The organism is Citrobacter sp. Cpo147, assembly GCF_030332405.1.
Classification (GTDB): Bacteria; Pseudomonadota; Gammaproteobacteria; order Enterobacterales; family Enterobacteriaceae; genus Citrobacter; species Citrobacter portucalensis.
The window spans coordinates 1-57,671 of sequence record NZ_JAOWHX010000041.1 but is presented as its reverse complement, the minus strand read 5'-3'; the positions used below and the strand labels follow the sequence as shown (position 1 = coordinate 57,671).

The following is a 57,671-nucleotide window of genomic DNA, read 5'->3' as shown; positions in this document are numbered from 1 at the left end:
CCAGGATGCTTTTGCGGTGGTGCATATTGTCGATGGCGATAACGTCAAAATCCAAAATTCACAAGGGGTGTATACCGACCGTTGGGGCAATGCCATTGTGCCGACCTTAACCAACTATCGGCGTAATACCATCACCGTGAATACCATGGGGCGCGATGATTTAGATATTAAGGATGCGTCTTTGGACGTGAATCCGACCAAGGGGGCGGTAGTGGCGGCGGACTTTACCGCGCGTGCGGGTAAGCGTGCCTTGCTGACGTTGCGATATGGTCAGGGTATGGTGCCTTTTGGGGCGATGCTGAGTATGGACGGCGCAACCTCTATCGTGGGCGATGCCGGTGAAGTGTTTATCACTGGGTTAAAAGGGACGCAGCGTGTGACCGCGCAATGGGGTGATACGGCGCAGCAGCGCTGCTCGGCGGAGGTGACGGTTCCGGCACAACCTGAACCGGGAATTTTCACCGCAACGCTCAACTGCCGTTGATAAATGGAGGAGATATGCAAAAGCGGACAAGCAGCAGGTGCTGGATAGTGGTATGCGATGGCTATGTTTGCCGTACTACCACTGGTAGTGGCAACGGTGGATGTTGTTGTTTAGCTAACAGGGAAATGACCAGATGCAAAAAGGAATAAAGCCTGTTGTCAGGCTCTTCATCACGCTGATGTTAGCTATTATTAGCGTCTGTTTTCAGCAGGCCAGGGCTGAATGCTCGTTTACCAATCCGGATGCGAATCCAACGATTATGTTTACCATGCCCGCGCAGATTGTGATTGAGTCTGATGCAGCTGTAGGAACTGTAGTCTATTCCGGAGAAACAGTTGGAGAATCACACGGCTTAAGCTGTGACGGCAATGAGCGGGTGTATGACGGCTATTTGGTATTGACTGATGCTGATTATTCAGGAGTATTGCCGGGAGTTTATAAAACAACAGTACCTGGTATTGGTTTTCGCGCTGCTCGCGCAGAGAATAAGACAGCGACATTCACTGGCGATAATCTCATTACTCCCCGGCACTATATTGGTAGATTAGGGAGTTGGGCTTCTTTTGACTCAACCTATCATGTGGGGGTTGAGTTGGTCGTTATTGACACCGTTCAGTCTGGTACGCTGGATACCAGCTTATTTAATGCCGATTATCAAATGGGGAACCTGATAGCGGCAAAACTGCGTTTTGGCCCAACGGTGGTCGATGTGCTGACCAATACTTGTAATTTGGTCAGTAAAGATATTGCCGTTCTGATGGACTCGGTAACCTCAGGCAGTTTATCTCAGGGATATTCTTCCGTACTCACCGATGACAGCTTTAAAATTGAAGTCGCCGATTGTACTACCGGAACGCACATTGATTATAAGTTTACCAGCGCCGGTTCAACCGGTGTTACCGACGGCAATATTCTGAACATTGCCAGTGGGGAAGGGGCTGCCAGCGGTGTGGGGATCCAGATCCTCGACAAAGACAATCATGTGCTGAGTTTTGATCAGGAATATACGGGGATCGAAAGCGCAAACGGGCGGGGAACAGAGGAGATCCCCCTGAAAGCGCGATACGCTAAAACCGGAACGGTGAAGGGAGGTCAGGTCGATGCAGTGGCCACCTTTGAAGTGTATTACCGTTAATTTGCAGGCGTATATACGCAGCAGTACGACAGGGCTCTTTCCGAGCCCTAACATTCCAGCCTAATTTATTAACCCTTTCTTTTCATCTGGTTATTTCTTAACCCCTCAGTTTTAGTAGGGACGCGTATTGCTTGCTATCTCGCCAGAGTTTCGAATATTATGCTGCCGTTATAATAATAATTCTCGTTTACGTTATCATTCACTTTCATCAGAGAAATACCAATGGCGCGTCTTAAAACTGCTCAGCCAAGTTCATCGCTGCGTAAAATCGCAGTAGTGGTAGCCACAGCGGTTAGCGGCATGTCTGTCTATGCACAGGCGGCGGTTGACCCGAAAGAAGAAACCATCACCGTAACTGCTGCACCTGCTCCGCAGGAAAGCGCATGGGGGCCAGCGGCAACCATCGCTGCACGACAGTCTGCTACGGCGACCAAAACAGATACTCCTATTCAGAAAGTTCCGCAGTCTATTTCAGTGGTCACCGCCGAAGAGATGGCGTTGCATCAGCCGAAATCGGTTAAAGAAGCACTCAGCTACACCCCGGGCGTTGCCGTGGGCACGCGTGGTGCTTCTAATACCTATGACTACCTGATTATTCGCGGATTTGCCGCCGACGGCCAAAGTCAGAATAACTATCTGAATGGCCTGAAGATGCAGGGCAACTTCTACAACGATGCGGTTATCGACCCCTATATGCTGGAACGCGCTGAAGTGATGCGTGGTCCGGTTTCCGTTCTGTACGGAAAGAGCAACCCGGGTGGGTTATTGAACATGGTCAGCAAGCGCCCGACAACGGAGCCGCTGAAAGAAGTTCAGTTCAAAATGGGCACAGACAGTCTGTTCCAGACCGGTTTTGACTTCAGCGATGCGCTGGATGACGATGGTGTGTACTCATACCGTCTGACCGGCCTGGCGCGTTCCGCGAATGCGCAGCAGCAGGGCGCAGAAGAACAACGTTATGCCATCGCGCCATCTTTCACATGGCGTCCGAATGATAAGACGAATTTCACCTTCCTCTCCTACTTCCAGAACGAGCCGGAAACCGGTTATTACGGCTGGTTGCCGAAAGAGGGGACCGTGTCTAAACTGCCAAATGGTTCACGTCTGCCGACCGATTTCAACGAAGGTGCGGACAACAATACCTACTCTCGTAACGAGAAGATGGTGGGCTACAGCTTCGACCACGAATTTAACGACACCTTTACCGTACGTCAGAACCTGCGCTACGCGCAAAACAAAGTGTCGCAGAAAAGCGTGTACGGCTACGGCATGTGCTCTGATCCGCTGTATACAAAAAACCAGGCAGCACTCAACGCTAGTCCATGTAAAAACATCCCTCAGTCAGATTGGGATCACACGCTGACTCGTCAGTACGTTGACGATAATGAAAAATTGCAGAATTTCTCTGTTGATACCCAGTTGCAGAGCAAATTCGCCACCGGTTCCCTGGATCATACATTGCTGACCGGCGTTGACTATATGCGTATGCGTAATGATATCAACTCCTGGTTCGGTTGGGCTGGTTCGGTAGCGCCGTCTGATATCTATAACCTTGACCGTAGCGACTTTGATTTTGGGGCGCATAATGGACCAGGCGCACCTTATCGCGTTCTGAATAAACAGGAACAAACGGGCCTGTACGCTCAGGATCAGATGCAGTGGGATAAGGTGCTGTTCACTCTGGGCGGTCGTTACGACTGGGCTAAGCAGGACTCATTGAACCGCGTTTCTGGCGTGCTGGATTCCCGTGATGACAGAGAGTTTACCTGGCGTGGCGGTGTTAACTACCTGTTCGACAACGGTGTGACCCCGTATTTCAGCTACAGCGAATCGTTTGAACCTAATTCTCAGGTCGGGGAAAGCGGTAATATCTTTGCTCCATCTAAAGGTAAGCAGTACGAAGCGGGCGTGAAGTACGTACCGAGCGATCGTCCGATCGTGTTGACCGGTGCCGTTTACCAGTTGACCAAAACCAACAACCTGATGGCCGATCCGAACGGATCGTCCTGGTCAGTTGACGGCGGTGAAATTCGTTCACGTGGTGTGGAAATCGAAGCGAAAGCAGCGCTGTCTGCCAGCGTTAACGTGGTGGGTTCTTATACCTACACTGACGCAGAATACACCACCGACACCACCTACAAAGGCAACACGCCTGCTCAGGTGCCAAAACATATGGCATCACTGTGGGGAGATTATACCCTTTATGACGGTGCGCTTTCCGGGCTGACGTTGGGTACGGGTGTTCGTTATACTAGTTCCAGTTATGGCGATCCGGCAAACTCCTTCAAAGTGGGAAGCTACACGCTGGTAGATGCGTTAGTGCGTTACGATTTGGCGCGTGTTGGTATGGCTGGCTCCAACGTGGCGCTGCACGTGAACAACCTGTTTGATCGTGAATACGTCGCCAGCTGTTTCAATACGTATGGCTGCTTCTGGGGCGCAGAACGTCAGGTCGTTGCGACTGCAACCTTCCGTTTCTAATTTCTCTTTGGGCACGCTTTGCGTGCCCGTTTTACAAGTTGGCTGCTATGCAGGAAAACAGATCCCATCCCGACACCACTTTTGCGTTGCGTAATGTCTCCTTTCGTGTGCCTGGCCGCACGCTATTGCATCCTCTCTCATTAACTTTTCCTGTGGGAAAAGTGACTGGTCTTATCGGCCACAACGGTTCCGGTAAATCGACGTTATTGAAAATGCTGGGACGTCATCAGCCGCCGTCAGAAGGTGAAATCCTGCTCGATGAACAGCCGCTGGAGAGCTGGAGCAGCAAAGCGTTTGCCCGCAAGGTCGCCTATCTGCCGCAGCAGTTACCGCAGGCGGAAGGGATGACAGTGCGTGAACTGGTGGCGATTGGTCGTTATCCATGGCACGGGGCGCTGGGGCGTTTTGGCGTTGCCGACAGAGAGAAAGTAGAAGAAGCGATTTCGCTGGTCGGTTTAAAACCGCTGGCGCACCGTCTGGTCGATAGCCTGTCGGGCGGAGAACGCCAACGTGCGTGGATTGCCATGCTGGTAGCGCAGGACAGCCGCTGCCTGCTACTTGATGAACCGACTTCCGCGCTGGATATCGCCCATCAGGTTGACGTGCTGGCGCTGGTGCACCGCTTAAGCCAGCAGCGCGGGCTGACGGTGGTTGCGGTGCTGCATGATATCAATATGGCGGCCCGCTACTGCGATTACCTCGTTGCGCTGCGCGGCGGTGAGATGATTTCTCAAGGAACGCCAGCTGAACTGATGCGCAGTGAAACTCTGGAACAAATTTACGGTATCCCGATGGGCATTTTGCCGCATCCGGCCGGTGCCGCACCCGTGAGTTTTGTCTATTAATGATCGGATTACATCATATTACCCGTCGGCGATTGCTTACGGCGATGGCGCTGTCGCCTCTGCTGTGGCGGATGAATACGGCACACGCCGCGGCGGTTGATCCACAGCGCATTGTAGCGCTGGAATGGCTGCCGGTAGAGCTGCTGCTGGCGCTGGGGATTACGCCGTACGGCATCGCAGATATCCCTAACTACAAGCTGTGGGTCAGTGAACCTCCTCTGCCTGATTCGGTGATTGACGTCGGACTACGTACGGAGCCCAATCTCGAACTGCTGACCGAAATGAAGCCCTCATTTCTGCTCTGGTCGGCAGGCTATGGTCCTTCCCCTGAAAAGCTGGCGCGGATTGCACCTGGCCGGGGATTTAACTTCAGCGATGGCAAAAAGCCGCTGGCCGTTGCGCGACAATCGCTGCAGGAAATGGCGCAATTGTTCAATCTGCAAGCCTCTGCTGAACGCCATTTGACTGAGTACGATCGTTTTATCGCCAGCCTGAAACCGCGCTTCATTCAACGTGGCGCGCGCCCCGTATTGCTTACGTCCTTGCTTGATTCGCGACATATGCTGGTGTTTGGCTCAAACAGCCTGTTCCAGGACGTACTGGACGAATATGGGATCCCAAATGCCTGGCAGGGAGAAACAAACTTCTGGGGTAGCACTGCCGTGAGTATTGACCGTCTGGCTGCTTATAAGGATGTCGATGTGCTGTGCTTTGATCACGGCAACGATAAAGAGATGGCTGCGCTGATGTCTACGCCATTATGGCAGGCGATGCCGTTTGTCCGTAGCGGACGTTTTCAACGTGTGCCTGCCGTTTGGTTTTATGGCGCAACGCTATCGGCCATGCATTTTGCCCGTATTCTGGATAATGCGTTGGGAGGCAAAGCGTGAGTAAACGTATTGCGTTGTTCCCAACTTTCCTGCTGGCTGTTCTGTTTGTTGCTGCCTGCTGGCTGACATGGGTTAACTTCTCCGTTGCGCTACCGCGCAGTCAGTGGCAACAGGCTATCTGGTCACCGGATATCGACATCATTGAGCAGATGGTTTTTCACTATAGCCTGCTGCCGAGGCTGGCGATTTCTCTGCTGGTCGGTGCCGGGCTGGGGCTGGTCGGCGTATTGTTTCAGCAGGTGTTGCGTAACCCTCTGGCGGAGCCAACCACACTGGGCGTTGCGACCGGGGCGCAGTTGGGCATTACGGTTACCACGCTGTGGGCTATTCCAGGTGCGCTGACCACGCAATTTGCGGCGCTGGCGGGAGCATGTGTCGTTGGGGCGCTGGTGTTTGGCGTTGCCTGGGGCAAGCGCCTTTCTCCGGTGACGTTAATCCTTGCCGGGCTGGTGGTCAGCCTGTACTGCGGGGCGATTAACCAGTTGATGGTTATCTTCCATCACGATCAACTGCAAAGCATGTTTTTATGGAGCAGCGGCACGCTAACGCAAACCGACTGGAGCGGCGTACAACGTCTGTGGCCGCAGCTGCTGGGCGGCGTGATGCTGACTCTGTTGTTATTACGCCCAATGACGCTGATGGGACTGGATGACGGCGTGGCGCGTAACCTCGGTCTGGCATTGTCGCTGGCGCGTCTGGCGGCGTTATCGCTGGCCATTGTTATCAGCGCCTTACTGGTTAACGCGGTTGGGATTATCGGCTTTATTGGCCTGTTTGCACCGCTGCTGGCGAAAATGCTCGGTGCGCGTCGTTTGCTGGCTCGTCTGGTGCTGGCCCCGCTGATTGGTGCGTTGATCCTCTGGCTCTCCGACCAAATCATTCTGTGGTTGACCCGCGTATGGATGGAAGTCTCCACCGGTTCAGTGACGGCGCTGATTGGCGCACCGTTGCTGCTGTGGTTGTTGCCGCGCTTAAGGAGTATGAGCGCCCCGGATATGAACGCCAGTAATCGCATCGCCGCTGAACGTCAGAATGTGCTGATGTTTGCGCTGGCAGGTGGCGTAATTTTACTGCTAACCCTTGTGGTGGCGCTGTCGTTTGGCCGCGACGCACATGGCTGGACTTGGGCCAGCGGTGCGATGCTGGATGAGCTGATGCCCTGGCGCTGGCCTCGCATTCTGGCGGCCCTGATTGCCGGGGTGATGCTGGCGGTAGCGGGCTGTATTATTCAGCGTCTGACTGGCAATCCGATGGCCAGTCCGGAAGTGCTGGGCATTAGCTCCGGTGCGGCATTTGGCGTGGTGCTCATGCTGTTTTTGGTCCCTGGAAATGCTTTTGGCTGGCTGCTGCCTGCCGGAAGCCTCGGGGCCGCGGCTACTCTGCTTATCATTATGATTGCCGCCGGGCGCGGTGGTTTTTCACCGCACCGTATGCTGCTGGCCGGCATGGCGCTCAGTACGGCGTTTACTATGCTGCTGATGATGCTGCAGGCCAGCGGCGACCCGCGCATGGCGGGCGTGCTGACCTGGATCTCCGGTTCAACCTATAACGCGAGCGGAGAGCAGGTACTGCGTACCGGGATTGTGATGGTGATTCTGCTGGCGCTGACGCCGCTGTGCCGCCGTTGGCTGACAATTTTACCGCTCGGCGGCGATACGGCTCGGGCGGTGGGTATGGCAATCACGCCGTCGCGCGTGGGGTTACTGCTGCTGGCGGCAGGGTTGACGGCGACAGCCACCATGACCATTGGACCGTTGAGCTTTGTCGGGCTGATGGCGCCGCATATTGCCCGTATGATGGGTTTTCGGCGAGCGATGCCGCATATGCTGATTTCGGCGCTGGCGGGTGGCGTGTTGCTGGTCTTTGCTGACTGGTGCGGCAGGATGGTGCTGTTTCCGTATCAGATCCCGGCGGGATTATTGTCGACGTTTATTGGTGCGCCGTACTTTATCTATCTGCTGAGAAAGCAGAGCCGCTGAGGCTGACCCCTTTCATGTAGGCCGGATAAGACGCTTTGCGTCGACATCCGGCAATAAAAAAGCCGGGTGGCGGCTTCGCCTTACCCGGCCTACATTTCTGCACGTTCTCTTTTTTACAACTTCGCAAACACCCGGCGCGCGGCGTCGATGGTGTTATTGATATCGTCTTCACTGTGCGCCACGGACATAAAGCCCGCTTCGAAAGCAGACGGCGCCAGATAAATTCCTTCATCCAGCATCATGTGGAAGAAGCGCTTGAAGCGTTCGACGTCGCATGCCATCACATCCTGATAGCAGGTTACGGTTTCTGCATCGGTGAAGAAAATCCCGAACATCCCGCCCACATGGTTAACCACCAGCGGAATATTCGCTTCTTCGGCAGCTTCCAACAGACCTTCCGCCAGACGCGTCGTCAGTTCGTTCAGCGTTTCATGAATACCCGGTTGGGCGACTTCGGTCAGACAGGCATAACCTGCCGCCATCGCGATCGGGTTACCGGAAAGCGTCCCCGCCTGGTAAACCGGACCGGTCGGCGCCAGCGCATCCATCACATCGCGGCGGCCACCGAATGCGCCAACGGGCATCCCACCACCGATGATTTTACCGAGGCAGGTCAGATCCGGCACGACGCCGTAATAATCCTGCGCTCCGGCCAACGCCACGCGGAAACCGGTCATTACTTCATCAATGATCAACAGCGCGCCAAACTCATCGCACAGGGCACGCAGGCCCGGCAGGAATTCCGGCAGCGGCGGGATGCAGTTCATGTTGCCGGCGACCGGCTCAACGATGATGCAGGCGATCTCCTGCGGATACTGTTCAAATGCGGCACGTACCGAAGAGAGAGCGTTGTAGGTGCAGGTCAGGGTGTGTTTCGCGAAATCGGCCGGAACGCCCGGAGAGTTCGGCTGACCCAGCGTTAACGCGCCGGAACCGGCTTTAACCAGCAGGCAATCGGCGTGGCCGTGGTAGCAGCCTTCAAATTTGATGATTTTATCGCGACCGGTGAAACCGCGCGCCAGACGGATGGCGCTCATCGTCGCTTCCGTACCGGAGTTCACCATACGCACCATGTCCATGGTCGGCACGAGCTCAGTGACCAGCTCCGCCATTTTGACTTCCATTTCGGTCGGTGCGCCGAAGCTTAAACCGCGCTCCGCTGCTTCAATCACCGCATTACGGATTGCCGGGTGATTATGGCCCAGCACCATCGGTCCCCAGGAACCGACGTAGTCAACATAGGCTTTACCATCGACATCGTACAGATACGCGCCGTCCGCTTTTTCGATAAACAGCGGAGTACCACCCACGCCAGTAAAGGCGCGAACGGGGGAGTTAACGCCGCCTGGGATAAGTTCGCGTGCTGCGTTGTAGAGATTTTCAGACTTACTCATGGATGGGGTCCTGGTTCGTAGAAAAAGTAAATGCCCGCTATTCTAGTTATTCAGAGAAGGTTATGAAAGTTTTACGCATTTGAAACAATACGATTTGCAGGGGATTTTCGTGAAATGTGCGAGTAGAATGCCGATTCCGTATTTGTATTACCAATTAATGATCATCTGATGAAGACAGACACTCCCTCTTTTGAAGCACAACAAATTGTGCGTTTACGCCGCAGGGATCAAATTCGTCGTCTCCTGGAACGAGACAAAACGCCGTTGGCGATCCTGTTGATGGCTGCCGTAGTGGGTACAGTGACAGGGCTTGTTGGCGTGGCATTTGAGAAAGCGGTGACCTGGGTGCAGAATCAGCGCATTGGCACGCTGGCTCAGGTTGCGGACCATGACATTCTGCTGTGGCCGCTGGCGTTTATTCTTTCCGCGTTGCTGGCGATGGTCGGCTATTTCCTGGTGCGTAAGTTTGCGCCGGAAGCCGGTGGTTCGGGGATCCCAGAGATTGAAGGCGCGCTGGAAGAGCTGCGACCGGTGCGCTGGTGGCGCGTTCTGCCGGTGAAATTTATTGGCGGCATGGGCACGCTGGGAGCCGGCATGGTGCTTGGGCGAGAAGGACCGACCGTGCAGATTGGTGGTAACCTCGGGCGCATGGTGCTGGATATTTTCCGTATGCGTAGCGCAGAAGCGCGACATACCTTATTGGCTACCGGTGCGGCAGCGGGTCTTTCGGCGGCGTTTAACGCTCCGCTGGCGGGGATCCTGTTCATTATTGAAGAGATGCGCCCGCAGTTTCGCTATAACCTCGTGTCGATCAAAGCCGTGTTTACCGGCGTTATAATGTCGAGCATTGTGTTTCGTATTTTCAACGGCGAAGCCCCGATTATTGAAGTCGGAAAGTTGTCTAATGCGCCAGTAAATACACTGTGGCTGTATCTGGTGCTCGGACTTATTTTTGGCTGTGTCGGGCCGTTGTTCAACACTATGGTGTTGCGTACCCAGGATATGTTCCAGCGCTTTCACGGCGGTGAAATTAAAAAATGGGTGCTGATGGGCGGCGTGATCGGTGGCCTGTGCGGGATCCTCGGATTAATTCAACCTGAAGCGGCAGGCGGTGGCTTTAATCTGATCCCGATTGCCGCAGCAGGCAATTTTAGCGTCGGTCTACTGCTGTTTATATTTATCACCCGGGTGATCACCACGCTGCTGTGCTTCTCATCCGGCGCGCCCGGTGGGATCTTTGCCCCGATGCTGGCGTTGGGCACGTTGCTTGGTACGGCGTTCGGTATGGCTGCGGCAGCCTCTTTTCCGCAGTATCACCTGGAGGCCGGAACCTTTGCCATTGCCGGAATGGGGGCTTTGTTGGCTGCTTCGGTGCGTGCGCCGCTAACGGGTATTGTGCTGGTGCTGGAGATGACTGATAACTATCAGCTCATTTTGCCAATGATTATTACCTGTCTTGGCGCAACACTATTAGCCCAATTTATGGGCGGAAAGCCGCTATACTCGACTATCCTGGCTCGTACGCTGGCAAAACAGGAAGCGGAGCAGGCGGCGAAAAGCCAGGGGACTGCCGCTGGCGAGAATACTTGAACGAAATACCAGGGTATTAGATAATGGCCCAAAATATTGGGTTGAAATTTACCCAATTGCCGATGTCGTTTGGAGCAAAATATGAGTGATGACGTAGCGCTGCCACTGCAATTTACTGAAGCAGCAGCCAATAAAGTAAAAAGCTTGATCGCTGACGAAGAAAACCCGAATCTGAAATTACGCGTGTATATCACTGGCGGTGGTTGCAGCGGTTTCCAGTACGGTTTCACCTTTGATGACCAGGTGAATGAAGGTGATATGACCATTGAAAAACAAGGTGTTGGTCTGGTCGTTGATCCGATGAGTCTGCAATATCTGGTGGGCGGTGCGGTTGACTATACCGAAGGTCTGGAAGGTTCCCGCTTCGTTGTGACTAACCCGAATGCGAAAAGCACCTGCGGGTGTGGTTCTTCTTTCAGCATCTGATTGCTGTCTGTAATACCGATGGTCTGATGGTGTAGGCCCGGTAAGCGTAGCGCCACCGGGCAATGTGCCGGATGGCGGCGTAAACGCCTTATCCGGCCTACATGTTCTGTATCGTCACATCAACGCCCGTTATCATCCAGCGCAAACGTCGGCAATTTCAGATGCCAGCGAATGGCGGCAAGCCGAATCAGCAGGGTGACAATCATCCCCATCATACTGGCGTTTTCCAGTGAAACATCAAAGGTATAAAACGCCGTTGCATGCACGATCCCGCCGATAATACAGGCTGTGGCGTAGATCTCGGTGCGCAAAATCATCGGGACTTCACGAGCTAACACATCGCGAATGATCCCACCACCAACGCCGGTAATCACCCCCATACAAATCGCCACCAGCGGCCCTGTTCCTGCGAGAAATGCCTTGTTGACGCCAATACCCACGAACACCGCCAGGCCAACGGCATCCAGCACCGGAAGGATCCATTTCGGTATGCGTCTTGGTTGACGTACCAACAGGATCGTCAGCATGCTGGTGATCATCGCCACCACCAGATCGGTCGGATCCTTAACCCAAAAAACCGGTCCATTATCCAGCGCCATATCGCGGATCGTACCACCACCAACGGCGGTAACCACGCCGAGTACCAGGACGCCAAACGGATCCATACGTAATTTTCCGGCCAGTAATACGCCAGAGATTGCAAATACCGCGGTGCCGACAATATCAAGCCAATAGACGAGCATTTTTAAATCCTCACAACAGACCTGGTGGGGCAGGCGCTAATTTATCTGTGAAAGCGCATTACAGAGTTGTTTTGCGGCGAGGATAATACGCGGGCTCGCGCGTTCGAACCAGTCACTATTAAGTGTAATAATGGGTATTTTTAGCTGGTTTCCCCAGTATTGCTCAATTTTCAGAGTTTCACCCGGACCGCCTGTGGCAACAATAGCCTGGGGGGCTCGTGCCAGGACCTGCTCACGGCTAACCTGCGGCCAGGGAACCCGACTACCGGCAAAGATGTTTTCTCCGCCGCATACCTCAAGAACTTCGTGCTGAATAGAACCTTTTCCACTGGTAAACAGAGGATTGGCACCAAACTGGAGAAACACGCGTTTTTTCGGTTTGTTGGCATACTGAGATTTAAGTAAAGCATAGTCATCAAGCATGGTTTGCGCCGCCTGTTTAGCTTGTTCAGGCTTGGGGCTCCATGCCGCTAATTGGCGTAGCGCATCGGCAACCTGCTCAATAGTAACGGCGTCCACCCAGATGACCTTAATACCCAGAGAGGTCAGTTGATTCACCTGCCGCTCAGCATTTCCCCCGCGCCAGGCGACAACCAAATCAGGTTTCAGCGCCACAATACGTTCAAGATTCATCCCTTGCCAGGTTGAGACTTCCTCAATATTTTTGGCTTCTGGCGGGTAGTTTGAATAGCTGCTGACGCCAACGGGGGTAATGCCAGCGGCAAAAGCGAGTTCAGTATTGGCAGGAGAAAGCGTCACAACACGCGGCGCGGCGTAAAGGAACGCCGGGAGAGTGAAAAGCAGGGCGACCAGCGCCCTGGAGAGTAATTTAGCCATGCGCCAGTTTCTGTACCAGCGTTTCAACCATCAGACTTGACTGCTTCGCGGCAACCACCAGGAATTCGTCAAAGCTGAGATGGGACTGCTGATCGGCAACGTCAGAGATAGCGCGAACCACGACAAATGGCACGTTAAAGTTGTGGCAAACGTGCGCAATTGCGGTCGCTTCCATCTCAACGGCAATCGCCTGCGGGAAGTTATGCTTAATTTTAGCTAGTCCCACGGAACCATTAATGAAGGCATCGCCACTGACGATAAGTCCGCGAACGGCGTTCAGATTGAGTTCGGCGATGCAAGACTCTGCGGCAGCAATCAACGCAGGATCGGCTTTAAAACCAGCCGGGCAGCCCGGTAGCTGACCAAATTCATAGCCAAAGGCAGTGACGTCGGCGTCGTGATAGCGCGCTTCGTCAGAAACTACGATATCCCCGACTTTCAGCGTAGAGGCCAGGCCACCCGCAGAACCGGTATTAATGATGGCGTCCGGCTTGCAGCGTTCAAGCAACAGCGTAGCGCCCAGTGCCGCAGCCACTTTACCGATACCCGATTTCAGCAGCGCAACCTCTGTACCGTTCAGTTGGCCGGTGTAAATTTCACAACCGCCGAGCGCGATGGTCTGACGGTTTTCGATTTTGTCACGCAGCAGCGTAACTTCTTCTTCCATTGCACCAATGATGCCGATTTTCATAGATTTACTCGCGATAAGCCAGATTTGAGGGCATAGTCTATCATGCGCTTAAGGGGTAGCGCATTTCTCAGGCGGGAGAGGACATGGCACAGATCGATTTCCGAAAAAAAATAAACTGGCATCGTCGTTACCGTTCGCCGCAGGGCGTGAAGACTGAGCATGAGATCCTGCGTATTTTCGAAAGCGATCGCGGACGTATTATCAATTCACCGGCCATTCGCCGACTGCAACAAAAAACGCAGGTCTTTCCGCTGGAGCGTAATGCGGCAGTACGCACGCGCTTGACGCACTCGATGGAAGTTCAGCAGGTTGGGCGCTATATCGCGAAAGAGATCCTCAGCCGACTGAAAGAACTAAAGCTGCTGGAGCAGTATGGCCTGGATGAACTGACAGGGCCATTTGAGAGTATTGTCGAAATGTCCTGCCTGATGCATGACATTGGTAATCCGCCGTTTGGCCATTTTGGGGAGGCGGCAATTAATGACTGGTTTCGCCAGCGACTGTATCCCGCAGACGCAGAAAGCCAGCCCCTAAGTGATGACCGTTGCCAGGTGACGGCATTACGATTGCGTGAAGGCGAGGAGTCGCTGAATGATATTCGCCGCAAGGTGCGCCAGGACCTGTGCCATTTTGAAGGCAATGCACAGGGTATTCGCCTTGTGCATACGTTGATGCGTATGAACCTTACCTGGGCGCAGGTCGGCGGTATTTTAAAATATACCCGTCCGGCGTGGTGGCGCGGCAGTGCACCCGAGACGCACAACTATTTAATGAAGAAACCGGGTTATTACCTTTCTGAAGAACCGTATATTGAGCGGTTGCGTAAAGAATTATCATTAGCGCCTTACAGTCGCTTTCCATTAACCTGGATTATGGAAGCTGCCGATGATATCTCTTATTGCGTGGCGGATCTGGAAGATGCCGTTGAGAAAAGAATCTTTAGCGTCGAGCAACTTTATCACCACCTGCATGAGGCGTGGGGGCAGCATGAAAAAGGTTCTCTGTTTAGCCAGGTTGTTGAGAACGCCTGGGAGAAGTCACGTTCAAATACATTAAGCCGGAGTACCGAAGATCAGTTCTTTATGTATTTACGCGTCAATACGCTGAATAAACTGGTGCCATATGCGGCCCAGCGGTTTATTGATAATTTGCCGCAGATTTATGAAGGCAGCTTTAATCATGCGCTGCTAGAAGATGCCAGTAGCTTCAGCCAGTTACTGGGTGTTTATAAAAATGTGGCGGTAAAACATGTGTTTAGCCATCCGGATGTTGAACAACTGGAACTACAGGGCTATCGGGTGATCAGCGGGTTGCTGGAGATCTATCAGCCGTTATTAAAAATGTCTCAGTCAGATTTTTCTGAACTGGTCGACAATGAAAGAGTAAAACGTTTTCCTATCGAGTCCCGTTTATTTCAGAAATTGTCTACCCGCCATCGTCTTGCGTATGTTGAGGCAGTTAGTAAAATATCGACGGGGTGCGCCGAGTATTCGGTTCTGGAATATTATTATCGCTGCCGACTGATCCAGGATTATATCAGCGGAATGACAGATTTGTATGCCTGGGATGAATATCGTCGCTTGATGGCCGTAGAACAATAAATACTCATTTGTAAAGACGGACAATAAAATTTTACTTTTTCCTTAAACTTAATTCTGGAACTTAGCGCTATAAAACGACTCTGACGTATACAGCAATTTTGCGTTACCTGTTAATCGAGAACGAAACACATGAAAAAAACCACATTAGCAATGAGTGCACTGGCTCTGAGTTTAGGTTTGGCGTTGTCCCCCCTGTCTGCTACAGCGGCTGAGACGTCGTCTTCAGCAATGACCGCCCAACAGATGCCAAGCCTGGCCCCGATGCTCGAAAAAGTGATGCCATCGGTGGTAAGTATTAACGTCGAGGGGAGCACGACGGTAAATACGCCGCGCATGCCGCGTAATTTCCAGCAGTTCTTCGGTGATAATTCACCGTTCTGCCAGGACGGTTCTCCGTTCCAGAGTTCGCCGTTCTGCCAGGGCGGCGCACCGGGCGCTGACAATGGCGGCGGCCAGCAGCAGAAATTTATGGCACTCGGTTCCGGCGTAATTATTGATGCCGCGAAAGGGTATGTCGTGACCAATAACCACGTGGTAGATAATGCCACGGTGATTAAAGTTCAGTTAAGCGATGGTCGTAAATTTGACGCGAAGATCGTGGGTAAAGATCCGCGCTCCGATATCGCGCTGATCCAAATTCAGGATCCGAAAAACCTGACGGCGATTAAGCTGGCAGATTCCGATGCGCTGCGCGTGGGTGATTACACCGTGGCAATTGGTAACCCGTTTGGCCTCGGTGAAACGGTGACTTCCGGTATTGTTTCTGCGCTGGGACGTAGTGGCCTGAATGCGGAGAACTATGAAAACTTTATTCAGACGGATGCTGCGATCAACCGGGGTAACTCCGGTGGTGCGCTGGTCAACCTGAACGGTGAGCTGATCGGTATTAACACCGCGATCCTCGCGCCGGACGGCGGTAACATCGGTATCGGTTTTGCGATCCCAAGCAACATGGTGAAAAACCTGACCTCGCAGATGGTTGAGTTTGGCCAGGTTAAACGCGGTGAGCTGGGCATTATGGGTACCGAGCTGAGCTCTGAGCTGGCGAAAGCGATGAAAGTTGACGCCCAGCGTGGCGCATTCGTCAGCCAGGTGATGCCGAACTCTTCCGCAGCGAAAGCGGGGATTAAAGCTGGGGATGTGATTACCTCCCTGAATGGCAAACCGATCAGCAGCTTCGCCGCCCTGCGTGCGCAGGTCGGTACGATGCCGGTTGGCAGCAAAATCACCCTGGGTCTGCTGCGTGACGGTAAGCCGGTCACCGTGAACCTGGAATTGCAGCAGAGCAGCCAGACTCAGGTTGACTCCAGCTCTATCTTTAAAGGCATCGAAGGTGCCGATATGAGCAACAAAGGCCAGGACAAAGGTGTCGTGGTAAGCGACGTGAAACCGAATTCTCCGGCCGCACAGATTGGCCTGAAGAAAGGGGATGTGATTATCGGCGCGAACCAGCAACCGGTGAAAAACATCGCTGAACTGCGCAAAATCCTCGACAGCAAACCGGCTGTGCTGGCGCTGAACATTCAGCGCGGTGACAGCTCCATCTATCTGTTGATGCAGTAATCTCCCTGAACCCCTTCCTGCACAGGAAGGGGTTTCTTTTTGTGATACTTCCCACAACTCCATACTTCTCCCTTTCGCTTTGTGCATTTGCACAATGTCGCCGCTTATTATCTTCCCTATGCTTGAGCTCTGCTCACAGGAGGGGTTTATGGCTGGTTGGCATCTTGATACCAAAATGGCGCAGGATATCGTGGCGCGTACCATGCGCATCATTGATACCAATATCAACGTAATGGATGCCCGTGGGCGGATAATCGGCAGCGGCGATCGCGAACGTATTGGTGAATTGCACGAAGGCGCACTGCTGGTGCTTTCGCAAGGGCGGGTGGTCGATATCGACGATGCGGTTGCACGTCACTTGCACGGTGTACGACAGGGGATAAACCTGCCGCTGCGTCTGGAAGGCGAAATCGTTGGCGTTATCGGCCTTACCGGCGAGCCGGAACATCTGCGCAAATACGGCGAGTTAGTGTGTATGACCGCCGAGATGATGCTGGAACAGTCGCGCTTGATGCATCTGTTAGCGCAGGATAGCCGTCTGCGTGAAGAGCTGGTGATGAACCTGATTCAGGCGGAAGAGAATACGCCAGCGCTGATGGAATGGGCTCAGCGTTTAGGCATTGATTTGAACCAGCCGCGCGTGGTGGCGGTATTGGAGGTCGATAGTGGCCAGCTTGGCGTCGACAGTGCAATGGCGGAGCTACAGCAATTGCAGAATGCGTTGACTACGCCCGAACGTAATAATCTGATTGCGATTGTTTCTCTGACTGAGATGGTGGTGCTGAAACCGGCGCTCAATCAGTTTGGCCGCTGGGACGCTGAAGATCATCGTAAGCGCGTTGAGCAGCTTATTGCCCGTATGAAAGAAAACGGACAGCTGCGGTTTCGCGTATCGCTGGGCAACTATTTTACCGGGCCCGGTAGCATTGCCCGTTCGTATCGTACGGCGCGCACTACCATGATGGTCGGTAAACAGCGGATGCCGGAAAGCCGTAGCTATTTCTATCAGGACTTGATGCTGCCAGTGCTGTTGGACAGCCTGCGCGGTGGCTGGCAGGCCAATGAGCTGGCGCGTCCTTTGGTGAGGCTGAAGGCGATGGATAACAACGGGTTGCTGCGTCGGACATTGGCGGCATGGTTTCGTCATAACGTCCAGCCACTGGCGACATCAAAGGCACTGTTTATTCATCGCAATACGCTGGAATATCGCCTGAATCGTATTTCAGAACTGACCGGGCTGGATCTGGGGAACTTTGACGACCGACTGCTGCTGTATGTGGCGTTACAACTGGATGAACAGCATTGATTAATTGCCTGATGGCGCTAGCTTATCAGGCCTACGAGGATATACCTGTAGGCCGGATAAGGCGTAAGACGCCGCCATCCGGCAACAAACGGCTTATTTACGCGTCAGTTTTTCGAGATCGGCTTCAATTTCGCTGATCTTGTTGGTCACAACGCTTTCAAGATGACGTAAATCATCAAGGATCTTGCGTTTAAGATCGACTTCGCTGCGATCGCGCTGGCAGATCTGATCCAGTTCGTCGATCACATAGCGCAGGTTGGGACTGATCTCCTGCACTTCTTTGTAACCCTGGCCGACGCCATCGGCAACCACCGTTTTGCGCTGACGGGGATATTTGAACTTCACGCTCTTGGCAAAAAACTCGCCTTTATCCTTCTGGAAATAGATTTTCAGGATATCGTTGTTGGCTTCTTGCCGCAGGCTGTAACGATCGATCTCTTCAGGATTAGTAATGCCCAGACTTTTCAGATTGTCATACATAGCGGTACCCTTAAGCTCACTATAACCATTGAATAATTAACGAAAAGCCTTGTTTATGCCACTCGCAGATGTAAAAAAAGCGGGCTAAGCCCGCTTTTTCAAATCGCTGTTAGTCGATGGTGCGTAACAGCTCGTTGATTCCCACTTTGCCACGCGTTTTGGCATCGACTTTCTTCACAATCACCGCGCAGTACAGGCTGTATTTGCCATCTTTCGACGGCAGGTTGCCGGAGACGACCACGGAGCCTGCCGGAACGCGACCATAATGCACTTCGCCAGTTTCACGATCGTAAATACGGGTGCTCTGACCGATGTACACGCCCATAGAAATAACAGAGCCTTCTTCGACGATTACGCCTTCAACCACTTCAGAACGTGCGCCGATGAAGCAGTTGTCTTCGATGATGGTCGGGTTAGCCTGTAACGGCTCCAGTACGCCGCCGATGCCAACGCCGCCGGACAGGTGTACGTTTTTACCGATTTGCGCGCAGGAACCGACTGTCGCCCAGGTATCAACCATCGTACCTTCATCAACATAAGCGCCGATGTTTACGTAAGATGGCATCAGCACGGTGTTACGGGCGATAAACGCACCCTGACGCACGGCCGCAGGCGGAACCACACGGAAACCTTCCTTCTGGAAGCGCGCTTCGTCATAGTTGGCGAATTTCATCGGTACTTTATCGAAGTAACGGCTTTCCGCACCTTCGATGACCTGATTATCGTTAATACGGAAAGAGAGCAGGACCGCCTTTTTCAGCCACTGATGCGTGACCCACTGACCCTCAATCTTCTCTGCGACGCGCAGTGCACCGGAATCCAGTAAAGAAATAACCTGATTCACCGCTTCGCGGGTTACGGTATCTACATTTGCCGGAGTAATGTCGGCACGGCGCTCGAAAGCGGACTCAATAACGTTCTGTAACTGCTGCATTGTTAAACTCTTTCCATAATAAATAAAAACATCACCCTTTATCGTTTGGATTGAGGGCCTCTGTCAACCGTTGATGCACTTCCTGCTGCAGCTCATTATTAAGGGCGCGCCGGTCGGCGGTGGCGATTATGAATAAATCTTCTACTCGCTCGCCAATGGTTGTAATTCGGGCGCCATGCAGCGAAATTCCCAGATCGGCAAAAATCTGCCCGACCCGCGCCAGCAGGCCGGGCTGGTCGAGAGCGATAAGCTCCAGGAATGATTTTCGGTCGGTATGGGTCGGCAAAAAGGTGACCTCAGTATCGACGGTAAAGTGGCGTAATTTTGCCGGCTGGCGACGCGGTTGCGGTGGCTGCCAACTGCGCTGCGTGATGGCCTGTTCCAGTCCAAAACGGATCGCTTCATGTCGGTCTGAAGACAGCGGGCTGCCGTCCGGTTCCAGTACGATGAACGTATCCATCGCCATCCCATCGCGGGTAGTGAAAATCTGCGCATCGTGGACGCTAAGATTACGCCTGTCCAGTTCAGCGCAGACGGCGGCAAACAGGTAAGGACGGTCAGGGCTCCAGATGAAAATTTCTGTCCCGCCGCGCGTGGCCTGTGGGCTGAGCAGGATCAGCGGCTTGCTGAGATCGTGTTGCAGCAGATGGCGCGCATGCCAGGCCAGCTGATTTGGGCTGTGACGCACGAAGTAGTTGGCGCGACAGCGTGACCAGATGTGGTGCAACGCTTCTTCATCAATGTTGTCCATTCGCAGTAGCGCCAGCGCCTGAAGCTGATGATGGCGTACACGCTCACGCATATCCGGCGTATTTTGCATGCCACGACGCAGTTGTTTTTCCGTTGCGAAGTACAGCTCGCGTAGCAGGCTTTGCTTCCAGCTATTCCACAGCGTTTCGTTGGTGGCGCAAATATCCGCGACGGTCAGACACACCAAAAAGCGCAGACGGTGTTCCGTTTGTACCTCTTCGGCGAATTGCTTGATCACTTCGGGATCCTGAATATCGCGGCGCTGAGCGGTCACCGACATCAGCAAATGCTGGCGCACCAGCCACACGATCAGCTGCGTTTCGCGGGAATTCAGGCCGTGCAGTTCGGCGAACTTGAGCACGTCCTGAGCGCCGAGCACCGAGTGATCGCCGCCGCGGCCTTTGGCGATATCGTGGAACAGCGCGGCAATCAGAATCAACTCCGGCTGTCGCAGACGCGGCCATAGATCCACACACAGCGGATGGCGCTGACGGGTCTCTTCGTTGGCAAAACTTTCCAGCTTGAGCATTACGCGGATGGTGTGTTCATCCACCGTATAGGCATGAAACAGGTCAAACTGCATTTGGCCGACAATATGCGACCATTGCGGCATATAGGCCCACAACACGCTGTGGCGATGCATCGGCAGCAGACCGCGGCTCACCGCGCCCGGATGGCGTAACATACTGAGAAACAGCGATCGCGCTTCCGGGATGTAGCACAGCGGTTGGGTTAAATGACGGCGGGCATGACGCAGATGGCGCAACGTGGTGGAGTAAATCCCGCTGATCGCGCTGTTACGCACCATGATGTAAAACATCCGCAGTATCGCTTCGGGTTTGCGGATAAACAGATCGTCGTTGCGCAGATCGATCAACGTGCCGCGCAGTTGGAAGTCGTCATCAATCGGGCGAGGTTTTTCATCGGCGGGCATGGCGAGGATCGCCTCGTCGAACAGTTGCAACAGCATGTGATTCAGTTCGCTGACCCGTCGGGTGACGCGGAAATAGTCTTTCATCATCCGCTCGATAGGTTCGTTGCCTTCGCCGCCGTAGTTTAGCCGTTGCGCCACGCTGAGCTGGCGGTCAAACAGCAGGCGGTTGTCGTAACGACTAACGACCAGATGCAGGGCGAAGCGAATCCGCCACAGGATATGCAAACATTCATTGAGCTCGGCACGTTCTGCCAGCGTCAAAAAGCCGAAACCGACCATTTCGTCCAGTGAGGTGGCGCCAAAATGGCGACGGGCCACCCACTGCAGGGTATGGATATCGCGCAGGCCGCCGGGACTGCTTTTGATATCCGGCTCCAGGTTGTAGCTAGTGCCGTGATAGCGCTGGTGGCGCTGATTCTGCTCTTCCACTTTGGCGGCGTAAAACTTGTCGGAAGGCCAGAAACCTTCGCTAAAAATATGCTTTTGCAGCTCTAGAAACAGCGCCACATCGCCGATCAGGAGGCGAGTTTCAATCAGATTGGTGGCGACGGTTAAATCTGATAATCCTTCCAGCAGACACTCTTCCAGCGTACGCACGCTATGTCCAACCTCCAGCCTCACGTCCCATAGCAGCGTTAACAGCTCACCGACTTTCTCGGCCTGCGCATCAGGCAGCTTTTTACGACTCAGGATCAGCAGGTCAATATCGGAAAGCGGGTGCAATTCGCCTCGCCCGTAGCCGCCAACGGCAACCAGCGCCAGATCGGCTATTTGCCCGAACCCAGCTTCTATCCACAAACGCTGTAGCAGTTGGTCAATAAATTCGGTGCGGGCCTCAATGAGCTGTTCTGCGGAAATTCCACTGTCAAACGCTTCGCCTAACCAGCTCTGGAAGGTGTCAATATGCGCTTTAATGCCGGAGCAGTTGAGATCTTGCTGTGGCCATGTCCCTGGGTTTTGCGGTTGGCCAGGCAGGGTGGGGAGGGCAGTATTTGCGTGCTGTTCAGGAAGAGTATTCATTATGCGCCACCCATTAAAAAGCCGGATGATGGCGTGAACGCCTTATCCGGCCTACTAAGTAGTACAATTTGTAGGCCTGATAAGATGCGAATGCATCGCCATCAGGCAAAACATTATTCGCCGTGTGTGATGATCGCCGAGATGGTGTCATCCTTGCGTAACGTCAGAATTTCACAGCCGTTTTCCGTCACTACAATAGTATGCTCGTACTGTGCAGACAAGCTCCGGTCTTTGGTTTTCACCGTCCAGCCGTCTTTCATGGTGCGGATGCGGTAATCACCGGCATTCAGCATCGGTTCTATGGTGAACGTCATGCCCGGTTGCAGTACCACACCACCGTCGTCTGCATCGTAGTGCAGAACCTGTGGCTCTTCATGGAAGCCGCGACCGATACCGTGACCGCAGTATTCACGAACGACAGAGAAACCTTCGCCTTCCGCGTATTTCTGAATAGCAGCGCCCAGCGTGCGCAGGCGAATGCCCGGTTTTACCATTCGCAGCGCCAGATACAGGCTTTCCTGTGTGACGCGGCACAGACGCTCGCCCAGAATAGTAGGTTTGCCGACGATGAACATTTTCGAGGTATCGCCGTGGTACTCGTCTTTAATCACGGTTACGTCGATGTTGACGATGTCGCCGTCTTTCAGAAGTTTGGCGTCGTCCGGGATCCCGTGGCACACCACTTCATTAATAGAGATACATACGGATTTCGGATAGCCGTGATAGCCCAGGCAGGCGGAAATGGCCTGCTGCTCATTCACGATATAGTCATTACAGAGGCGATCCAGCTCGCCGGTGCTGACGCCCGGTTTAACAAACGGCGCGATCATTTCCAGTACATCAGCGGCCAGGCGGCCAGCGACGCGCATTTTTTCGATTTCTTCAGGGGTCTTGATTGAGATAGCCATAAATTCTGTCCATCAGTGTCGATTATTTCGACAATAATTGTGTAAGTGCTGTCAATGGTATCAGTCTGGGGTGTACCCTGCCAAATTGAGAATCATTCTGAACTTCGCCTTTCGTGCCACAAATGCGTGGCTACATTTTTTCACCCCAGTCACTTACTGGTTGTAAGCTCCCGGGGATTCAAAATTTTGCCGCCTTCCTGTAACACGAAATTCATCGTTCATTCAGCACAGACCGCCAACAATTATTGGTGTCGGTGGCGTATTTGTGGTATAAAGCGCGCCGGACTTCCGATCCATTCGAAGACTACACACGATGGACGGGAGCGACAAATCTCACTTTGTGTAACAACACACACGTATCGGCACATATTCCGGGGTGCCCTTTGGGGTCGGTAATATGGGATGCGTGGAGGCTTAACCCCAACTTTTATATATAGAGGTTTTAATCATGGCAACTGTTTCCATGCGCGACATGCTCAAGGCTGGTGTTCACTTCGGTCACCAGACCCGTTACTGGAACCCGAAAATGAAGCCGTTCATCTTCGGTGCGCGTAACAAAGTTCACATCATCAACCTTGAGAAAACTGTACCGATGTTCAACGAAGCTCTGGCTGAACTGAACAAGATCTCTGCTCGTAAAGGTAAAATCCTTTTCGTTGGTACTAAACGCGCTGCAAGCGAAGCGGTGAAAGAAGCTGCTAACAGCTGCGACCAGTTCTTCGTGAACCATCGCTGGCTGGGCGGTATGCTGACTAACTGGAAAACCGTTCGTCAGTCCATCAAACGTCTGAAAGATCTGGAAACTCAGTCTCAGGACGGTACTTTCGAAAAGCTGACCAAGAAAGAAGCGCTGATGCGTACTCGTGAGCTTGAGAAACTGGAAAACAGCCTGGGCGGTATCAAAGACATGGGCGGTCTGCCGGACGCTCTGTTCGTAATCGATGCTGACCACGAGCACATTGCTATCAAAGAAGCAAACAACCTGGGTATCCCAGTATTTGCTATCGTTGATACCAACTCTGATCCGGACGGTGTTGACTTCGTTATCCCGGGTAACGACGACGCAATCCGTGCTGTGACCCTGTACCTGGGTGCTGTAGCTACTACCGTTCGTGAAGGCCGTTCTCAGGATCTGGCTTCCCAGGCGGAAGAAAGCTTCGTAGAAGCTGAATAATAAGGCACGCTCGTTAGAGCCCTTATAGACCAGGTAGTATCACGTTTGGTTAGGGGGCCTGTATATGGCCCCCTTTTTCACTTTTAAATCTGTGCGGTTTCATGCCGGGCAGATCAAATCTTCCGAGGATTTTAGAATGGCTGAAATTACCGCATCCCTGGTAAAAGAGCTGCGTGAGCGTACTGGCGCAGGCATGATGGATTGCAAAAAAGCACTGACTGAAGCTAATGGCGACATCGAGCTGGCAATCGAAAACATGCGTAAGTCCGGTGCAATCAAAGCGGCGAAAAAAGCAGGCAACGTTGCTGCTGACGGCGTAATCAAAACCAAAATCGACGGCAACATCGCTTTCATTCTGGAAGTTAACTGCCAGACTGACTTCGTTGCTAAAGATGCTGGTTTCCAGGCATTTGCTGACAAAGTACTGGACGCTGCCGTTGCTGGCAAAATCACTGACGTTGAAGTTCTGAAAGCACAGTTCGAAGAAGAACGTGTTGCTCTGGTTGCTAAAATCGGTGAGAACATCAACATCCGTCGCGTTGCTTCCCTGGAAGGCGAAGTTCTGGGTAACTACCAGCACGGTGCTCGTATCGGTGTTCTGGTTGCTGCAACTGGCGCTGACGAAGAACTGGTTAAACAGCTGGCAATGCACGTTGCTGCAAGCAAACCAGAATTTGTTAAGCCGGAAGACGTTTCTGCTGAAGTGGTAGAAAAAGAATACCAGGTTCAGCTGGACATCGCTATGCAGTCTGGCAAGCCGAAAGAAATCGCAGAGAAAATGGTTGAAGGCCGCATGAAGAAATTCACCGGCGAAGTTTCTCTGACCGGTCAGCCTTTCGTCATGGAACCGAGCAAATCTGTTGGTCAGCTGCTGAAAGAGCATAACGCTGACGTAACTGGTTTCATCCGCTTTGAAGTGGGTGAAGGCATCGAGAAAGTTGAGACTGACTTTGCAGCAGAAGTTGCTGCGATGTCCAAGCAGTCTTAATTTTTAAAGGAGCCGCCTGAGGGCGGCTTCTTTTTGTGTCTGGCTTGTAAATTCAGCGAACCGCTATAGTGGTCATGCTGAAAAGCGACATACAATGTCGCCGGAATTAACTCATCTCATTCGTTGACAGTCTCAGGAAAGAAACATGGCTACCAATGCAAAACCCGTCTACAAACGTATTCTGCTTAAGTTAAGTGGCGAAGCTCTGCAAGGTTCAGAAGGCTTCGGTATTGATGCAAGCATCCTCGACCGCATGGCTCAGGAAATCAAAGAGCTGGTTGAGCTGGGTATTCAGGTTGGCGTAGTGATTGGTGGTGGTAACCTGTTCCGTGGCGCTGGTCTGGCGAAAGCGGGGATGAACCGCGTTGTGGGCGACCACATGGGCATGTTAGCCACCGTAATGAACGGTCTGGCGATGCGCGATGCGCTTCACCGCGCCTATGTGAACGCTCGCTTGATGTCCGCAATTCCTCTGAACGGCGTGTGTGATAACTACAGCTGGGCTGAAGCTATCAGCCTGCTGCGTAACAACCGCGTTGTTATTTTGTCTGCGGGTACCGGCAATCCGTTCTTCACCACCGATTCTGCAGCCTGCCTGCGCGGTATTGAAATTGAAGCGGATGTGGTTCTGAAAGCCACCAAAGTCGATGGCGTATTTACTGCCGACCCGGCTAAAGATCCAACGGCGACTATGTACGAACAGTTGACCTACACTGAAGTACTGGATAAAGAGCTGAAAGTAATGGATCTTGCCGCGTTCACGCTGGCTCGTGACCACAAACTACCGATTCGTGTCTTTAACATGAACAAACCAGGTGCACTGCGCCGTGTTGTTATGGGTGAAAAAGAAGGCACGTTAATCACGGAATAATTCCCGTTGCGGCTAAATGCAGGTAATATTCCGCTTTAATGTCGCGGGATACGTCCCTCAAAATTAATCAAGACTATACTTGTCACATCTTGCGTGGCGGGTATGGTCTGACTGAAACAAGCTTTCAAGGATTCGTAACGTGATCAACGATATCAGAAAAGATGCTGAAGTACGCATGGACAAATGCGTCGAAGCGTTCAAAAATCAAATCAGCAAAATTCGCACGGGTCGTGCTTCTCCTAGCCTGCTGGATGGTATTGTCGTGGAATATTACGGCACGCCGACTCCGCTGCGCCAGCTGGCAAGCGTAACGGTTGAAGATTCCCGTACCCTGAAAATCAACGTATTTGACCGTTCTATGGGTCCAGCCGTTGAGAAAGCAATCATGGCTTCCGACCTCGGTCTGAATCCAAGCTCTGCGGGCTCTGACATCCGCGTTCCGCTGCCGCCGCTGACCGAAGAACGTCGTAAAGATCTGACCAAGATCGTACGTGGTGAAGCTGAAGGCGCGCGTGTTGCGGTACGTAACGTACGCCGTGATGCAAACGACAAAGTGAAAGCGTTGTTGAAAGAAAAAGAGATCAGCGAAGATGACGATCGCCGTTCTCAGGACGACGTACAGAAACTGACTGACGCAGCAATCAAGAAAGTTGATGCGGCGCTGGCAGAGAAAGAAGCAGAACTGATGCAGTTCTGATTCGCCTGTACGCTAAAAACGCCGCTTAGAAGGCCTGAGAAGGCTGGATGGCGGCGTTTTGCTTTTTTCTGTCTACATACTCTAAATAATTCAAGTTGCAGGAAGGCGGTGACGCTAAAGGCCGAGTAAAGCCAACGTACATGCAACTTGAAGTATGACGAGTAAAATTCTTCTGGATGTCCGATGAAGCAATTAACCATCCTGGGATCAACCGGTTCCATTGGTTGCAGTACGCTGGATGTAGTACGCCATAACCCGGAAAAATTTCGTGTTGCTGCGTTGGTGGCGGGTAAAAATGTTGCCCGTATGGTAGAGCAATGCCTGGAGTTTGCGCCTCGCTATGCGGTAATGGATGATGAAAAAAGCGCGGCACAGGTAAAAGCTGCTCTTTTGGCACAGGGTAGCCGTACCGAGGTGATGAGCGGGCAGCAGGCTGCCTGTGATATGGCTGCGCTGGATGATGTTGATCAGGTCATGGCGGCGATTGTCGGCGCAGCGGGTTTGCTGCCGACGCTGGCGGCAATTCGTGCGAGTAAAAGCATTTTGCTGGCGAATAAAGAATCGCTGGTGACCTGCGGTCGTCTGTTTATGGACGACGTGAAACGCCACAAAGCGCAGCTTTTGCCGGTAGATAGCGAGCATAACGCGATTTTTCAGAGTTTACCGCAACCTATCCAACACAATCTGGGATACGCTGACCTTGAGCAAAACGGCGTCATGTCAGTTCTGCTTACCGGGTCTGGTGGCCCATTCCGTGAAACGCCATTGCGCGATCTGGTCTCTATGACCCCCGATCAGGCATGTCGTCATCCGAATTGGTCGATGGGACGAAAAATTTCTGTCGATTCCGCCACCATGATGAACAAAGGTCTGGAATACATTGAAGCGCGTTGGTTATTTAATGCCAGTGCAAGCCAGATGGAAGTGCTGATCCACCCGCAGTCGGTTATTCATTCGATGGTCCGTTATCAGGATGGTAGTGTTCTGGCGCAGTTGGGTGAACCTGATATGCGTACGCCTATTGCCCATACGATGGCATGGCCAGAACGTGTGACGTCTGGTGTTAAGCCTGTCGATTTTTGCAAACTCAGTGCGTTGACGTTTTCCGCACCTGACTACCAGCGTTATCCGTGCCTGAAACTGGCGATGGACGCGTTTGAGCAAGGTCAGGCGGCGACGACCGCACTCAATGCCGCGAATGAAATTACCGTTGCCGCATTCCTGGCGCAGCAGATCCGATTTACCGATATTGCCGATCTCAATTTATCCGTACTGGATAAGATGGATTTGCAGGAACCACAGAGCGTTGACGACGTGTTGAAGGTCGATGCCATCGCGCGGGAAGTCGCCAGAAAAGAAGTGATGCGACTCTCAAGCTGATGATAATCCCTCTACGGAGAATCGTGCTATTTGTTAGCGTTGGGCTTCAGTGATATAGTCTGCGCCACCCGATCGCGGGTATTTGCTTTTTTTCGGTCGGGTAAGCCGTGGTTTGACACGGCTTTTTTGTGGATAGGCTTCAGTATTCCTGAGTACCGTAAATCCTTTCAGGGACTAATAACGCGTTATGTTGTCTGCAACTAAACCATTAAGCGAAAATTTGCCAGCACATGGTTGTCGCCATGTCGCAATTATCATGGATGGCAATGGCCGCTGGGCGAAAAAGCAAGGGAAGATTCGCGCCTTTGGGCATAAGGCTGGAGCAAAATCCGTCCGCCGGGCTGTCTCTTTTGCTGCAAATAACGGTATTGATGCGTTAACGCTGTATGCCTTTAGCAGTGAGAACTGGAACCGACCTGCGCAGGAAGTGAGCGCGTTAATGGAACTGTTTGTGTGGGCACTTGATAGTGAAGTGAAAAACCTGCATCGCCATAACGTACGCCTGCGTATTATCGGGGATATCAGTCGATTTAACTCACGTTTGCAAGAACGGATTCGCAAATCAGAAGCGATTACCGCCCAGAATACCGGGTTGACGCTGAATATTGCAGCGAATTACGGTGGACGGTGGGATATTGTCCAGGGAGTCAGGCAACTGGCACAACAGGTGCAGGACGGTGTGCTGCATCCTGAGCAAATCGATGAAGAGATGCTTGGGCAGCAAATTTGTATGCATGAGCTGGCTCCTGTGGATTTAGTGATAAGGACTGGGGGAGAGCACCGAATTAGTAATTTTCTGTTGTGGCAAATTGCCTACGCCGAACTTTACTTTACCGATGTTCTCTGGCCCGATTTCGATGAACAAGACTTTGAAGGTGCGCTGCATGCCTTTGCTAATCGTGAGCGTCGTTTCGGCGGCACCGAACCCGGTGATGAAAAAGCCTGATGGGGGTCGCTTTTGCTGAAGTATCGCCTGATTTCTGCTTTTGTTTTAATACCCGTTGTCATCGCGGCGCTGTTTTTGCTGCCGCCGGTGGGGTTCGCCATTGTTACGTTGGTCGTCTGTATGTTGGCCGCCTGGGAATGGGGACAGTTAAGCGGTTTTACCACGCGTACGCAGCGAGTCTGGCTGGCGGTTTTGTGCGGGCTATTGCTGGCACTGATGCTATTTTTGCTGCCAGAATACCATCGCGATATCCATCAACCGCTGGTTGAAGTATCGCTGTGGGCGTCGCTGGGCTGGTGGGTCGTAGCGCTATTACTGGTATTGTTTTACCCAGGGTCTGCGTCGGTCTGGCGTAATTCCAAAACATTACGCATAATTTTCGGCGTGTTAACCATTGTCCCGTTCTTTTGGGGAATGCTGGCGCTACGTGCATGGCACTATGATGAGAATCATTATAGTGGCGCGCTATGGCTGCTATATGTCATGATCCTCGTTTGGGGAGCGGACTCTGGTGCGTATATGTTTGGTAAGCTGTTTGGCAAACATAAGCTGGCACCGAAGGTTTCTCCTGGTAAAACCTGGCAGGGTTTTATTGGCGGACTCGCCACTGCGGCCGTGATCTCATGGGGTTATGGCATGTGGGCGAATCTTGAAGTTGCGCCTGTCACCTTGCTCATTTGCTCCATCGTTGCAGCCCTGGCCTCCGTGCTGGGTGACCTGACCGAGAGTATGTTTAAGCGTGAAGCAGGTATTAAGGACAGTGGTCACTTAATTCCAGGACACGGCGGTATTCTGGATCGTATTGATAGCCTGACGGCTGCGGTACCGGTCTTTGCCTGCCTGTTGTTACTGGTGTTCAGGACGCTCTAACGGATGGTCTTATGCTGAGTATTCTCTGGAATTTGGCTGCGTTCATCATCGCACTTGGTGTGCTTATCACCGTGCATGAATTTGGTCATTTCTGGGTTGCGCGGCGCTGCGGAGTCCGCGTCGAACGCTTTTCCATTGGCTTTGGAAAAGCGCTTTGGCGGCGTACCGATAAATCAGGTACGGAATACGTCATCGCCATGATTCCCCTCGGCGGTTACGTCAAAATGCTGGATGAGCGCGCTGAACCGGTCGCACCGGAATTGCGCCATTACGCCTTCAACAATAAAACGGTTGGACAACGTGCAGCTATTATCGCCGCGGGTCCGATTGCAAACTTCCTTTTTGCTATTTTTGCTTATTGGCTGGTGTTTATCATTGGTGTCCCTGGTGTTCGTCCGGTTGTTGGTGAAATAACACCCAACTCGATTGCTGCACAGGCGCAAATTCAGCCGGGTACGGAACTAAAAGCGGTTGATGGCATCGAAACCCCTGATTGGGATGCAGTGCGATTGCAACTGGTATCCAAAATCGGCGATGAGCATACAACCCTCAGCGTGGCGCAGTTTGGCAGCAACCAGCGGCAGGACAAAACGCTGGATTTACGCCATTGGGCATTTGAGCCAGACAAAGAGGATCCTGTCTCTAGTTTGGGCATGCGTCCGCGTGGTCCGCAGATTGAACCGGTACTGTCAGAAGTGCAGGTTAATTCCGCTGCAAGTAAGGCAGGTTTGCAAGCTGGCGACAGGATCGTTAAAGTCAATGGTCAGTCACTGACGCAATGGATGACGTTCGTGACGCTGGTGCGCGATAATCCGGATACGCCGTTAGCGCTAGATATTGAAAGACAAGGAAGTTCCTTGTCTTTAACGTTAACCCCAGATTCAAAACAGGTTAACGGGAAGGCAGAAGGGTTTGCGGGCGTGGTGCCTAAAGTTATTCCTCTGCCTGATGAGTATAAGACTGTACGCCAGTATGGGCCATTCAGCGCCATCCTCGAAGCCTCGGATAAAACGTGGCAGTTGATGAAGCTGACGGTCAGTATGCTGGGAAAATTGATTACCGGTGATGTAAAACTGAACAACCTCAGTGGGCCGATTTCTATCGCCCAGGGGGCTGGGATGTCAGCGGAGTTCGGGATTATTTATTACCTGATGTTCCTTGCGCTTATCAGCGTGAACTTAGGGATAATCAACCTGTTTCCGTTGCCCGTTCTTGACGGGGGGCATCTGCTGTTCCTGGCGATTGAAAAGCTGAAGGGCGGTCCGGTATCCGAGCGGGTTCAAGACTTTAGTTATCGCATTGGCTCTATCTTGCTGGTGTTGTTAATGGGGCTTGCACTTTTCAATGATTTCTCTCGGTTGTAAGAGAGTGTTAGGAAGAACGCATAATAACGATGGCGATGAAAAAGTTGCTCATAGCGTCGCTGCTGTTTAGCAGCGCCACCGTATACGGTGCTGAAGGGTTCGTAGTGAAGGACATTCATTTCGAAGGCCTACAGCGAGTCGCCGTTGGTGCGGCTCTCCTCAGTATGCCGGTGCGCACAGGCGACACGGTTAATGATGAAGACATCAGTAATACCATTCGTGCTCTGTTCGCCACCGGTAACTTTGAGGATGTCCGCGTCCTGCGCGATGGTGATACCCTTCTGGTTCAGGTAAAAGAACGTCCGACGATTGCCAGCATCACTTTCTCCGGTAACAAATCGGTGAAAGATGACATGCTGAAGCAAAACCTCGAGGCGTCTGGCGTGCGTGTTGGCGAGTCTCTGGATCGCACAACGCTTGCCGATATCGAAAAGGGCCTGGAAGATTTCTACTATAGCGTCGGTAAGTACAGCGCCAGTGTGAAAGCGGTGGTGACGCCGTTGCCGCGTAACCGTGTTGACCTCAAGCTGGTCTTCCAGGAAGGTGTTTCGGCGAAGATCCAACAGATCAATATCGTCGGCAACCATGCCTTCTCAACTGACGAACTTATCTCTCACTTCCAGTTGCGTGACGAAGTGCCGTGGTGGAACGTGGTAGGCGATCGTAAATACCAGAAACAGAAGCTGGCGGGCGATCTTGAAACCCTGCGCAGCTACTATCTGGATCGCGGTTATGCTCGCTTCAATATTGATTCCACTCAGGTCAGCCTGACGCCGGATAAAAAAGGCATCTACATCACCGTTAACATCACTGAAGGCGAGCAGTACAAGCTTTCTGGGGTTCAGGTGAGCGGTAACCTGGCCGGGCACTCCGCCGAAATTGAGACCCTGACGAAGATCGAGCCAGGTGAACTCTATAACGGCACCAAAGTGACCAAAATGGAAGATGACATCAAGAAGCTTCTGGGTCGCTATGGCTATGCCTATCCGCGCGTTCAGTCGCAGCCTGAAATCAACGACGCTGACAAAACCGTTAAATTGCGTGTAAACGTGGATGCGGGTAACCGTTTCTATGTGCGTAAGATCCGTTTTGAAGGTAACGACACTTCTAAAGACTCCGTTCTGCGTCGCGAAATGCGTCAGATGGAAGGCGCATGGTTGGGCAGCGATCTGGTCGATCAGGGTAAAGAGCGTCTGAACCGTCTGGGTTACTTTGAAACCGTTGATACCGATACTCAGCGTGTACCGGGCCGCCCGGATCAGGTTGATGTGGTCTACAAGGTCAAAGAGCGTAACACCGGTAGCTTTAACTTCGGCGTCGGTTACGGTACCGAGAGCGGCGTGAGCTTCCAGGCTGGCGTTCAGCAGGATAACTGGTTAGGTACCGGTTATTCTGTCGGGATTAACGGCACCAAAAACGATTACCAGACCTATACTGAGTTGTCTGTCACTAACCCGTACTTCACCGTTGATGGTGTGAGCCTTGGTGGCCGCGTCTTCTATAACGACTTTGAAGCGGATGATGCAGACCTGTCCGACTATACCAACAAAAGTTATGGTACAGACGTGACGCTGGGCTTCCCGGTCAACGAATACAACACGTTGCGCGCGGGCCTGGGTTATGTACATAACAAACTGTCCAATATGCAGCCGCAGATCGCAATGGAGCGTTATCTTGAGTCGATGGGACAATCCGCTGATACCAGCAGTTTTGCCGCTGATGATTTCACCTTTAACTACGGTTGGACATACAACAAGTTAGACCGTGGTTATTTCCCGACAGACGGTTCGCGTGTCAACCTGAACGGTAAAGTCACCATTCCGGGTTCTGACAACGAATACTACAAACTGTCGATGGATACCGCGACCTATATGCCGATCGATGACGACCACAAGTGGGTTGTTCTGGGTCGTACCAAGGTAGGTTATGGGGATGGCATTGGCAGCAAAGAGATGCCGTTCTACGAGAACTTCTACGCCGGTGGTTCCAGTACCGTGCGTGGCTTCCAGTCCAACACCATTGGTCCGAAAGCGGTCTATAAAAAGGGTGCTAGCACAGACTGGAATGACGGCGATAACGAAGAATGTACTCAGGATTCAGGCTGTAAATCAGATGATGCGGTAGGTGGTAACGCCATGGCTGTCGCCAGCCTGGAATTTATTACCCCGACGCCGTTTATCAGCGATAAGTATGCTAACTCGGTCCGCACTTCCTTCTTCTGGGATATGGGTACCGTTTGGGATACTAACTGGGATCCGTCATCTGCGCCGTCGGATGTGCCGGACTATAGTGATCCGAGCAATATCCGTATGTCAGCGGGTATCGCGTTACAATGGATGTCCCCATTGGGGCCGTTGGTTTTCTCCTACGCCCAGCCGTTCAAGAAGTACGATGGAGACAAAGCGGAACAGTTCCAGTTTAACATTGGTAAAACCTGGTAACTGTTCTTCGCAAAGGAATGTAGTGGTAGTGTAGCGATGACTTTAGGCGATCTTGCATGGGATCGCCTGGCCACGCAAAGAACTGCACCTTCGGGTGCAAATGGGATGGTAAGGAGTTAATTGTGAAAAAGTGGTTATTAGCTGCAGGTCTCGGTTTAGCGATGGCAACGTCCGCACAGGCTGCTGACAAAATTGCAATCGTCAATATGGGTAGCCTGTTCCAACAGGTTGCACAGAAGACGGGTGTTTCTGCTACGCTGGAAAACGAGTTCAAAGGCCGTGCCAGCGAACTGCAGCGTATGGAATCCGATCTGCAATCTAAAATGCAGCGTCTGCAATCAATGAAAGCGGGTAGCGATCGTACCAAGCTGGAAAAAGACGTTATGGCTCAGCGCCAGACTTTCTCTCAGAAAGCTCAGGCTTTCGAGCAGGATCGTGCACGTCGTTCCAACGAAGAACGTGGCAAACTGGTTACTCGTATCCAGACAGCTGTGAAATCTGTTGCCAGCAGCCAGAGCATTGATCTGGTCGTTGACGCAAACACCGTTGCATACAACAGCAGCGATGTAAAAGACATCACCGCTGACGTACTGAAACAGGTTAAATAAGTAATGCCTTCAATTCGACTGGCTGATTTAGCAGAGCAGTTGGATGCAGAATTACACGGTGATGGCGATATCGTCATCACCGGCGTAGCGTCCATGCAATCTGCGCAAACTGGCAATATCACGTTCATGGTGAATCCTAAATACCGTGAACACTTAGGCGTATGCCAGGCGTCTGCCGTTGTGATGACGCAGGACGATCTTCCTTTTGCTAAGAGTGCGGCGCTGGTAGTGAAGAATCCCTATCTGACCTATGCACGTATGGCGCAAATTTTAGATACCACGCCTCAGCCTGCACAGAACATTGCACCCAGTGCAGTGATCGATGCAACGGCGAAGCTGGGTAATAATGTCTCTGTGGGCGCAAATGCGGTCATTGAGTCTGGCGTAGAACTGGGCGATAACGTGGTTATCGGTGCAGGTTGTTTCGTCGGAAAAAATACCAAAATCGGTGCAGGTTCACGCTTGTGGGCGAATGTGACGATTTACCACGACATCCAGATCGGTGAAAATTGCCTGATCCAGTCCAGCACCGTCGTTGGATCTGATGGATTTGGTTACGCGAACGATCGTGGTAACTGGGTGAAGATCCCCCAGCTTGGTCGCGTGATTATCGGCGATCGCGTCGAGATCGGCGCTTGTACCACCATTGACCGTGGTGCTCTGGACGATACTGTGATCGGTAATGGTGTTATCATTGATAACCAGTGCCAGATTGCGCATAACGTTGTGATTGGCGACAATACGGCGGTAGCCGGTGGCGTCATTATGGCGGGTAGCCTGAAGATTGGCCGTTATTGCATGATTGGCGGTGCCAGCGTGATCAATGGGCATATGGAAATATGCGACAAAGTTACGGTAACTGGCATGGGTATGGTGATGCGTCCTATCACTGAACCTGGCGTCTACTCCTCAGGCATTCCGCTACAACCCAACAAGGTATGGCGTAAAACAGCTGCACTGGTGATGAATATTGATGATATGAGCAAGCGCCTCAAAGCGATTGAGCGCAAGGTTAATCAACAAGACTAAAGCACCGTTTTTGCATGTCTGACTTTTCGGCCTGTCCCATTCATACGATTGCGACAGGCCGTGTTATTATTGCCTTTTAGTATATTTTGACAGGAAGAGTATTTTGACTACTAACACTCATACTCTGCATATTGAAGAGATTTTAGAACTTCTGCCGCACCGTTTTCCGTTTCTGCTGGTTGACCGCGTGCTGGATTTTGAAGAAGGTCGTTTTCTGCGCGCAGTGAAAAATGTATCCGTTAACGAGCCTTTCTTTCAGGGCCACTTCCCGGGTAAACCTATTTTCCCTGGCGTATTGATTCTGGAAGCGATGGCACAGGCTACCGGTATCCTCGCGTTTAAAAGCGTAGGAAAACTGGAACCAGGCGAACTGTATTATTTCGCGGGTATTGATGAAGCACGTTTTAAGCGTCCTGTCGTGCCTGGCGATCAGATGATCATGGAAGTGACTTTCGAGAAAACGCGCCGTGGCCTGACCCGTTTTAAAGGGGTTGCGCTGGTCGACGGTAAAGTTGTGTGCGAAGCAACGATGATGTGTGCCCGTAGCCGGGAGGCCTGATACGTGATTGATAAATCCGCCTTTATTCACCCGACCGCCATTGTAGAAGAGGGCGCCAGCATTGGTGCCAATGCTCACATTGGCCCATTTTGTATTGTTGGACCCCATGTTGAAATTGGTGAGGGTACCGTACTGAAGTCTCACGTTGTCGTGAATGGCCATACAAAAATTGGTCGCGATAACGAGATCTATCAGTTTGCCTCCATCGGTGAAGTTAACCAGGATCTTAAATATGCTGGCGAACCGACCCGTGTGGAAATTGGCGATCGCAACCGCATCCGCGAAAGCGTCACCATTCATCGTGGCACAGTGCAGGGCGGTGGAGTGACGAAGGTGGGCAGCGATAACTTATTGATGATTAATGCACACGTCGCGCATGATTGTACGGTAGGAAACCGCTGTATTCTGGCGAATAACGCCACGCTTGCCGGACATGTTTCGCTTGATGATTTTGTTATCATCGGCGGCATGACCGCGGTGCATCAGTTCTGCATCATCGGTGCTCATGTGATGGTTGGTGGCTGTTCTGGTGTAGCCCAGGACGTGCCTCCGTACGTTATCGCCCAGGGCAACCACGCGACGCCGTTTGGCGTCAATATCGAAGGTCTGAAGCGTCGTGGATTTACCCGCGAAGCGATTACCGCGATTCGTAACGCCTACAAAGCGTTGTACCGTAGCGGTAAAACGCTGGAAGAAGTGAAACCAGAAATCGCGGAACTGGCGAAACAGTACCCCGAAGTTCAGGCTTTCAGCGACTTCTTTGAGCGCTCAACGCGTGGCCTGATTCGTTAATGACTGAACAGCGTCCTTTAACGATTGCCCTCGTCGCCGGAGAAACCTCCGGCGATATTCTTGGTGCAGGGTTAATCCGTGCACTCAAGGCTCGCGTTCCCAATGCGCGCTTTGTTGGCGTGGCGGGGCCGCTGATGCAGGCCGAAGGTTGTGAAGCCTGGTACGAAATGGAAGAGTTGGCGGTCATGGGTATTGTTGAAGTGCTCGGACGCCTGCGCCGTTTACTGCATATTCGTGCCGACCTCACTCGCCGATTCACCGACTTAAAGCCGGATGTTTTCGTCGGCATTGATGCACCTGATTTCAATATTACCCTCGAAGGGAATTTGAAAAGACAGGGCATTAAAACCATTCATTATGTCAGTCCGTCCGTTTGGGCGTGGCGACAGAAACGCGTTTTCAAAATAGGCAGATCCACCAACATGGTGCTGGCCTTTCTGCCTTTCGAAAAGGCGTTTTATGACAAATTTAACGTCCCGTGCCGCTTTATCGGTCATACCATGGCAGATGCCATGCCGTTGGACCCGGATAAAAATGCGGCGCGTGATGTTCTGGGCATTCCTCATGACGCTCACTGCCTGGCGCTACTGCCAGGAAGCCGTGGTGCAGAAGTGGAAATGCTCAGCGCCGATTTTCTGAAAACGGCGCAGCTATTACGCCAGCATTATCCGGATCTCGAAGTGGTGGTGCCGTTGGTGAATGCCAAACGTCGCGAGCAGTTTGAACGCATTAAAGCGGAAGTTGCACCGGAGCTTTCTGTACATCTGCTCAATGGGATGGGACGTGAAGCAATGGTGGCCAGCGATGCCGCACTGCTGGCTTCTGGTACCGCCGCGCTGGAATGTATGCTGGCAAAATGCCCGATGGTGGTTGGCTACCGTATGAAACCCTTCACCTTTTGGCTGGCGAAGCGCCTGGTGAAAACGGATTACGTTTCGCTACCGAACCTGCTGGCGGGAAGAGAACTGGTTAAAGAGCTGTTGCAGGAAGAGTGTGAACCGCAGGCGCTGTCGCAAGCGCTGTTGCCGTTGCTGGCAAATGGTAAAACCAGCCATGCGATGCACGACACATTCCGTGAACTGCACCAGCAGATCCGTTGCAATGCTGATGAGCAGGCGGCGGATGCGGTCCTGGAGTTAGCGCAATGATTGAATTTGTGTATCCGCATACGCATTTAGTGGCGGGTGTGGATGAAGTCGGGCGCGGCCCTTTGGTCGGTGCGGTCGTCACTGCTGCCGTCATTCTGGATCCGGCTCGCCCTATTATCGGTCTTAACGACTCAAAAAAACTGTCAGAAAAACGTCGCCTGGCGCTGTTTGATGAAATTAAAGAAAAAGCGTTAAGCTGGAGCCTTGGTCGGGCGGAACCGCATGAAATCGACGAGCTGAACATTTTGCATGCCACCATGCTGGCCATGCAGCGTGCGGTTGCGGGATTGCATATTGCGCCCGAATACGTGCTGATTGACGGCAATCGTTGCCCGGCATTACCGGTACCGTCGATGGCGGTGGTCAAAGGCGATAGCCGCGTGGCGGAGATTAGCTCCGCATCGATTCTGGCAAAAGTGACCCGTGACGCTGAAATGGCGGCGCTGGATACGGTTTTTCCACAGTATGGTTTTGCACAGCACAAAGGCTATCCAACCGCATTTCATCTGGAAAAATTGGCACTGCATGGTGCGACTGAGCACCATCGCCGCAGCTTTGGCCCCGTCAAACGCGCACTGGGACTCTCGTCCTGATTCTTGTGTCGAAGGAATCTGAAGATGTCTGAACCACGTTTCGTCCACCTACGGGTGCACAGCGACTACTCCATGATCGATGGGCTGGCGAAAACCGGGCCGCTGGTAAAAAAGGCGGCCGCGTTAGGCATGCCTGCGCTGGCGATCACCGATTTTACCAACCTGTGTGGTCTGGTGAAGTTTTACGGAGCGGGTCACGGCGCGGGTATCAAGCCGATAGTTGGCGCAGATTTTCATGTCCGCAGTGAGCTGTTGGGCGATGAACTCACGCAGCTCACCGTGCTGGCCGCAAATAATACCGGCTATCAGAACCTGACGTTGTTGATTTCGAAAGCCTATCAGCGCGGCTATGGCGCAGAAGGACCGGTTATCGACCGGGACTGGTTGGTCGAGCTAAAAGAAGGTTTGATTTTGCTCTCCGGCGGTCGCATGGGCGATGTCGGACGCAGCCTGCTGCGCGGCAATAGCGCACTGGTTGACGAGTGCGTGGCGTTTTACGAAGAACATTTTCCCAATTGCTATTTCCTCGAATTGATTCGCACCGGCAGGCAAGATGAAGAAAATTATCTGCACGCAGCCGTAGCACTGGCCGAAACGCGTGGTCTACCGGTGGTGGCGACTAACGATGTCCGCTTCCTGGAAACCGGAGATTTCGACGCGCATGAAATCCGCGTAGCGATCCACGACGGGTTCACCCTTGATGACCCGAAACGCCCGCGTAACTATTCGCCGCAGCAATACATGCGCAGCGAAGATGAGATGTGCGAGCTGTTCTCCGATATTCCGGAAGCACTGCAAAACACTGTCGAGATAGCCAAACGCTGCAACGTGACGGTGCGTCTGGGCGAATATTTCCTGCCGCAGTTCCCGACCGGCGATATGACCACCGAGGATTTCCTCGTGGCGAAATCACGCGAAGGTTTGGAAGAACGTCTCGAATTTTTGTTCCCTGACCCTGAAGTTCGTGCGCAGAAGCGCCCGCCTTACGATGAACGTCTGGAAGTTGAACTTAAAGTTATCAACCAGATGGGATTCCCTGGCTACTTCCTGATCGTTATGGAATTTATCCAGTGGTCGAAAGATAACGGCGTACCGGTAGGCCCGGGACGTGGTTCCGGCGCTGGCTCACTTGTCGCCTATGCGCTGAAAATTACCGATCTCGATCCGCTGGAATTTGACCTGCTGTTCGAACGTTTCCTTAACCCGGAACGTGTCTCAATGCCCGACTTCGACGTTGACTTCTGTATGGAGAAACGCGACCAGGTTATCGAGCACGTGGCGGAAATGTACGGTCGTGATGCGGTTTCGCAGATTATTACCTTTGGTACGATGGCTGCAAAAGCGGTTATCCGCGACGTGGGCCGCGTGCTGGGGCATCCGTACGGTTTCGTTGACCGTATTTCGAAACTGGTGCCGCCCGACCCGGGCATGACGCTGGCAAAAGCCTTTGAAGCCGAACCGCAACTGCCGGAAATCTATGAGGCAGATGAAGAGGTTAAAGCGCTGATCGATATGGCGCGTAAGCTGGAAGGCGTCACGCGTAACGCCGGTAAGCACGCCGGTGGTGTGGTTATCGCACCGACAAAGATTACTGATTTTGCGCCGCTGTACTGCGATGAGCAGGGGCTGCACCCGGTTACTCAGTTTGATAAGAACGACGTGGAATATGCCGGTCTTGTGAAGTTCGACTTCCTCGGCCTGCGTACGCTCACCATCATCAACTGGGCGCTGGAAATGATCAACGCGCGCCGTGAAAAGAACGGTGAGCCACCGCTGGATATTGCGGCTATCCCGCTGGATGACAAGAAAAGCTTCGATATGCTGCAACGCTCGGAGACCACGGCTGTCTTCCAGCTTGAATCCCGCGGTATGAAAGACCTGATCAAACGTCTGCAGCCTGACTGCTTCGAAGACATGATCGCACTGGTGGCTCTGTTCCGCCCTGGTCCGCTACAGTCGGGGATGGTAGATAACTTTATCGACCGTAAGCATGGTCGCGAAGAGATTTCCTACCCGGACGTACAATGGCAGCATGAGTGTCTGAAACCGGTACTGGAGCCGACCTACGGCATTATCCTGTATCAGGAACAGGTTATGCAGATTGCCCAGGAGTTGTCCGGGTACACCCTTGGCGGCGCGGATATGCTGCGTCGTGCGATGGGTAAGAAAAAGCCGGAAGAGATGGCTAAGCAGCGCGGCACCTTTGAAGAAGGGGCGAAAAAGCGCGGCGTAGACGGCGAACTGGCGATGAAAATCTTTGACCTGGTGGAGAAATTCGCCGGTTACGGATTTAACAAATCGCACTCCGCAGCCTATGCGCTTGTCTCTTACCAGACGCTGTGGCTGAAGGCGCATTATCCTGCTGAGTTTATGGCGGCGGTAATGACCGCCGATATGGATAACACTGAGAAAGTGGTCGGGCTGGTAGATGAATGCTGGCGTATGGGGCTCAAAATCCTGCCGCCGGACATCAACTCCGGGCTTTACCATTTTCACGTGAATGATGATGGCGAGATTGTTTATGGCATCGGCGCGATAAAAGGCGTGGGTGAAGGACCAATTGAAGCTATTATTGAGGCGCGTAACGAAGGCGGTTACTTCCGTGAGCTGTTTGATCTCTGTGCGCGCACGGATATCAAAAAACTTAACCGCCGGGTGCTGGAAAAGTTAATTATGTCCGGGGCGTTTGATCGCCTTGGCCCGCATCGTGCGGCGTTGATGAATTCGCTCAACGATGCGCTAAAAGCCGCCGATCAGCATGCAAAAGCCGAAGCCATCGGTCAGGCCGATATGTTTGGCGTGCTGGCGGAAGAACCGGAGCAAATTGAACAATCCTATGCCAGTTGCCAACCGTGGCCGGAGCAGGTGGTATTAGATGGTGAGCGTGAAACGTTGGGGCTTTACCTGACGGGACACCCCATCAACCAGTATTTAAAAGAAATTGAGCGCTATGTCGGAGGCTACAGGCTGAAAGACATGCATCCGACAGAACGTGGTAAAGTCACCACGGCTGCGGGGCTCGTCATTGCTGCGCGGGTAATGGTCACCAAGCGCGGCAATCGTATCGGCATCTGTACACTGGATGACCGTTCCGGACGTCTGGAAGTTATGTTGTTTACCGATGCTCTGGATAAATACCAGCAATTGCTGGAAAAAGACCGCATACTTATCGTCAGCGGACAGGTCAGCTTTGATGACTTCAGCGGCGGGCTTAAAATGATGGCCCGTGAAGTCATGGATATTGACGAAGCCCGGGAAAAATATGCTCGCGGGCTTGCTATCTCGCTGACGGACAGGCAAATTGATGACCAGCTTTTAAACCGACTCCGTCAGTCTCTGGAACCCCACCGCTCGGGGACAATTCCAGTACATCTCTACTATCAGAGGGCGGATGCACGTGCGCGGTTGCGTTTTGGCGCGACGTGGCGTGTCTCTCCGAGCGATCGTTTGCTAAACGATCTCCGTGGCCTTATTGGTTCGGAGCAGGTGGAACTGGAGTTTGACTAATACAGGAATACTATGAGTCTGAATTTCCTTGATTTTGAACAGCCGATTGCAGAGCTGGAAGCAAAAATCGATTCTTTGACTGCGGTTAGCCGTCAGGATGAGAAACTGGATATTAACATCGATGAAGAAGTGCATCGCCTGCGTGAAAAAAGCGTAGAACTGACGCGTAAAATCTTCGCCGATCTTGGCGCATGGCAGGTAGCCCAACTGGCGCGCCATCCACAGCGTCCGTACACCCTGGATTATGTCCGCCTGGCGTTTGATGAATTTGATGAGCTGGCGGGCGATCGTGCTTATGCGGATGATAAAGCTATTGTCGGCGGTATCGCGCGTCTGGATGGTCGTCCGGTGATGATCATTGGTCATCAGAAAGGCCGTGAGACCAAAGAAAAGATTCGCCGTAATTTCGGCATGCCAGCGCCGGAAGGCTATCGCAAAGCGCTGCGTCTGATGGAAATGGCCGAGCGTTTCAACATGCCGATCATTACCTTCATCGACACCCCAGGGGCTTACCCGGGCGTGGGCGCGGAAGAGCGTGGTCAGTCAGAAGCGATCGCGCGCAACCTGCGTGAAATGTCGCGTCTGAGCGTACCGGTAATCTGTACCGTTATCGGTGAAGGTGGTTCCGGTGGCGCGCTGGCGATCGGTGTAGGCGATAAAGTGAATATGCTGCAATACAGCACCTATTCCGTTATCTCCCCGGAAGGTTGTGCTTCCATTCTGTGGAAAAGCGCCGACAAAGCGCCGCTGGCCGCAGAAGCGATGGGAATTGTTGCCCCGCGTCTGAAAGAGCTTAAGCTTATCGACTCTATCATTCCGGAACCGTTAGGCGGCGCACACCGCAATCCGGAAGTGATGGCTGCGTCCCTGAAAGCGCAGCTGCTGGCCGATCTCGCCGATCTCGACGTGTTAAGCAAAGACGATCTGAAAAACCGTCGTTACCAGCGCCTGATGAGCTACGGTTACGCGTAAACTGCATTAATTCCGAAAAGGGCCGCAACGTTGTGGCCCTTTTTTTTACCTGCGGTTTGACCAGGCTATGATTAACTAAGGTTTTTCCAGGAGGAACGCATGAATATCATTGCCATCATGGGACCGCATGGCGTCTTTTATAAAGATGAGCCCATCAAGGAACTTGAACGTGCGCTGCAACAGCAGGGATTTCAGATTATCTGGCCGCAGAATAGCGTTGACCTGCTGAAGTTTATCGAACACAACCCGCGAATTTGCGGCGTCATTTTTGACTGGGATGAATATAGCCTGGAGCTGTGCAGTGACATCAACCAGCTCAACGAGTATCTCCCGCTCTACGCCTTTATTAATACCCATTCGACGATGGATGTCAGTGCGCACGACCTGCGCATGGCGCTGTGGTTTTTTGAGTATGCGCTGGGTCAGTCTGAAGATATTGCTACCCGCATCCGTCAGTACACCAGCGAATACCTCGATAACATCACGCCTCCGTTCACCAAGGCGCTGTTTACCTATGTGAAGGAAGGAAAGTATACCTTCTGTACGCCCGGGCACATGGCGGGTACGGCGTACCAGAAAAGCCCGGTCGGCTGCCTGTTCTATGATTTCTTTGGCGGAAATACGCTGAAAGCCGACGTGTCCATTTCCGTAACCGAACTGGGTTCATTGCTTGATCATACCGGACCACACCTCGAGGCGGAGGAGTACATCGCTCGCACCTTTGGTGCTGAGCAGAGCTATATGGTGACCAACGGCACCTCGACATCGAACAAGATTGTCGGCATGTATGCTGCGCCTGCAGGCAGTACGTTACTGATTGACCGCAACTGCCATAAGTCGCTGGCGCATTTGCTGATGATGAGCGATGTGGTGCCAATCTGGCTGAAGCCTACGCGTAACGCGTTGGGGATCCTCGGCGGTATACCCCGCCGGGAATTTACCCGCGCAAGTATTGAACGCAAGGTAGAAGAGACGACTCAGGCGCAATGGCCGGTACACGCGGTGATTACTAACTCCACCTATGACGGGCTGCTTTATAACACCAACTGGATCAAGCAAACCCTGGATGTGCCCTCCATCCATTTTGATTCAGCCTGGGTGCCGTATACCCATTTTCATCCGATCTATCAGGGGAAAAGCGGGATGAGCGGCGAACGGGTACCGGGAAAGGTGATTTTTGAAACACAGTCCACCCACAAGATGCTGGCGGCGTTGTCACAGGCTTCGCTGATCCACATTAAGGGTGACTATGATGAAGACACGTTTAACGAAGCCTTTATGATGCATACCTCCACGTCTCCGAGCTATCCGATTGTGGCGTCGATAGAAACGGCGGCGGCAATGCTGCGTGGCAATTCCGGCAAGCGGTTAATCAATCGTTCGGTGGAACGGGCGTTGCATTTCCGTAAAGAAGTGCAGCGTCTGCGCGAAGAGTCGGATGGCTGGTTCTTTGATATCTGGCAGCCGGAAAAGGTCGATGAAGCAGAATGTTGGCCGGTAGCGCCAGGTGAAGACTGGCACGGATTTATTGATGCTGATGCCGACCACATGTTCCTCGACCCGGTGAAGGTCACGATTCTGACGCCGGGAATGGATGAACAGGGAAATATGAGCGAAGAGGGGATCCCCGCGGCGCTGGTGGCGAAATTCCTTGATGAACGCGGCGTCGTCGTCGAAAAAACGGGACCGTATAACCTGTTGTTCCTGTTCAGTATTGGCATTGATAAAACCCGGGCGATGGGGCTGCTACGTGGCCTGACGGAATTTAAGCGCTCGTACGATCTGAATTTACGCGTGAAAAATATGCTGCCGGATCTGTATGCTGAAGATCCCGATTTCTATCGCAATATGCGTATTCAGGATCTGGCGCAGGGGATCCATAAGCTGATCCGCCAGCACGATCTCTCCGGACTGATGCTGCGGGCATTTGATACCTTGCCGGAAATGAAAATGACACCGCACCAGGCCTGGCAGCGGCAGATCAAAGGTGAGGTGGAAACCGTGGCGCTTGATCAACTGGTAGGACGCGTGTCCGCCAATATGATCCTGCCTTATCCTCCCGGCGTGCCGCTCTTGATGCCCGGGGAAATGATCACTGCTAAAAGCCGGGCTGTCCTCGATTTTCTTCTGATGCTGTGTTCAGTGGGGCAGCGCTACCCGGGATTTGAAACCGATATCCATGGCGCTAAACTGGGCGAGGATGGTGTGTATCGCGTGAGAGTCTTAAAAATGGCATAACGACTTGCCTGACCCTAAGACGTACGAGTAACGTGCTGACAGAAAAATGAAAGAGGCGATGACGCTATGCTGGGATTAAAACAGGTTCACCATATTGCCATTATTGCGACGGACTACGCGGCGAGTAAGGCATTTTACTGCGATGTGCTTGGCTTTACACTGATGAGCGAAGCCTATCGGGAAGAGAGAGACTCGTGGAAAGGCGATCTGGCATTGAACGGCCAGTATGTGATTGAGCTTTTTTCTTTCCCGTTTCCACCTTGCCGTCCGAGCCGACCGGAAGCCTGCGGTTTGCGTCATCTGGCGTTCAGTGTGGAGGATGTGGAAAAGTCGATCGCGCATCTGGAAGCACACCACGTGAAGTGTGAATCCATACGTATCGATCCATTTACCGGTAAACGCTTTACGTTTTTCAACGATCCGGACGGATTGCCCCTCGAACTGTACGAGATGTAAGGCTTGTCATTGTGGTGTTAGCCCGGTAACGTGCCGGGCAATGCCATTGTAAGTAACCATCATGACGACACTCACGCTGAACACTTCACTGCTGAATTTTCAATCGATTTTGGTCGCCTTTAGCGGCGGGCTGGACTCAACCGTACTCCTGCATCAGCTGGTGCAGTGGCGAGCGCAGCATCCTGAGGTCGCTTTACGCGCAATCCATATTCATCACGGATTAAGCCCACATGCAGACAGTTGGGTGCAGCACTGTGAGTCAGTATGTATGCAGTGGCAGGTGCCGCTGGTGGTTGAGCGGGTACACCTTGAGGATGATGGTCTGGGCATCGAAGCTCAGGCACGACGCGCGCGCTATCAGGCATTTGCGCAGACCTTACTACCGGGCGAGGTGCTGATGACCGCCCAGCATCTCGATGACCAGTGTGAAACCTTTTTGCTGGCGCTTAAGCGCGGTAGTGGTCCTGCCGGACTTTCCGCCATGGGCGAAAACTCACCGTTCGCCGGAACCCAGCTGATTCGACCGCTGCTGGCGCAAACGCGAGAGGCGCTAGAAGCATGGGCGCGGCAGCATGAATTATGCTGGATTGAAGATGAAAGCAATCAGGATGATACCTACGATCGCAATTTCCTCAGATTGCGCGTTACCCCATTGCTGCAACAGCGCTGGCCGCACTTCGCGCAAGCCGTAGCCCGCAGCGCCGCGCTGTGTGCTGAGCAGGAGAGTTTACTGGATGAACTGCTGGCCAGCGATTTAGCCGATTGCATCACAGCCCACGGCACATTGTTACTGGTACCGTTAATGATGGTGAGCGACGTGCGTCGTGCCGCGCTGCTTCGTCGCTGGCTGGCGGGGTTAAATGCGCCGATGCCTTCTCGTGATGGACTGGAACGTATCTGGCAGGAAGTGGCGCTGGCGCGGGAAGATGCCTCACCCTGTTTTCGCCTTGGGGAGTACGAGGTCCGTCGTTATCAGTCACAGCTGTGGTGGGTGAAGTCAGTCGATGGGCAAAGCGAAACCGTTATCCCATGGTTAGAGTGGAAAACACCGTTGGCGCTGCCTGCCGGATTGGGTTCGGTTCAGTTAATCTCTGCGGGTGAATTGCGCATGCCGCAAGAGGATGAAGCCGTCAGCATTCGTTTCAAAGCACCAGGCTTATTGCATATTGTCGGGCGTAACGGTGGACGGAAATTAAAGAAAATCTGGCAGGAGCAGGGGATCCCGCCCTGGCGACGAGATACCACACCGCTGCTGTTTTACGGCGAAACGTTGATTGCGGCTGCGGGTATTTTCGTGACGCGTGAGGGAGCGGCGGAAGATGAAGAAGGCGTGAGTCTGGTTTGGCGTGGAAAGTAGGCCGGATAAGATGCTTTGCACCGTCATCCGGCACCAAAATAATCAGGATTCGCTGACCACCACAGTACCGATCTGCGGGTGGCTGAAGCTGGCAATTTTGTCGAGGCGAAGCTCCCGGGTTTCACCTGCGACATCTGCGACCAGATACTCCACGTTTTTGCGTGAAACCAGGTCGTTCGCTTTCGCCTGCAAAACTTCGCCATCTTTTAACGCCAGCGTCAGTAACAAATGGTGCTGGCAGGCGAGTTCAAGATTGTCGTAATCATCGCAGTTGATGGGTTGATACGTTTCATTCATTGACATAATCGCTCACCAGTAAGTTCGCGGCAGCATAGGCCGCTTTTTCCCTGACCGACTCTGGAAGGGCGCTGTCTGCCGCCACTTCATTAAGCACTTTCAATACGCAACCCAGCGCATCCGGGATATACCCTAAGTCTCCGCTGGCGATTTCCGCGTACCGCTTGCGTATTAACTCACAATATTTTTCCACATGCCCTCCTGTCAGCACTCTGACTTAACCGTGGATGCAAGTCTAAGCCTACGAAGATAAACTCTGTTTAGCAAGGTGACTATACCATACTCATTCAAGCAATATCAGCGTCTTGATAGATGAGCAGTTAGCAGCCTTTTGCCGCAGTTTTCGCTACAATGTGCGCCTGATTCGAAAGGAGTTCTCCCATGGCGCTTAAAGCGACAATTTATAAAGCCGTCGTCAACGTAGCGGATCTTGACCGCAACCAGTTTCTTGACGCGGCCTTGACGCTGGCGCGTCACCCCTCTGAAACCCAGGAGCGTATGATGCTGCGCCTGCTTGCCTGGATTAAATATGCCGATGAGCGGCTGCAGTTCACGCGTGGCCTGAGCGCGGAAGACGAGCCTGAAGCATGGCTGCGTAACGACCATCTGGGCATCGATCTTTGGATTGAGTTGGGTCTGCCGGATGAGCGCCGTATCAAGAAAGCCTGTACCCAGTCTGGTGAGGTTGCTCTGTTTGCCTACAACAGCCGTGCGGCTCAGATCTGGTGGCAGCAAAACCAGAACAAATGTGCGCAGTTTAAAAATCTCACCGTGTGGTATCTGGATGATGAACAGCTGGCGCAACTGAGTGATTTTGCTGGTCGTACAATGGCGCTGCAGGCGACTATTCAGGACGGCGCTATTTGGCTGTCCGACTCTCAGAACAATCTGGAAATTCATCTGACCGCGTGGCAGCCGCGTTCATGATTGTTCTCTCCCGAAACGTCTCTATCCCTGATAATGAGCTGGAAATCACGGCGATTCGGGCACAAGGCGCGGGTGGTCAGCACGTTAACAAGACCTCGACGGCTATCCATTTGCGCTTTGACATTCGGGCCTCGAGCCTGCCAGAGTATTACAAGGAACGCCTGCTGGCTGCCAGCCATCATCTGATTAGCGGCGATGGCATTATTATCATTAAGGCGCAGGAATACCGTAGCCAGGAGCTCAATCGGGAAGCGGCAATCTCCCGACTGGTGGCGGTGATAAAAGAATTAACCGCGGTGCAAAAAAGCCGACAGGCAACTCGCCCTACGCGCGCCTCGAAAGAGCGCAGGTTGTCATCGAAGGCGCAAAAATCCACAGTGAAAGCACTGCGCGGGAGAGTTCGTCGAACGCAAGACTGACGAGCGGGAATAAAAATAAATAAGGAATTGATAGTGAAAACAGCAATATTGTCCGTGGTCGCTGCATGCACGCTTTTTTCCTTGATTGGCTGTAATAACCGTACTGAAGTTGAAGTACTACAGCCGACGCGGGCGGCAGAATTAAAACCGATGCAGCAAAGCTGGCGTGGCATCTTACCTTGTGCGGACTGCGAAGGGATTGAAACCTCTCTGTTTCTGGAAAAAGACGGCACATGGGTGATGAACGAACGCTATCAGGGCGTGCGGGATGAACCGTCTTCATTTGCCTCTTATGGCACATGGGCGCGTACAGCCGACAAACTGGTGCTGACCGACAGCAAAGGTGAGAAGTCGTACTACCGGGCTAAAGGCGAGGCGCTGGAAATGCTCGATCGTGAAGGTAACCCGATTGAGTCACAGTTTAATTACACGCTCCAGCCGGTTTCCGCCAGCTTACCGGTGACGCCAATGCCGATGCGAGGCATGTATTTCTATATGGCTGACGCGGCAATCTTTACCGACTGCGCAACGGGTAAACGGATGCCGGTGGCGAATAACGCTCAGCTTGAACGCGACTATTTAGCCGCTCGTGCGGAAAACGGACAGTCCGTACTGCTGACGCTTGAGGCGCATTTCACGTTGGAGTCAAACCCGGATACGGGTGAGAAAGTGAAAACGTTGATGGCGGATAAAGACGCGAAATTTATCCCTGGTAAAGCGTGTAATTAATCGATAGAAAAAAGGCCCTGATAATCAGGGCCTTTTTGTTGGTATTAGCCTTTAATGGCTTTGACCAGGAAGTCGACGATGTCGCCGGTTTTAATCAGCTCTTTCTCGCCGTTACGACGGTATTTGTATTCGATATCGTCGTTATCGAGGTTACGGTCGCCCAGCACGATGGTGTGTGGGATACCGATCAGTTCCATATCGGCAAACATCACGCCCGGACGCTCTTTACGATCGTCCATCAGCACTTCGATACCCTGCGCGCGCAGCTCAGTGTACAGCTTTTCAGCCAGCTCCTGCACACGGTAGGATTTGTGCATGTTCATCGGCAGAATAGCGACCTGGAACGGGGCAATGGCATCTGGCCATACGATGCCACGATCGTCAAAGTTCTGTTCAATAGCCGCGGCAACCACGCGAGTGACCCCGATACCGTAACAGCCCATAGTCAGCGTCTGGTTACGGCCATCTTCGCCCTGAACAGCGGCTTTCATCGCTTCAGAGTACTTGGTACCCAACTGGAAGATGTGGCCGACTTCGATACCGCGTTTGATCATCAGCGTACCTTTGCCGTCCGGGCTAGGGTCGCCGGCGACCACGTTACGGATGTCAGCAACTTCCGGGGTGGCCACATCGCGATCCCAGTTGATACCGAAATAGTGTTTACCGTCGATGTTGGCACCGGCAGCGAAATCGCTCATTACTGCAACGGTACGGTCGATAACCACCGGAATTGGCATATTCACCGGACCGAGCGAGCCAGGACCTGCTTTTACCAGCGCACGAATTTCTTCTTCGGTGGCAAAGGTCAGTGGGCTGGCAACCTGCGGCAGTTTTTCTGCTTTGACTTCGTTCAGCTCGTGATCGCCACGAACCAGCAGGGCGACCAGCGGGTAGCTGCTGCCTTCAACCGCTTTCACCAGCAGGGTTTTCACGGTTTTTTCGATAGGCAGGTTGAACTGCTCAACCAGTTCGGCGATGGTTTTAGCGTTCGGCGTATCTACCAGCGTCATTTCCTGGGTTGCTGCCGCGCGCGGCTCTTTCGGCGCAACGGCTTCGGCAAATTCGATGTTCGCCGCATAGTCAGAGGAATCGGAGAAGATCACATCGTCTTCGCCGCTCTGCGCCAGCACCTGGAATTCGTGAGAGGCGCTGCCGCCAATAGAACCTGTATCCGCTTGTACTGCACGGAAATCCAGCCCCATACGGCTGAAGATTTTGCTATACGCAGCGTACATCGCGTCGTAGGTTTCCTGCAGGGATTCCTGAGAGGTGTGGAAAGAGTATGCATCTTTCATCAGGAATTCGCGGGAGCGCATCACGCCGAAGCGCGGACGGACTTCGTCACGGAATTTGGTCTGGATCTGATAGAAGTTCAGCGGCAGCTGTTTGTAAGAGCTCAGCTCGTTACGGATCAGGTCGGTGATCACTTCTTCATGCGTTGGGCCGAGGACGAACGAACGATCGCCACGGTCAGCAATACGCAGCAGTTCCGGGCCGTATTGTTCCCAACGGCCGCTCTCTTCCCACAGTTCAGAAGGCTGAACGACCGGCATCAACACCTCGATCGCACCGGCGTTGTTCATCTCTTCACGCACGATGTTTTCGACTTTTTTCAGGACGCGCACGCCGGTCGGCAGCCAGGTATATAACCCGGAGGCCAGCTTGCGGATCATCCCGGCGCGCAGCATCAGCTGGTGGCTGATGACTTCGGCGTCGGCAGGTGTCTCCTTCAGAGTGGAGAGCAGATATTGGCTAGTACGCATGTTGTTACGGTTCCAGTTGAACGATCGAACAGGCTCAAAACGAGCCTGGCACAAAACAAAAGTGGTTTAGTTTACCAGCGAGAAAGGGATGTCAAAAGAGTACGCGACGCAAATTAGCGGGCTTCCAGAGCAAAGACCTCAAATCCTGACGGCGTGACGCGCCAGCGGACGTTAAAGTCCAGCAGCCAGACGGCGTAGGTTTTGCCTTCTTCCTCGTTTTTACGGTAGGCAGGACGCGGATCCTGCGCCAGCACTTCGGCAATAAACTGACGAAGATGCGGGTAACGTTGTTCGAGCTTCGGTAGCTGCTCCGCGAGATCTTCACTGAACGTCACGTCTACGCTGGCCTGGGGGGCATCCTGAGCATAGCTGGCACGAGCATCGGGTAACGATTCGGCAAACGGCAGATACGGTTTTATATCTACGACTGGCGTGCCATCAACGAGATCCAGCCCACCGAGTTCGAGGATCACGTGCTCTTTATGGCAGCGGATGCCCCGTAGCTCAACCAACGACATGCCAACAGGGTTAGGACGAAACGTTGAACGCGTGGCAAAGACACCCATTCTGGCGTTGCCGCCAAGGCGGGGAGGGCGCACGGTCGGACGCCATCCACCTTCCATTGTCTGGTGAAAAACAAAAATCACCCACAAATGACTGAAGGCTTCCAGGCCGCGAACGGCATCGGCCTGGTTATAAGGTGCGAGCAAATGCAGTTCACCGCTGGCGCTTTTCACCAGACCGGGCTGGCGTGGAACTGCGAACTTTTCTTTATAAGGTGAGCGGATAACGCCTATTTGCTCGAACTGAAAATGGCTCATTTCGCCGAAATGTTCAGTGCAGAACCGATGCAAACCGCCTGACGATAGCAACCCGGCGTTCCGCTGGTCACTTCGCAACTGTGCAGCAATACCGCATTAGCTTTCATTTTTGATGCGTTAATCTGCATGCGTTTGCGTGCGGTTGGAATGCTCGGAGGGGAATCCTGGTTTGAAGCCTGGCAGGATTCACCGCTAACTTCGCCAAGATCGCGGAACGGTTTGCCTACTAAATCTTCAGCGTTAGTAATGATTCTTACCGGCGTAGCGCGCGGTGCTTTCGGTTTTTCCGGCTCCGCTTTCGGCGGGGTTGCGGTGCTTTGAACGGGTTCAACAGGGGATCTGCTTAACATAGAACAGCCGCTCAGCAAGAGTGCTACTAAACAGATCGGTAAAGCACGCATAATATTTCCTCAATGAATGATCTAAACGTCAGATATTGAATCAGGTGCTTGCAGAAATGACAAGACGGGCAAGCGCCCGTCCTGATGATATTACAGATTCTGTAAACAGCCTAAAATTACCAGCCCTTAACAGCACCGCCGTTGAAGACTTTGTTTGCTGCTTCGTACACTTCGTCAGACTGGTATGCTTCAACGAATTTCTTCACGTTCTCAGCATCTTTATTGTCTTCACGAGTCACAATCAGGTTTACGTACGGGGAATCTTTATCTTCAACAAAGATACCGTCTTTTGCCGGAGTCAGGCCGATCTGGCTGGCGTAGGTGGTGTTGATGACCGCCAGTGCGATTTGTGCATCGTCCAGGGAACGTGGCAGTTGCGGTGCTTCAAGTTCAACCAGCTTCAGGTTTTTCGGGTTTTCAATCACGTCCAGCGCGGTCGGCAGCAGGCCAACACCGTCTTTCAGTTTGATTAAGCCCACTTTTTGCAGCAGCAGCAAGGAACGACCAAGGTTAGTCGGGTCGTTTGGAATCGCGACCTGGGAACCGTCCTGCAGCTCATCCAGTGATTTGATTTTTTTGGAGTAGCCCGCAATCGGGTAAACAAAAGTATTGCCTACAGCAACCAGCTTGTAACCGCGATCTTTGATCTGCTGGTCCAGGTATGGTTTGTGCTGGAAGGCGTTAGCATCGATATCGCCTTTGCTCAGCGCTTCGTTAGGCAGAACGTAATCGTTAAACGTGACCAGCTCAACGTCCAGACCGTATTTTTCTTTTGCTACTTTCTGCGCGACTTCTGCAACCTGCTGCTCTGCGCCAACAATAACGCCCACTTTGATGTGATTAGGATCTTTTTCATCCTGACCACAACCCACAAGTGCCAGAGAACCGATCAGGGCTCCAACTGCCGCAAAGGTTTTGAATTTGAACGCCATGCTTATTTCCTTTTCTTAATGAGTTTTTAGTGTTGTGTGCAACGTTATTTGTGCGTGACAGCCCGGACGATGCGATCGCCGGATAACTGAATTAAATAAACCAGAACGACGAGCAATACCAGTACTGTATTCATTACGGTAGCGTTGTAACCAATATAGCCGTACTGATAGCCAATCTGTCCAAGACCACCGGCACCGACGGCACCGCCCATCGCGGAGTAACCAACCAGCGTGATAAGGGTGATGGTGGCCGCATTGACCAGTCCTGGCAGCGCTTCTGGCAGTAATACCTTACGTACAATTTGCAGCGGCGTGGCGCCCATCGCACGAGAGGCTTCTATCAGCCCGGTCGGGATTTCGAGCAGCGCGTTTTCCACCATACGGGCGATAAACGGCGCGGCACCGACGGTCAGCGGAACGATAGCGGCCTGCAGTCCGATAGAGGTGCCTACGATCATGCGGGTGAACGGAATCATCCACACCAGTAAGATGATGAACGGGATGGAACGGAAAATGTTCACCAGCGCAGAGAGCGTACGGTAGAGCTTCGCGTTCTCAATAATTTGCCCCGGACGCGTTACGTACAGCAACACGCCGACCGGCAGACCAATCACAAAGCCAAAAAAACCGGACACAAAGGTCATTGCCAGCGTTTCCCATACGCCGCGAACCAGCAGCCACATCATCGGCTCAGACATAACCCAGTACCTCTACTTTTACATGGTGTTCCTGCAACCAACTGATGGCTGCTTGTGTATCTTCCTGTGTGCCGTGCATTTCAGTCAGCATGATGCCGAACTTCACGCCGCCGGCGTAATCCATCTGCGCGCTAATAATATTGTTATTCACATTAAAGCGACGGGCCGTCTCAGAAAGTAGCGGTGCATCGACCGAATGGCCGGTGAATTCCATACGCAGCATCGGCACGCTGTCGGCTTCCGGCTCCGCTTTTAAACGTTCCAGATAATCTTCCGGAATATCCAGGTGCAGCGTGGACTGGATAAATTTCTGTGCCAGCGGCGTTTTCGGATGAGAGAAAACTTCGCTGACGGTGTCCTGCTCAATCAGTTCACCATTACTGATGACCGCCACGCAGTCACAAATACGTTTTACAACGTCCATTTCGTGGGTAATCAGCAGAATGGTGAGTCCCAGACGACGGTTAATATCTTTCAATAATTCCAGAATTGAGCGGGTCGTTGCCGGATCGAGTGCGCTGGTAGCTTCATCGCACAGCAACACTTTGGGATTACTTGCCAGCGCACGGGCGATCGCCACACGCTGTTTTTGTCCACCGGAAAGGTTGGCCGGGTAGCTATCGTGCTTGTCTCCAAGACCAACCAAATCCAACAGTTCTGTTACGCGGCGTTTGATCTCTTCTTTTGGCGTGTTATCCAGTTCCAGCGGTAGTGCGACGTTACCGAACACCGTACGGGAAGAGAGCAGGTTAAAGTGCTGAAAAATCATGCCGATTTGGCGGCGAGCTTTAGTCAACTCCGACTCAGAAAGCGTGGTCAGCTCCTGACCGCCAACCTGAACGCTGCCTTCAGTAGGGCGTTCGAGTAGGTTAACGCAGCGGATGAGCGTACTTTTACCAGCACCGGAGGCGCCAATAACGCCATAAATCTGCCCGGCAGGAACATGCAGGCTGACATTATTTAGCGCCTGAATGGTGCGAGTCCCCTGCTGGAACACTTTGGTGATATTCGAAAGTTTAATCATTGGTTATTTATTATCGTAATTAAGTTAGCCGTGGCATTTTCGTCTGTCAGGTACGGTCGAAGCCGTCAACAAGATGGATGTTAAGGCATCCAGACGTCTAAATCAATCGGGCTTTGCACGATGAGCACTTTCTTGCCCGCTGAAACATGCGATACTAGAGTCACATGCCTTATTCAGGAGCTATAAAAGGTGGCAAAGTCTGTACCCGCAATTTTTCTCGACCGTGACGGTACCATTAATGTGGACCACGGTTATGTACATGAGATCGACGAGTTTGAGTTTATCGACGGCGTTATTGATGCCATGCGTGAACTTAAAAAGATGGGTTACGCGCTTATTATCGTGACGAACCAGTCTGGTATCGCGCGTGGTAAATTTACTGAGGCGCAGTTTGAAACGTTGACCGAATGGATGGACTGGTCGCTGGCCGATCGCGACGTTGAGCTGGATGGCATCTACTACTGCCCGCATCACCCGCAGGGTACTGTAGAAGAGTATCGTCAGGTCTGCGACTGTCGTAAACCACATCCTGGCATGTTTATCTCCGCCCGAGACTTCTTGCACATCGATATGGCCGCTTCTTATATGGTAGGCGACAAAATTGAAGATATGCAGGCGGCGGCAGCTGCGAATGTTGGCACGAAGGTATTGGTGCGCACAGGAAAACCCGTCACGCCGGAAGCAGAAAATGCGGCAGATTTGGTCATAAATAGTCTGGCAGACCTGCCAATGGCGATAAAAAAGCAGCAAAAGTAAGCGTTGTGGATAAAAGGTGAGCGGTTGAAACAAAAATGCATTTTTCCGCTTGTCTTCCTGAGTCGACTCCCTATAATGCGCCTCCATCGACACGGCGGATGTGAATCACTTCACACAAACAGCCGGTTCGGTTGAAGAGAAAAACCTGAAAGTGAGGGTTGACTCTGAAAGAGGAAAGCGTAATATACGCCACCTCGCGACAGAGCGCTAAAGCGCGTCGCAACTGCTCTTTAACAATTTATCAGACAATCTGTGTGGGCACTCGAAGATACGGATTCTTAACGTCGCAAGACGAAAAATGAATACCAAGTCTCAACGAGTGAACACGTAATTCATTACGAAGTTTAATTCATTGAGCATCAAACTTTTAAATTGAAGAGTTTGATCATGGCTCAGATTGAACGCTGGCGGCAGGCCTAACACATGCAAGTCGAACGGTAGCACAGAGGAGCTTGCTCCTTGGGTGACGAGTGGCGGACGGGTGAGTAATGTCTGGGAAACTGCCCGATGGAGGGGGATAACTACTGGAAACGGTAGCTAATACCGCATAACGTCGCAAGACCAAAGAGGGGGACCTTCGGGCCTCTTGCCATCGGATGTGCCCAGATGGGATTAGCTAGTAGGTGGGGTAACGGCTCACCTAGGCGACGATCCCTAGCTGGTCTGAGAGGATGACCAGCCACACTGGAACTGAGACACGGTCCAGACTCCTACGGGAGGCAGCAGTGGGGAATATTGCACAATGGGCGCAAGCCTGATGCAGCCATGCCGCGTGTATGAAGAAGGCCTTCGGGTTGTAAAGTACTTTCAGCGAGGAGGAAGGTGTTGTGGTTAATAACCGCAGCAATTGACGTTACTCGCAGAAGAAGCACCGGCTAACTCCGTGCCAGCAGCCGCGGTAATACGGAGGGTGCAAGCGTTAATCGGAATTACTGGGCGTAAAGCGCACGCAGGCGGTCTGTCAAGTCGGATGTGAAATCCCCGGGCTCAACCTGGGAACTGCATCCGAAACTGGCAGGCTAGAGTCTTGTAGAGGGGGGTAGAATTCCAGGTGTAGCGGTGAAATGCGTAGAGATCTGGAGGAATACCGGTGGCGAAGGCGGCCCCCTGGACAAAGACTGACGCTCAGGTGCGAAAGCGTGGGGAGCAAACAGGATTAGATACCCTGGTAGTCCACGCCGTAAACGATGTCGACTTGGAGGTTGTGCCCTTGAGGCGTGGCTTCCGGAGCTAACGCGTTAAGTCGACCGCCTGGGGAGTACGGCCGCAAGGTTAAAACTCAAATGAATTGACGGGGGCCCGCACAAGCGGTGGAGCATGTGGTTTAATTCGATGCAACGCGAAGAACCTTACCTACTCTTGACATCCAGAGAACTTAGCAGAGATGCTTTGGTGCCTTCGGGAACTCTGAGACAGGTGCTGCATGGCTGTCGTCAGCTCGTGTTGTGAAATGTTGGGTTAAGTCCCGCAACGAGCGCAACCCTTATCCTTTGTTGCCAGCGGTTAGGCCGGGAACTCAAAGGAGACTGCCAGTGATAAACTGGAGGAAGGTGGGGATGACGTCAAGTCATCATGGCCCTTACGAGTAGGGCTACACACGTGCTACAATGGCATATACAAAGAGAAGCGACCTCGCGAGAGCAAGCGGACCTCATAAAGTATGTCGTAGTCCGGATTGGAGTCTGCAACTCGACTCCATGAAGTCGGAATCGCTAGTAATCGTGGATCAGAATGCCACGGTGAATACGTTCCCGGGCCTTGTACACACCGCCCGTCACACCATGGGAGTGGGTTGCAAAAGAAGTAGGTAGCTTAACCTTCGGGAGGGCGCTTACCACTTTGTGATTCATGACTGGGGTGAAGTCGTAACAAGGTAACCGTAGGGGAACCTGCGGTTGGATCACCTCCTTACCTTAAAGAACC

General features: G+C 52.7%; 52 protein-coding genes and 1 rRNA gene (1 of these 53 running past the window's edge). 37 read left to right on the top strand and 16 right to left on the bottom strand.

Annotated features, from left to right (window positions below; genetic code table 11):
* From OGY06_RS21045 to fhuB, 6 genes are all read left to right on the top strand, one after another.
* Positions 1-484: the final stretch of a fimbria/pilus outer membrane usher protein gene (locus tag OGY06_RS21045; RefSeq protein ID WP_003829209.1), read on the top strand. It extends 2,000 nt beyond the left edge of the window; the window shows 484 of its 2,484 coding nt (coding positions 2,001-2,484); its start codon lies beyond the left edge, outside the window; the stop codon is at positions 482-484.
* A gap of 133 nt (positions 485-617) precedes the next feature.
* Complete coding sequence (locus tag OGY06_RS21040) at positions 618-1,619, top strand: fimbrial protein (RefSeq protein ID WP_164563113.1); 1,002 nt, start codon at positions 618-620, stop codon at positions 1,617-1,619.
* Positions 1,620-1,841: 222 nt separating this feature from the next.
* Complete coding sequence (gene fhuA / locus OGY06_RS21035; RefSeq protein WP_197385275.1) at positions 1,842-4,100, top strand: ferrichrome porin FhuA; 2,259 nt, start codon at positions 1,842-1,844, stop codon at positions 4,098-4,100.
* Between the two features lie 47 nt (positions 4,101-4,147).
* Positions 4,148-4,945 carry a Fe3+-hydroxamate ABC transporter ATP-binding protein FhuC gene (gene fhuC, locus OGY06_RS21030; RefSeq protein ID WP_003829206.1) on the top strand — a complete coding sequence of 266 codons (798 nt, stop codon included), beginning with the start codon at positions 4,148-4,150 and terminating at the stop codon, positions 4,943-4,945.
* A complete protein-coding gene (gene fhuD, locus OGY06_RS21025; protein ID WP_063941132.1) occupies positions 4,945-5,835 on the top strand; it encodes a Fe(3+)-hydroxamate ABC transporter substrate-binding protein FhuD in 891 nt (296 codons plus the stop codon). The genes fhuC and fhuD overlap by 1 nt, the downstream gene beginning before the upstream one ends.
* A complete protein-coding gene (gene fhuB, locus OGY06_RS21020) occupies positions 5,832-7,814 on the top strand; it encodes a Fe(3+)-hydroxamate ABC transporter permease FhuB (protein WP_063941133.1) in 1,983 nt (660 codons plus the stop codon). Before fhuD ends, fhuB begins: the two co-directional genes overlap by 4 nt.
* Positions 7,815-7,927: 113 nt before the next feature.
* Here fhuB and hemL read toward each other — a convergent pair whose 3' ends face one another.
* Positions 7,928-9,208, bottom strand: coding sequence for a glutamate-1-semialdehyde 2,1-aminomutase (gene hemL, locus OGY06_RS21015; protein ID WP_003829203.1), 1,281 nt, complete (start codon positions 9,206-9,208; stop codon positions 7,928-7,930).
* Between the two features lie 168 nt (positions 9,209-9,376).
* Here hemL and clcA point away from each other — a divergent pair, with 168 nt between their 5' ends.
* From clcA to erpA, 3 genes are read left to right on the top strand one after another with little or no spacing between them, the layout of a single operon-like run.
* Positions 9,377-10,798, top strand: a complete 1,422-nt coding sequence (gene clcA / locus OGY06_RS21010) for a H(+)/Cl(-) exchange transporter ClcA (RefSeq protein ID WP_003829202.1) — start codon at positions 9,377-9,379, stop codon at positions 10,796-10,798.
* Positions 10,799-10,821: 23 nt separating this feature from the next.
* Positions 10,822-10,887 carry a small protein YadW gene (yadW, locus tag OGY06_RS21005; protein WP_122973801.1) on the top strand — a complete coding sequence of 22 codons (66 nt, stop codon included), beginning with the start codon at positions 10,822-10,824 and terminating at the stop codon, positions 10,885-10,887.
* The gene (gene erpA, locus OGY06_RS21000) at positions 10,880-11,224 is read left to right on the top strand and encodes an iron-sulfur cluster insertion protein ErpA (protein WP_003829201.1); all 345 of its coding nucleotides are present in this window, start codon (positions 10,880-10,882) and stop codon (positions 11,222-11,224) included. The genes yadW and erpA overlap by 8 nt, the downstream gene beginning before the upstream one ends.
* 119 nt (positions 11,225-11,343) lie before the next feature.
* Here the strand turns inward: erpA and OGY06_RS20995 are convergent, their stop codons facing one another.
* The 3 genes from OGY06_RS20995 to mtnN are packed head-to-tail and all read right to left on the bottom strand — an operon-like array spanning position 11,344 to position 13,495.
* A complete protein-coding gene (locus OGY06_RS20995; protein WP_003829199.1) occupies positions 11,344-11,967 on the bottom strand; it encodes a TRIC cation channel family protein in 624 nt (207 codons plus the stop codon).
* A gap of 36 nt (positions 11,968-12,003) precedes the next feature.
* Positions 12,004-12,804 (bottom strand): vitamin B12 ABC transporter substrate-binding protein BtuF, encoded by an 801-nt coding sequence (gene btuF / locus OGY06_RS20990; RefSeq protein WP_003829197.1) that lies wholly within the window; start codon positions 12,802-12,804, stop codon positions 12,004-12,006.
* Complete coding sequence (gene mtnN, locus OGY06_RS20985; protein ID WP_003829195.1) at positions 12,797-13,495, bottom strand: 5'-methylthioadenosine/S-adenosylhomocysteine nucleosidase; 699 nt, start codon at positions 13,493-13,495, stop codon at positions 12,797-12,799. Before mtnN ends, btuF begins: the two co-directional genes overlap by 8 nt.
* Positions 13,496-13,578: 83 nt before the next feature.
* Between mtnN and dgt the strand changes: the two genes are divergently transcribed.
* The 3 genes from dgt to cdaR all read left to right on the top strand — a co-directional run bounded on the left by dgt (position 13,579) and on the right by cdaR (position 17,965).
* Positions 13,579-15,096 carry a dGTPase gene (dgt, locus tag OGY06_RS20980; RefSeq protein WP_126956855.1) on the top strand — a complete coding sequence of 506 codons (1,518 nt, stop codon included), beginning with the start codon at positions 13,579-13,581 and terminating at the stop codon, positions 15,094-15,096.
* A 129-nt stretch (positions 15,097-15,225) separates the two neighbouring features.
* Positions 15,226-16,659 carry a serine endoprotease DegP gene (degP, locus tag OGY06_RS20975; RefSeq protein ID WP_003829191.1) on the top strand — a complete coding sequence of 478 codons (1,434 nt, stop codon included), beginning with the start codon at positions 15,226-15,228 and terminating at the stop codon, positions 16,657-16,659.
* Positions 16,660-16,807: 148 nt separating this feature from the next.
* A complete protein-coding gene (gene cdaR / locus OGY06_RS20970; protein ID WP_003829189.1) occupies positions 16,808-17,965 on the top strand; it encodes a DNA-binding transcriptional regulator CdaR in 1,158 nt (385 codons plus the stop codon).
* A gap of 93 nt (positions 17,966-18,058) precedes the next feature.
* Here the strand turns inward: cdaR and OGY06_RS20965 are convergent, their stop codons facing one another.
* The 4 genes from OGY06_RS20965 to map all read right to left on the bottom strand — a co-directional run bounded on the left by OGY06_RS20965 (position 18,059) and on the right by map (position 22,991).
* The gene (locus tag OGY06_RS20965; protein WP_003018562.1) at positions 18,059-18,445 is read right to left on the bottom strand and encodes a DUF3461 family protein; all 387 of its coding nucleotides are present in this window, start codon (positions 18,443-18,445) and stop codon (positions 18,059-18,061) included.
* A gap of 109 nt (positions 18,446-18,554) precedes the next feature.
* Positions 18,555-19,379, bottom strand: a complete 825-nt coding sequence (gene dapD, locus OGY06_RS20960; RefSeq protein ID WP_003829186.1) for a 2,3,4,5-tetrahydropyridine-2,6-dicarboxylate N-succinyltransferase — start codon at positions 19,377-19,379, stop codon at positions 18,555-18,557.
* Positions 19,380-19,410: 31 nt separating this feature from the next.
* Positions 19,411-22,083: a bifunctional uridylyltransferase/uridylyl-removing protein GlnD gene (gene glnD, locus OGY06_RS20955; RefSeq protein WP_164563110.1), complete on the bottom strand. Its 2,673-nt coding sequence runs from the start codon at positions 22,081-22,083 to the stop codon at positions 19,411-19,413.
* Between the two features lie 113 nt (positions 22,084-22,196).
* Positions 22,197-22,991, bottom strand: coding sequence for a type I methionyl aminopeptidase (gene map, locus OGY06_RS20950; RefSeq protein ID WP_286605924.1), 795 nt, complete (start codon positions 22,989-22,991; stop codon positions 22,197-22,199).
* Positions 22,992-23,439: 448 nt separating this feature from the next.
* On the opposite strand from map, the gene rpsB reads away from it, so the two are divergent.
* The 20 genes from rpsB to tilS all read left to right on the top strand — a co-directional run bounded on the left by rpsB (position 23,440) and on the right by tilS (position 46,981).
* On the top strand, positions 23,440-24,165 hold the full coding sequence (gene rpsB / locus OGY06_RS20945; RefSeq protein ID WP_003018553.1) for a 30S ribosomal protein S2: 726 nt from the start codon (positions 23,440-23,442) through the stop codon (positions 24,163-24,165).
* 136 nt (positions 24,166-24,301) lie between these two features.
* Positions 24,302-25,153, top strand: coding sequence for a translation elongation factor Ts (tsf, locus tag OGY06_RS20940; RefSeq protein WP_003018551.1), 852 nt, complete (start codon positions 24,302-24,304; stop codon positions 25,151-25,153).
* Positions 25,154-25,298: 145 nt separating this feature from the next.
* Positions 25,299-26,024 (top strand): UMP kinase, encoded by a 726-nt coding sequence (gene pyrH / locus OGY06_RS20935; protein WP_003018549.1) that lies wholly within the window; start codon positions 25,299-25,301, stop codon positions 26,022-26,024.
* 139 nt (positions 26,025-26,163) lie between these two features.
* The gene (gene frr / locus OGY06_RS20930; protein WP_003018547.1) at positions 26,164-26,721 is read left to right on the top strand and encodes a ribosome recycling factor; all 558 of its coding nucleotides are present in this window, start codon (positions 26,164-26,166) and stop codon (positions 26,719-26,721) included.
* A gap of 183 nt (positions 26,722-26,904) precedes the next feature.
* Entirely contained in the window at positions 26,905-28,101 is a 1,197-nt protein-coding gene (gene ispC / locus OGY06_RS20925; protein ID WP_003829176.1) for a 1-deoxy-D-xylulose-5-phosphate reductoisomerase, read from the top strand.
* Between the two features lie 187 nt (positions 28,102-28,288).
* Entirely contained in the window at positions 28,289-29,047 is a 759-nt protein-coding gene (gene ispU / locus OGY06_RS20920) for a (2E,6E)-farnesyl-diphosphate-specific ditrans,polycis-undecaprenyl-diphosphate synthase (RefSeq protein WP_008786266.1), read from the top strand.
* Positions 29,048-29,059: 12 nt separating this feature from the next.
* Positions 29,060-29,917: a phosphatidate cytidylyltransferase gene (gene cdsA, locus OGY06_RS20915; protein ID WP_003829174.1), complete on the top strand. Its 858-nt coding sequence runs from the start codon at positions 29,060-29,062 to the stop codon at positions 29,915-29,917.
* Between the two features lie 11 nt (positions 29,918-29,928).
* Positions 29,929-31,281, top strand: coding sequence for a sigma E protease regulator RseP (gene rseP / locus OGY06_RS20910; protein WP_003829173.1), 1,353 nt, complete (start codon positions 29,929-29,931; stop codon positions 31,279-31,281).
* A 29-nt stretch (positions 31,282-31,310) separates the two neighbouring features.
* Positions 31,311-33,722, top strand: coding sequence for an outer membrane protein assembly factor BamA (gene bamA / locus OGY06_RS20905; protein WP_164563109.1), 2,412 nt, complete (start codon positions 31,311-31,313; stop codon positions 33,720-33,722).
* A gap of 122 nt (positions 33,723-33,844) precedes the next feature.
* On the top strand, positions 33,845-34,330 hold the full coding sequence (gene skp, locus OGY06_RS20900) for a molecular chaperone Skp (protein WP_003018533.1): 486 nt from the start codon (positions 33,845-33,847) through the stop codon (positions 34,328-34,330).
* A gap of 3 nt (positions 34,331-34,333) precedes the next feature.
* Positions 34,334-35,359 (top strand): UDP-3-O-(3-hydroxymyristoyl)glucosamine N-acyltransferase, encoded by a 1,026-nt coding sequence (gene lpxD, locus OGY06_RS20895; RefSeq protein ID WP_003018531.1) that lies wholly within the window; start codon positions 34,334-34,336, stop codon positions 35,357-35,359.
* Positions 35,360-35,462: 103 nt separating this feature from the next.
* The gene (gene fabZ, locus OGY06_RS20890) at positions 35,463-35,918 is read left to right on the top strand and encodes a 3-hydroxyacyl-ACP dehydratase FabZ (RefSeq protein WP_003018528.1); all 456 of its coding nucleotides are present in this window, start codon (positions 35,463-35,465) and stop codon (positions 35,916-35,918) included.
* 3 nt (positions 35,919-35,921) lie between these two features.
* Positions 35,922-36,710: an acyl-ACP--UDP-N-acetylglucosamine O-acyltransferase gene (gene lpxA, locus OGY06_RS20885; protein ID WP_003018525.1), complete on the top strand. Its 789-nt coding sequence runs from the start codon at positions 35,922-35,924 to the stop codon at positions 36,708-36,710.
* Complete coding sequence (gene lpxB / locus OGY06_RS20880) at positions 36,710-37,858, top strand: lipid-A-disaccharide synthase (RefSeq protein ID WP_063941139.1); 1,149 nt, start codon at positions 36,710-36,712, stop codon at positions 37,856-37,858. Before lpxA ends, lpxB begins: the two co-directional genes overlap by 1 nt.
* Complete coding sequence (gene rnhB, locus OGY06_RS20875; RefSeq protein WP_286605923.1) at positions 37,855-38,451, top strand: ribonuclease HII; 597 nt, start codon at positions 37,855-37,857, stop codon at positions 38,449-38,451. Before lpxB ends, rnhB begins: the two co-directional genes overlap by 4 nt.
* 24 nt (positions 38,452-38,475) lie before the next feature.
* Positions 38,476-41,958, top strand: coding sequence for a DNA polymerase III subunit alpha (dnaE, locus tag OGY06_RS20870; protein ID WP_008786271.1), 3,483 nt, complete (start codon positions 38,476-38,478; stop codon positions 41,956-41,958).
* A gap of 12 nt (positions 41,959-41,970) precedes the next feature.
* Positions 41,971-42,930 (top strand): acetyl-CoA carboxylase carboxyl transferase subunit alpha, encoded by a 960-nt coding sequence (accA, locus tag OGY06_RS20865; protein WP_003829164.1) that lies wholly within the window; start codon positions 41,971-41,973, stop codon positions 42,928-42,930.
* Positions 42,931-43,029: 99 nt separating this feature from the next.
* Positions 43,030-45,168, top strand: coding sequence for a lysine decarboxylase LdcC (ldcC, locus tag OGY06_RS20860; RefSeq protein WP_286605922.1), 2,139 nt, complete (start codon positions 43,030-43,032; stop codon positions 45,166-45,168).
* Between the two features lie 66 nt (positions 45,169-45,234).
* Complete coding sequence (locus OGY06_RS20855; protein WP_008786273.1) at positions 45,235-45,624, top strand: VOC family protein; 390 nt, start codon at positions 45,235-45,237, stop codon at positions 45,622-45,624.
* Between the two features lie 61 nt (positions 45,625-45,685).
* A complete protein-coding gene (gene tilS / locus OGY06_RS20850; RefSeq protein WP_164563108.1) occupies positions 45,686-46,981 on the top strand; it encodes a tRNA lysidine(34) synthetase TilS in 1,296 nt (431 codons plus the stop codon).
* A 42-nt stretch (positions 46,982-47,023) separates the two neighbouring features.
* Here tilS and rof read toward each other — a convergent pair whose 3' ends face one another.
* Together rof and OGY06_RS20840 are read right to left on the bottom strand one after the other, a co-directional pair.
* On the bottom strand, positions 47,024-47,284 hold the full coding sequence (gene rof, locus OGY06_RS20845; RefSeq protein WP_003018503.1) for a Rho-binding antiterminator: 261 nt from the start codon (positions 47,282-47,284) through the stop codon (positions 47,024-47,026).
* A complete protein-coding gene (locus OGY06_RS20840) occupies positions 47,271-47,471 on the bottom strand; it encodes a YaeP family protein (RefSeq protein ID WP_003018499.1) in 201 nt (66 codons plus the stop codon). Before OGY06_RS20840 ends, rof begins: the two co-directional genes overlap by 14 nt.
* Before the next feature lie 188 nt (positions 47,472-47,659).
* Between OGY06_RS20840 and OGY06_RS20835 the strand changes: the two genes are divergently transcribed.
* The 3 genes from OGY06_RS20835 to nlpE are packed head-to-tail and all read left to right on the top strand — an operon-like array spanning position 47,660 to position 49,353.
* Positions 47,660-48,205, top strand: coding sequence for a YaeQ family protein (locus OGY06_RS20835; RefSeq protein ID WP_003018497.1), 546 nt, complete (start codon positions 47,660-47,662; stop codon positions 48,203-48,205).
* Complete coding sequence (arfB, locus tag OGY06_RS20830) at positions 48,202-48,624, top strand: alternative ribosome rescue aminoacyl-tRNA hydrolase ArfB (RefSeq protein WP_032942412.1); 423 nt, start codon at positions 48,202-48,204, stop codon at positions 48,622-48,624. Before OGY06_RS20835 ends, arfB begins: the two co-directional genes overlap by 4 nt.
* Before the next feature lie 30 nt (positions 48,625-48,654).
* Positions 48,655-49,353 (top strand): envelope stress response activation lipoprotein NlpE, encoded by a 699-nt coding sequence (gene nlpE, locus OGY06_RS20825; protein ID WP_085951559.1) that lies wholly within the window; start codon positions 48,655-48,657, stop codon positions 49,351-49,353.
* A gap of 44 nt (positions 49,354-49,397) precedes the next feature.
* On the opposite strand, the gene proS is transcribed toward nlpE, so the two are convergent.
* From proS to metN, 6 genes are all read right to left on the bottom strand, one after another.
* Complete coding sequence (proS, locus tag OGY06_RS20820) at positions 49,398-51,116, bottom strand: proline--tRNA ligase (protein WP_164563107.1); 1,719 nt, start codon at positions 51,114-51,116, stop codon at positions 49,398-49,400.
* Positions 51,117-51,229: 113 nt separating this feature from the next.
* The gene (gene tsaA, locus OGY06_RS20815) at positions 51,230-51,937 is read right to left on the bottom strand and encodes a tRNA (N6-threonylcarbamoyladenosine(37)-N6)-methyltransferase TrmO (RefSeq protein ID WP_003829147.1); all 708 of its coding nucleotides are present in this window, start codon (positions 51,935-51,937) and stop codon (positions 51,230-51,232) included.
* Entirely contained in the window at positions 51,934-52,338 is a 405-nt protein-coding gene (gene rcsF / locus OGY06_RS20810; protein ID WP_003018477.1) for an envelope stress sensor lipoprotein RcsF, read from the bottom strand. The genes tsaA and rcsF overlap by 4 nt, the downstream gene beginning before the upstream one ends.
* Before the next feature lie 116 nt (positions 52,339-52,454).
* Positions 52,455-53,270, bottom strand: coding sequence for a methionine ABC transporter substrate-binding lipoprotein MetQ (gene metQ, locus OGY06_RS20805; protein WP_003829145.1), 816 nt, complete (start codon positions 53,268-53,270; stop codon positions 52,455-52,457).
* A gap of 44 nt (positions 53,271-53,314) precedes the next feature.
* Complete coding sequence (locus tag OGY06_RS20800; protein ID WP_003018471.1) at positions 53,315-53,968, bottom strand: methionine ABC transporter permease MetI; 654 nt, start codon at positions 53,966-53,968, stop codon at positions 53,315-53,317.
* Entirely contained in the window at positions 53,961-54,992 is a 1,032-nt protein-coding gene (gene metN, locus OGY06_RS20795; protein WP_003829140.1) for a methionine ABC transporter ATP-binding protein MetN, read from the bottom strand. The genes OGY06_RS20800 and metN overlap by 8 nt, the downstream gene beginning before the upstream one ends.
* 189 nt (positions 54,993-55,181) lie before the next feature.
* Between metN and gmhB the strand changes: the two genes are divergently transcribed.
* Positions 55,182-55,748, top strand: coding sequence for a D-glycero-beta-D-manno-heptose 1,7-bisphosphate 7-phosphatase (gene gmhB / locus OGY06_RS20790; protein ID WP_003829138.1), 567 nt, complete (start codon positions 55,182-55,184; stop codon positions 55,746-55,748).
* Positions 55,749-56,117: 369 nt separating this feature from the next.
* Positions 56,118-57,659 (top strand): 16S ribosomal RNA (locus tag OGY06_RS20785).
* Positions 57,660-57,671: the final 12 nt, after the last annotated feature.

Coding starts and splice junctions, on each gene's coding strand:
- OGY06_RS21040 (WP_164563113.1), top strand. CDS start 618: ATGCAAAAAGGAATAAAGCCTGTTGTCAGGCTCTTCATCACGCTGATG.
- fhuA (WP_197385275.1), top strand. CDS start 1,842: ATGGCGCGTCTTAAAACTGCTCAGCCAAGTTCATCGCTGCGTAAAATC.
- fhuC (WP_003829206.1), top strand. CDS start 4,148: ATGCAGGAAAACAGATCCCATCCCGACACCACTTTTGCGTTGCGTAAT.
- fhuD (WP_063941132.1), top strand. CDS start 4,945: ATGATCGGATTACATCATATTACCCGTCGGCGATTGCTTACGGCGATG.
- hemL (WP_003829203.1), bottom strand. CDS start 9,208: ATGAGTAAGTCTGAAAATCTCTACAACGCAGCACGCGAACTTATCCCA.
- clcA (WP_003829202.1), top strand. CDS start 9,377: ATGAAGACAGACACTCCCTCTTTTGAAGCACAACAAATTGTGCGTTTA.
- erpA (WP_003829201.1), top strand. CDS start 10,880: ATGAGTGATGACGTAGCGCTGCCACTGCAATTTACTGAAGCAGCAGCC.
- OGY06_RS20995 (WP_003829199.1), bottom strand. CDS start 11,967: ATGCTCGTCTATTGGCTTGATATTGTCGGCACCGCGGTATTTGCAATC.
- btuF (WP_003829197.1), bottom strand. CDS start 12,804: ATGGCTAAATTACTCTCCAGGGCGCTGGTCGCCCTGCTTTTCACTCTC.
- mtnN (WP_003829195.1), bottom strand. CDS start 13,495: ATGAAAATCGGCATCATTGGTGCAATGGAAGAAGAAGTTACGCTGCTG.
- dgt (WP_126956855.1), top strand. CDS start 13,579: ATGGCACAGATCGATTTCCGAAAAAAAATAAACTGGCATCGTCGTTAC.
- degP (WP_003829191.1), top strand. CDS start 15,226: ATGAAAAAAACCACATTAGCAATGAGTGCACTGGCTCTGAGTTTAGGT.
- cdaR (WP_003829189.1), top strand. CDS start 16,808: ATGGCTGGTTGGCATCTTGATACCAAAATGGCGCAGGATATCGTGGCG.
- OGY06_RS20965 (WP_003018562.1), bottom strand. CDS start 18,445: ATGTATGACAATCTGAAAAGTCTGGGCATTACTAATCCTGAAGAGATC.
- dapD (WP_003829186.1), bottom strand. CDS start 19,379: ATGCAGCAGTTACAGAACGTTATTGAGTCCGCTTTCGAGCGCCGTGCC.
- glnD (WP_164563110.1), bottom strand. CDS start 22,083: ATGAATACTCTTCCTGAACAGCACGCAAATACTGCCCTCCCCACCCTG.
- map (WP_286605924.1), bottom strand. CDS start 22,991: ATGGCTATCTCAATCAAGACCCCTGAAGAAATCGAAAAAATGCGCGTC.
- rpsB (WP_003018553.1), top strand. CDS start 23,440: ATGGCAACTGTTTCCATGCGCGACATGCTCAAGGCTGGTGTTCACTTC.
- tsf (WP_003018551.1), top strand. CDS start 24,302: ATGGCTGAAATTACCGCATCCCTGGTAAAAGAGCTGCGTGAGCGTACT.
- pyrH (WP_003018549.1), top strand. CDS start 25,299: ATGGCTACCAATGCAAAACCCGTCTACAAACGTATTCTGCTTAAGTTA.
- ispC (WP_003829176.1), top strand. CDS start 26,905: ATGAAGCAATTAACCATCCTGGGATCAACCGGTTCCATTGGTTGCAGT.
- ispU (WP_008786266.1), top strand. CDS start 28,289: ATGTTGTCTGCAACTAAACCATTAAGCGAAAATTTGCCAGCACATGGT.
- rseP (WP_003829173.1), top strand. CDS start 29,929: ATGCTGAGTATTCTCTGGAATTTGGCTGCGTTCATCATCGCACTTGGT.
- bamA (WP_164563109.1), top strand. CDS start 31,311: ATGGCGATGAAAAAGTTGCTCATAGCGTCGCTGCTGTTTAGCAGCGCC.
- lpxD (WP_003018531.1), top strand. CDS start 34,334: ATGCCTTCAATTCGACTGGCTGATTTAGCAGAGCAGTTGGATGCAGAA.
- lpxB (WP_063941139.1), top strand. CDS start 36,710: ATGACTGAACAGCGTCCTTTAACGATTGCCCTCGTCGCCGGAGAAACC.
- rnhB (WP_286605923.1), top strand. CDS start 37,855: ATGATTGAATTTGTGTATCCGCATACGCATTTAGTGGCGGGTGTGGAT.
- dnaE (WP_008786271.1), top strand. CDS start 38,476: ATGTCTGAACCACGTTTCGTCCACCTACGGGTGCACAGCGACTACTCC.
- accA (WP_003829164.1), top strand. CDS start 41,971: ATGAGTCTGAATTTCCTTGATTTTGAACAGCCGATTGCAGAGCTGGAA.
- ldcC (WP_286605922.1), top strand. CDS start 43,030: ATGAATATCATTGCCATCATGGGACCGCATGGCGTCTTTTATAAAGAT.
- OGY06_RS20855 (WP_008786273.1), top strand. CDS start 45,235: ATGCTGGGATTAAAACAGGTTCACCATATTGCCATTATTGCGACGGAC.
- tilS (WP_164563108.1), top strand. CDS start 45,686: ATGACGACACTCACGCTGAACACTTCACTGCTGAATTTTCAATCGATT.
- rof (WP_003018503.1), bottom strand. CDS start 47,284: ATGTCAATGAATGAAACGTATCAACCCATCAACTGCGATGATTACGAC.
- OGY06_RS20835 (WP_003018497.1), top strand. CDS start 47,660: ATGGCGCTTAAAGCGACAATTTATAAAGCCGTCGTCAACGTAGCGGAT.
- arfB (WP_032942412.1), top strand. CDS start 48,202: ATGATTGTTCTCTCCCGAAACGTCTCTATCCCTGATAATGAGCTGGAA.
- proS (WP_164563107.1), bottom strand. CDS start 51,116: ATGCGTACTAGCCAATATCTGCTCTCCACTCTGAAGGAGACACCTGCC.
- tsaA (WP_003829147.1), bottom strand. CDS start 51,937: ATGAGCCATTTTCAGTTCGAGCAAATAGGCGTTATCCGCTCACCTTAT.
- rcsF (WP_003018477.1), bottom strand. CDS start 52,338: ATGCGTGCTTTACCGATCTGTTTAGTAGCACTCTTGCTGAGCGGCTGT.
- metQ (WP_003829145.1), bottom strand. CDS start 53,270: ATGGCGTTCAAATTCAAAACCTTTGCGGCAGTTGGAGCCCTGATCGGT.
- OGY06_RS20800 (WP_003018471.1), bottom strand. CDS start 53,968: ATGTCTGAGCCGATGATGTGGCTGCTGGTTCGCGGCGTATGGGAAACG.
- metN (WP_003829140.1), bottom strand. CDS start 54,992: ATGATTAAACTTTCGAATATCACCAAAGTGTTCCAGCAGGGGACTCGC.